This window comes from Hydrocarboniphaga sp. (genome assembly GCF_028291725.1).
Lineage (GTDB): Bacteria > Pseudomonadota > Gammaproteobacteria > Nevskiales > Nevskiaceae > Hydrocarboniphaga.
Map to the genome: position 1 here is coordinate 1 of NZ_JAQGNT010000059.1, position 56,535 is coordinate 56,535.

General features: G+C 63.8%; 51 protein-coding genes, 2 tRNA genes and 1 other RNA gene (1 of these 54 only partly in view). 20 read left to right on the plus strand and 34 right to left on the minus strand.

Translation table 11 applies throughout. The features are described 5' to 3' along the window. Nucleotides 1–157 precede the first annotated feature (157 nt). From JWQ90_RS15690 to JWQ90_RS15705, 4 genes are read right to left on the minus strand one after another with little or no spacing between them, the layout of a single operon-like run. Complete coding sequence (locus JWQ90_RS15690) at nt 158–457, minus strand: hypothetical protein (protein WP_299695881.1); 300 nt, start codon at nt 455–457, stop codon at nt 158–160. Continuing rightward, nucleotides 454–1,110 (minus strand): tetratricopeptide repeat protein, encoded by a 657-nt coding sequence (locus tag JWQ90_RS15695; protein WP_299695883.1) that lies wholly within the window; start codon nt 1,108–1,110, stop codon nt 454–456. Before JWQ90_RS15695 ends, JWQ90_RS15690 begins: the two co-directional genes overlap by 4 nt. Beyond that, nucleotides 1,094–3,958, minus strand: a complete 2,865-nt coding sequence (locus JWQ90_RS15700; RefSeq protein ID WP_299695885.1) for a tetratricopeptide repeat protein — start codon at nt 3,956–3,958, stop codon at nt 1,094–1,096. The genes JWQ90_RS15695 and JWQ90_RS15700 overlap by 17 nt, the downstream gene beginning before the upstream one ends. A gap of 11 nt (nt 3,959–3,969) precedes the next feature. Beyond that, nucleotides 3,970–5,793, minus strand: a complete 1,824-nt coding sequence (locus JWQ90_RS15705; protein ID WP_299695887.1) for a hypothetical protein — start codon at nt 5,791–5,793, stop codon at nt 3,970–3,972. A gap of 466 nt (nt 5,794–6,259) precedes the next feature. Here JWQ90_RS15705 and JWQ90_RS15710 point away from each other — a divergent pair, with 466 nt between their 5' ends. Next, a complete protein-coding gene (locus JWQ90_RS15710) occupies nt 6,260–7,660 on the plus strand; it encodes an OmpA family protein (RefSeq protein ID WP_299695889.1) in 1,401 nt (466 codons plus the stop codon). A gap of 257 nt (nt 7,661–7,917) precedes the next feature. Here the strand turns inward: JWQ90_RS15710 and JWQ90_RS15715 are convergent, their stop codons facing one another. The 5 genes from JWQ90_RS15715 to JWQ90_RS15735 form a co-directional block, all read right to left on the minus strand. Then, nucleotides 7,918–9,081: a CmpA/NrtA family ABC transporter substrate-binding protein gene (locus tag JWQ90_RS15715; RefSeq protein ID WP_299695891.1), complete on the minus strand. Its 1,164-nt coding sequence runs from the start codon at nt 9,079–9,081 to the stop codon at nt 7,918–7,920. A gap of 6 nt (nt 9,082–9,087) precedes the next feature. Continuing rightward, complete coding sequence (locus tag JWQ90_RS15720) at nt 9,088–9,657, minus strand: ANTAR domain-containing protein (protein WP_299695893.1); 570 nt, start codon at nt 9,655–9,657, stop codon at nt 9,088–9,090. Nucleotides 9,658–9,788: 131 nt separating this feature from the next. Next, a complete protein-coding gene (locus JWQ90_RS15725) occupies nt 9,789–10,550 on the minus strand; it encodes an ABC transporter substrate-binding protein (protein ID WP_299695895.1) in 762 nt (253 codons plus the stop codon). Nucleotides 10,551–10,561: 11 nt separating this feature from the next. Beyond that, on the minus strand, nt 10,562–11,005 hold the full coding sequence (locus tag JWQ90_RS15730; protein WP_299695897.1) for an SRPBCC family protein: 444 nt from the start codon (nt 11,003–11,005) through the stop codon (nt 10,562–10,564). 31 nt (nt 11,006–11,036) lie between these two features. After that, nucleotides 11,037–11,633 (minus strand): NUDIX hydrolase, encoded by a 597-nt coding sequence (locus JWQ90_RS15735; RefSeq protein WP_299695899.1) that lies wholly within the window; start codon nt 11,631–11,633, stop codon nt 11,037–11,039. 233 nt (nt 11,634–11,866) lie between these two features. On the opposite strand from JWQ90_RS15735, the gene JWQ90_RS15740 reads away from it, so the two are divergent. The 4 genes from JWQ90_RS15740 (at nt 11,867) to JWQ90_RS15755 (ending at nt 14,972) form a co-directional block, all read left to right on the plus strand. After that, a complete protein-coding gene (locus JWQ90_RS15740; RefSeq protein ID WP_299695901.1) occupies nt 11,867–12,703 on the plus strand; it encodes a hypothetical protein in 837 nt (278 codons plus the stop codon). Between the two features lie 71 nt (nt 12,704–12,774). Beyond that, nucleotides 12,775–12,862 (plus strand) — tRNA-Leu (locus tag JWQ90_RS15745). A gap of 453 nt (nt 12,863–13,315) precedes the next feature. Next, entirely contained in the window at nt 13,316–14,362 is a 1,047-nt protein-coding gene (gene queA / locus JWQ90_RS15750; protein ID WP_366919521.1) for a tRNA preQ1(34) S-adenosylmethionine ribosyltransferase-isomerase QueA, read from the plus strand. Nucleotides 14,363–14,429: 67 nt separating this feature from the next. Then, nucleotides 14,430–14,972 (plus strand): glutathione peroxidase, encoded by a 543-nt coding sequence (locus tag JWQ90_RS15755; RefSeq protein ID WP_299695904.1) that lies wholly within the window; start codon nt 14,430–14,432, stop codon nt 14,970–14,972. 51 nt (nt 14,973–15,023) lie between these two features. On the opposite strand, the gene JWQ90_RS15760 is transcribed toward JWQ90_RS15755, so the two are convergent. Both JWQ90_RS15760 and JWQ90_RS15765 read right to left on the minus strand, forming a co-directional pair. Beyond that, nucleotides 15,024–15,236 carry a hypothetical protein gene (locus tag JWQ90_RS15760; RefSeq protein WP_299695906.1) on the minus strand — a complete coding sequence of 71 codons (213 nt, stop codon included), beginning with the start codon at nt 15,234–15,236 and terminating at the stop codon, nt 15,024–15,026. A 135-nt stretch (nt 15,237–15,371) separates the two neighbouring features. After that, entirely contained in the window at nt 15,372–17,504 is a 2,133-nt protein-coding gene (locus JWQ90_RS15765; RefSeq protein ID WP_299695908.1) for a S8 family serine peptidase, read from the minus strand. Between the two features lie 138 nt (nt 17,505–17,642). Here JWQ90_RS15765 and JWQ90_RS15770 point away from each other — a divergent pair. The 4 genes from JWQ90_RS15770 (at nt 17,643) to JWQ90_RS15785 (ending at nt 20,116) form a co-directional block, all read left to right on the plus strand. Then, a tRNA-Ala gene (locus JWQ90_RS15770) sits at nt 17,643–17,718 on the plus strand. Between the two features lie 221 nt (nt 17,719–17,939). After that, complete coding sequence (locus tag JWQ90_RS15775; RefSeq protein WP_299695910.1) at nt 17,940–18,539, plus strand: hypothetical protein; 600 nt, start codon at nt 17,940–17,942, stop codon at nt 18,537–18,539. A gap of 169 nt (nt 18,540–18,708) precedes the next feature. Then, nucleotides 18,709–19,578: a DUF1295 domain-containing protein gene (locus JWQ90_RS15780; protein ID WP_299695911.1), complete on the plus strand. Its 870-nt coding sequence runs from the start codon at nt 18,709–18,711 to the stop codon at nt 19,576–19,578. Nucleotides 19,579–19,600: 22 nt separating this feature from the next. Beyond that, nucleotides 19,601–20,116: a hypothetical protein gene (locus JWQ90_RS15785; RefSeq protein ID WP_299695913.1), complete on the plus strand. Its 516-nt coding sequence runs from the start codon at nt 19,601–19,603 to the stop codon at nt 20,114–20,116. Nucleotides 20,117–20,150: 34 nt separating this feature from the next. On the opposite strand, the gene JWQ90_RS15790 is transcribed toward JWQ90_RS15785, so the two are convergent. The 8 genes from JWQ90_RS15790 to JWQ90_RS15830 all read right to left on the minus strand — a co-directional run bounded on the left by JWQ90_RS15790 (nt 20,151) and on the right by JWQ90_RS15830 (nt 25,579). Beyond that, entirely contained in the window at nt 20,151–20,516 is a 366-nt protein-coding gene (locus JWQ90_RS15790) for a hypothetical protein (RefSeq protein WP_299695915.1), read from the minus strand. An 89-nt stretch (nt 20,517–20,605) separates the two neighbouring features. Continuing rightward, the gene (locus tag JWQ90_RS15795; protein ID WP_299695917.1) at nt 20,606–21,010 is read right to left on the minus strand and encodes a helix-turn-helix domain-containing protein; all 405 of its coding nucleotides are present in this window, start codon (nt 21,008–21,010) and stop codon (nt 20,606–20,608) included. Further along, complete coding sequence (locus JWQ90_RS15800; RefSeq protein WP_299695919.1) at nt 21,007–21,420, minus strand: type II toxin-antitoxin system HigB family toxin; 414 nt, start codon at nt 21,418–21,420, stop codon at nt 21,007–21,009. The genes JWQ90_RS15795 and JWQ90_RS15800 overlap by 4 nt, the downstream gene beginning before the upstream one ends. Nucleotides 21,421–21,571: 151 nt before the next feature. Next, the gene (locus tag JWQ90_RS15805) at nt 21,572–23,581 is read right to left on the minus strand and encodes a DEAD/DEAH box helicase family protein (protein ID WP_366919522.1); all 2,010 of its coding nucleotides are present in this window, start codon (nt 23,579–23,581) and stop codon (nt 21,572–21,574) included. Between the two features lie 516 nt (nt 23,582–24,097). Continuing rightward, on the minus strand, nt 24,098–24,658 hold the full coding sequence (locus tag JWQ90_RS15815) for a hypothetical protein (RefSeq protein WP_299695925.1): 561 nt from the start codon (nt 24,656–24,658) through the stop codon (nt 24,098–24,100). Further along, nucleotides 24,655–24,840, minus strand: a complete 186-nt coding sequence (locus JWQ90_RS15820; protein WP_299695927.1) for a hypothetical protein — start codon at nt 24,838–24,840, stop codon at nt 24,655–24,657. Before JWQ90_RS15820 ends, JWQ90_RS15815 begins: the two co-directional genes overlap by 4 nt. A 122-nt stretch (nt 24,841–24,962) precedes the next feature. Next, nucleotides 24,963–25,340, minus strand: coding sequence for a type II toxin-antitoxin system VapC family toxin (locus JWQ90_RS15825; protein ID WP_299695929.1), 378 nt, complete (start codon nt 25,338–25,340; stop codon nt 24,963–24,965). Beyond that, the gene (locus JWQ90_RS15830) at nt 25,337–25,579 is read right to left on the minus strand and encodes a type II toxin-antitoxin system prevent-host-death family antitoxin (RefSeq protein ID WP_299695931.1); all 243 of its coding nucleotides are present in this window, start codon (nt 25,577–25,579) and stop codon (nt 25,337–25,339) included. Before JWQ90_RS15830 ends, JWQ90_RS15825 begins: the two co-directional genes overlap by 4 nt. Before the next feature lie 292 nt (nt 25,580–25,871). Between JWQ90_RS15830 and JWQ90_RS15835 the strand changes: the two genes are divergently transcribed. Both JWQ90_RS15835 and JWQ90_RS15840 read left to right on the plus strand, forming a co-directional pair. Next, the gene (locus JWQ90_RS15835; RefSeq protein WP_299695933.1) at nt 25,872–26,111 is read left to right on the plus strand and encodes a type II toxin-antitoxin system prevent-host-death family antitoxin; all 240 of its coding nucleotides are present in this window, start codon (nt 25,872–25,874) and stop codon (nt 26,109–26,111) included. Beyond that, nucleotides 26,111–26,539, plus strand: a complete 429-nt coding sequence (locus tag JWQ90_RS15840; RefSeq protein WP_299695935.1) for a type II toxin-antitoxin system VapC family toxin — start codon at nt 26,111–26,113, stop codon at nt 26,537–26,539. The genes JWQ90_RS15835 and JWQ90_RS15840 overlap by 1 nt, the downstream gene beginning before the upstream one ends. Nucleotides 26,540–26,771: 232 nt before the next feature. Here JWQ90_RS15840 and JWQ90_RS15845 read toward each other — a convergent pair whose 3' ends face one another. The 12 genes from JWQ90_RS15845 to smpB all read right to left on the minus strand — a co-directional run bounded on the left by JWQ90_RS15845 (nt 26,772) and on the right by smpB (nt 41,309). Then, nucleotides 26,772–27,800 (minus strand): nucleotidyl transferase AbiEii/AbiGii toxin family protein, encoded by a 1,029-nt coding sequence (locus tag JWQ90_RS15845; protein ID WP_299695937.1) that lies wholly within the window; start codon nt 27,798–27,800, stop codon nt 26,772–26,774. Then, nucleotides 27,793–28,401 (minus strand): DUF6088 family protein, encoded by a 609-nt coding sequence (locus JWQ90_RS15850; protein WP_299695939.1) that lies wholly within the window; start codon nt 28,399–28,401, stop codon nt 27,793–27,795. Before JWQ90_RS15850 ends, JWQ90_RS15845 begins: the two co-directional genes overlap by 8 nt. 142 nt (nt 28,402–28,543) lie before the next feature. Next, nucleotides 28,544–29,995 (minus strand): hypothetical protein, encoded by a 1,452-nt coding sequence (locus JWQ90_RS15855; RefSeq protein WP_299695941.1) that lies wholly within the window; start codon nt 29,993–29,995, stop codon nt 28,544–28,546. Beyond that, nucleotides 29,992–31,860: an SIR2 family protein gene (locus tag JWQ90_RS15860; RefSeq protein WP_299695942.1), complete on the minus strand. Its 1,869-nt coding sequence runs from the start codon at nt 31,858–31,860 to the stop codon at nt 29,992–29,994. The genes JWQ90_RS15855 and JWQ90_RS15860 overlap by 4 nt, the downstream gene beginning before the upstream one ends. Then, nucleotides 31,857–33,026: a restriction endonuclease subunit S gene (locus JWQ90_RS15865; RefSeq protein ID WP_299695944.1), complete on the minus strand. Its 1,170-nt coding sequence runs from the start codon at nt 33,024–33,026 to the stop codon at nt 31,857–31,859. Before JWQ90_RS15865 ends, JWQ90_RS15860 begins: the two co-directional genes overlap by 4 nt. Then, on the minus strand, nt 33,023–34,813 hold the full coding sequence (locus JWQ90_RS15870; RefSeq protein ID WP_299695946.1) for a class I SAM-dependent DNA methyltransferase: 1,791 nt from the start codon (nt 34,811–34,813) through the stop codon (nt 33,023–33,025). Before JWQ90_RS15870 ends, JWQ90_RS15865 begins: the two co-directional genes overlap by 4 nt. Before the next feature lie 9 nt (nt 34,814–34,822). Continuing rightward, nucleotides 34,823–37,195 carry an EcoAI/FtnUII family type I restriction enzme subunit R gene (gene hsdR, locus JWQ90_RS15875; protein ID WP_366919523.1) on the minus strand — a complete coding sequence of 791 codons (2,373 nt, stop codon included), beginning with the start codon at nt 37,193–37,195 and terminating at the stop codon, nt 34,823–34,825. A gap of 26 nt (nt 37,196–37,221) precedes the next feature. Next, on the minus strand, nt 37,222–37,629 hold the full coding sequence (locus JWQ90_RS15880) for a type II toxin-antitoxin system VapC family toxin (RefSeq protein ID WP_299695950.1): 408 nt from the start codon (nt 37,627–37,629) through the stop codon (nt 37,222–37,224). Between the two features lie 10 nt (nt 37,630–37,639). Beyond that, nucleotides 37,640–37,879 carry an AbrB/MazE/SpoVT family DNA-binding domain-containing protein gene (locus JWQ90_RS15885; RefSeq protein WP_299695952.1) on the minus strand — a complete coding sequence of 80 codons (240 nt, stop codon included), beginning with the start codon at nt 37,877–37,879 and terminating at the stop codon, nt 37,640–37,642. 215 nt (nt 37,880–38,094) lie between these two features. After that, nucleotides 38,095–38,451, minus strand: a transfer-messenger RNA (tmRNA) gene (gene ssrA / locus JWQ90_RS15890). 106 nt (nt 38,452–38,557) lie between these two features. Further along, a complete protein-coding gene (locus JWQ90_RS15895) occupies nt 38,558–40,435 on the minus strand; it encodes a hypothetical protein (RefSeq protein WP_299695954.1) in 1,878 nt (625 codons plus the stop codon). Nucleotides 40,436–40,832: 397 nt separating this feature from the next. Then, nucleotides 40,833–41,309, minus strand: coding sequence for an SsrA-binding protein SmpB (gene smpB, locus JWQ90_RS15900; RefSeq protein ID WP_299695956.1), 477 nt, complete (start codon nt 41,307–41,309; stop codon nt 40,833–40,835). Between the two features lie 384 nt (nt 41,310–41,693). On the opposite strand from smpB, the gene JWQ90_RS15905 reads away from it, so the two are divergent. From JWQ90_RS15905 to JWQ90_RS15915, 3 genes are read left to right on the plus strand one after another with little or no spacing between them, the layout of a single operon-like run. Further along, nucleotides 41,694–43,076, plus strand: a complete 1,383-nt coding sequence (locus JWQ90_RS15905; RefSeq protein WP_299695957.1) for a sodium-dependent transporter — start codon at nt 41,694–41,696, stop codon at nt 43,074–43,076. Nucleotides 43,077–43,098: 22 nt separating this feature from the next. Continuing rightward, nucleotides 43,099–43,551 carry a type II toxin-antitoxin system RatA family toxin gene (locus tag JWQ90_RS15910; protein ID WP_299695959.1) on the plus strand — a complete coding sequence of 151 codons (453 nt, stop codon included), beginning with the start codon at nt 43,099–43,101 and terminating at the stop codon, nt 43,549–43,551. Nucleotide 43,552: 1 nt separating this feature from the next. After that, nucleotides 43,553–43,828 carry an RnfH family protein gene (locus tag JWQ90_RS15915; RefSeq protein ID WP_299696050.1) on the plus strand — a complete coding sequence of 92 codons (276 nt, stop codon included), beginning with the start codon at nt 43,553–43,555 and terminating at the stop codon, nt 43,826–43,828. 33 nt (nt 43,829–43,861) lie between these two features. Here JWQ90_RS15915 and JWQ90_RS15920 read toward each other — a convergent pair whose 3' ends face one another. Further along, nucleotides 43,862–44,314 (minus strand): outer membrane protein assembly factor BamE, encoded by a 453-nt coding sequence (locus JWQ90_RS15920; protein ID WP_299695961.1) that lies wholly within the window; start codon nt 44,312–44,314, stop codon nt 43,862–43,864. A 138-nt stretch (nt 44,315–44,452) separates the two neighbouring features. On the opposite strand from JWQ90_RS15920, the gene fur reads away from it, so the two are divergent. Further along, nucleotides 44,453–44,905, plus strand: coding sequence for a ferric iron uptake transcriptional regulator (fur, locus tag JWQ90_RS15925; protein WP_299695963.1), 453 nt, complete (start codon nt 44,453–44,455; stop codon nt 44,903–44,905). A 79-nt stretch (nt 44,906–44,984) separates the two neighbouring features. Here fur and recN read toward each other — a convergent pair whose 3' ends face one another. Both recN and JWQ90_RS15935 read right to left on the minus strand, forming a co-directional pair. Next, nucleotides 44,985–46,664, minus strand: a complete 1,680-nt coding sequence (recN, locus tag JWQ90_RS15930) for a DNA repair protein RecN (RefSeq protein ID WP_299695965.1) — start codon at nt 46,662–46,664, stop codon at nt 44,985–44,987. An 11-nt stretch (nt 46,665–46,675) separates the two neighbouring features. After that, complete coding sequence (locus JWQ90_RS15935) at nt 46,676–47,590, minus strand: NAD(+)/NADH kinase (RefSeq protein WP_299695967.1); 915 nt, start codon at nt 47,588–47,590, stop codon at nt 46,676–46,678. 409 nt (nt 47,591–47,999) lie between these two features. Between JWQ90_RS15935 and hrcA the strand changes: the two genes are divergently transcribed. From hrcA to treY, 5 genes are all read left to right on the plus strand, one after another. Further along, complete coding sequence (gene hrcA / locus JWQ90_RS15940) at nt 48,000–49,037, plus strand: heat-inducible transcriptional repressor HrcA (RefSeq protein ID WP_299695969.1); 1,038 nt, start codon at nt 48,000–48,002, stop codon at nt 49,035–49,037. A 20-nt stretch (nt 49,038–49,057) separates the two neighbouring features. Continuing rightward, nucleotides 49,058–49,441 carry a hypothetical protein gene (locus JWQ90_RS15945; protein ID WP_299695971.1) on the plus strand — a complete coding sequence of 128 codons (384 nt, stop codon included), beginning with the start codon at nt 49,058–49,060 and terminating at the stop codon, nt 49,439–49,441. 264 nt (nt 49,442–49,705) lie between these two features. Next, the gene (glgX, locus tag JWQ90_RS15950; RefSeq protein ID WP_299695973.1) at nt 49,706–51,991 is read left to right on the plus strand and encodes a glycogen debranching protein GlgX; all 2,286 of its coding nucleotides are present in this window, start codon (nt 49,706–49,708) and stop codon (nt 51,989–51,991) included. Continuing rightward, nucleotides 51,988–53,811 (plus strand): malto-oligosyltrehalose trehalohydrolase, encoded by a 1,824-nt coding sequence (treZ, locus tag JWQ90_RS15955; RefSeq protein WP_299695974.1) that lies wholly within the window; start codon nt 51,988–51,990, stop codon nt 53,809–53,811. The genes glgX and treZ overlap by 4 nt, the downstream gene beginning before the upstream one ends. Beyond that, nucleotides 53,808–56,535, plus strand: the 5' portion of a protein-coding gene (treY, locus tag JWQ90_RS15960; RefSeq protein ID WP_299695976.1) for a malto-oligosyltrehalose synthase. Its footprint extends 116 nt past the window's final position; only the first 2,728 of its 2,844 coding nucleotides appear in the window; its start codon is at nt 53,808–53,810; its stop codon lies off the right edge, out of view. Before treZ ends, treY begins: the two co-directional genes overlap by 4 nt.

A 56,535-nucleotide genomic window follows, 5' to 3' on the forward strand; every position in this document is an offset into this window, starting at 1 on the left:
AGAAAGATCATGCGCTCGATGGCAACGGCCGCCGCCATCGCCAGCACCAGCGCGATCGGGTACATAAACGCGCCGCCACCTTGAAAAAAACGGATGACGTGATTGAAAAACTCCATGGAGCTCGCTCTTCTATGTAGTGAATCGTGGGTGAGAGTGACTAGTTGCGATTGACGCCGGCGCGCCGGTACGCGGCGATCGACGCATCGGTGCGCACCTGGCCTTCGAACTGCGTGGTATCGACCGGCTTCAGCGGCTCGTCGACCAGCGCGGGCGGACGATCGACGTCGCCGGCGGTTTCTTCCTGCCAGGGCATCAGGTACAGGCCGACGGCGGATTCCTGCTCGCCGACGATGTTGCTGCCGGCCGCGGCCTGGGTGTCCACCGAGGGCTTTTCGCCGGGCGCCGCGATCACCGGCGCGGCAATCAGGCCCAGTATCAGCATGGCTGCAAATTTCATTGCGCGTCTCCGGCGGAGGCGGTGCGCTGCGTCGAGCTGGTTTCGAGTTCCTTGATCCACACGCCGACCATCAGGTTGTCGTTGCCGGCGATGCGCTGGTACTCGCGGTATTCCTTGACCGCATCCTGCGGCCGGCGCATCGCGACGTCATACAGAATGCCGAGATTCAGATGGGCGGCGGCGTAGTCGGAACGCGCTGCGAGCGCCTTGCGATACGCGTCTTCCGCCTGCTTGAAGTTGTTGTTCTCGCGATACAGCGAACCCAGCCAGTTCCAGGCCACGGCGTTGTTCGGATTCGCCGCTGCGGCCTTGGCGAAACTCGCCAGCGCCTGATCGCGCTGCTTGCCCTGCGCGTACAGAATGCCGAGTGCCGTCAGCGGGCCCGAATACTCGGGAAAATCGGTTGCCAGGGACTGGAACGCGGCCTGGGCTTCCGTGGGCTGCTTGTCCTTCATCAGCTTCAGGGCGGCGCTGAAACGGCGGTCCGCATCTGCGACATTCTTGGCCGATGGCGCTTTGGCGGGTGCAGGTGTACTGGTGACCACTTTCTTTGGAGCGCTGAAGCTGCTGCTGCGAGGTGGCGGGCCATTGGAGCAGGCCGTCATCGCCGCGATCAGCAGCGCGCCGACGCAGGAACTAAAGGAGCGAGTCATAGATGGTCTCGCGCTGATCGTGCTTGCCGTATTTGGCCGGCGCCAGTTCGACCAGCGCATTGGCGCTGCGGTGTATCCAGTCATTCCAGAGGCCTTGCTTCATACGGCCCAGATTGGCTTCATAGGTCTCGATCGCTTTTTCTTCGAAGGGGTTGGCCTGCTCTTCGAGCAGCAGCTTGTATTGTTCGAGCGGTTCGCCTTTGAGGTTGGCCGGTCGCGCGGAATCCAAGATCGCCTTGCCGAAATCGCGGTAGACCGTGCCGAGCTCGTAAGTCGCCGCGGTGGTGACATCGGCGTAGCCGTAGCCAGCCGCGCTGGACAGGCTCGCGACCGCCGCATCAGTCGCGGATTTGCGTGCTGCCAGACTCTTCTCTAGCGGCTGCGACAGCGCCAGCTGCCGCGCCGTCTGTGCCTGACCCCGGCCGATTTCCAGGTTCGCCTGCGCGGCCATCAGCTTGGATGCGTCGTTGCGCGCGCTGCCGGCATTGCGGTCGGCGACCACGATTTCGCTGAGGTAGCGCTCGTAGCGGGCGGTGTCGTGCAGATCGTCGCGCGCGATATCCGCAAGCCGGCGACGTGCCTGCATCCCGCGGTCCAGCGATGGTGTGAACGTCGTCAGATAGAACTCGTAGGCCTGCGAACTCATCGCCGGCTGCTTGCTGGTGTCGTACAGCGTGGCGGCCGCCCATGCGGCCTCGCGCCGCGTATCGACTGTCTCCGATGGGCGACGCGCCACGCGCGTGTACACATCGGCGGCCTGGTGCGGCTTGCTGTCCTTCTCGTAGGCGGAAGCGAGTCGCTTGTCGACGTCCGCGGCCAGCGCGTGCTGCGGATAGCGGCTGCGGAAATCTTCCAGCGTGGCTTCGGTCGCCGGCCAGTTTTTCAGCTCGTAGTACGCGGACGCGGCGTCGTAATCGGCATTGACGCGGATCGCGGACTGCGGCGCGACTTTGCCGACCCTGAGGAAACTCGCGGCAGCCGTATTCAGATCGCCGGCATCACGCGCCTTCTCGGCCTGCTTGTAGACCGAGGCGGCGAGCTGGTCGACTGCGATGCTGCGCTCCGGCGCATCGGCGGGCATCACTTTGAGCAATTCGACGTAGGCGGCTTCGGCTTCGGGATATTGCTTCTTCGCGAACTGCGCGTCGGCCACCACGGCCAGGTTTTGCCGACGCAGCTCGTTGCTCAAGGGCTGCCCGGAGCCGAGCACGCGATTGGCAACCGTGATCGCCTGCTCGTGATCGTTCAAGGCATACAGATCCTGCGAAGCGCGAGTCAGCGTCGTGCTCCATTGCGGATGGCTGGCAAACGTGTCGGCGAGCTTCAGGCTCGAGTTGACCGATTCACGCAGCGCCGCATCGTGACCGGCACCCTGGGTTTCCGTGGCGAGGCGTTGATAGGCCTGCACCGATGCGTAGGCGGCTTCCGGTGCCTTGGCGAAACCGGGGCGGTTATAGGCCGTGTTTGCGTATTGCTGCGCGGCGAGTTGGGTCTGGCCGCCGTCGTACAGCGCGTCGGCGTACAGCAGATTCAGATCGGCCGCTTTGGGATCGTTCGGGAATAGCTCTAGCGTGCGCTGATACCAGTTGGCCGCAGTCAGGAAACGCTCGCGACGTTTTGCGGCGTCGCTGATCGGAGTCGATTGCGCGAATGCCTGATAGTGGTGCGCGATGTCGTCCATATGAGTGCGCACCTGTGCCAGAATTTCCGGCCTCGGTGCGCTGCTCCCTGCGCTGCTCCAATAGGGACTGCCCGGCGCGTAACGCGTGGCATAGGTTTCTTTTGCCTGCAGCACCAGGTCGTTGAAGCCGCCTTGCTTGTACGCGGCGATGACCTGGGCCTGAAAGTCCGGTGCGCGCTCGCTGCCCGGGTGGCGTTCGACGAACGCGGTGTAGACACCGGCTGCATCGGTGTAACGCTGCTTCTCGAGCAGGCGATTGCCGACTGAGTTGTACAGCAGCGTTGAATAGCGTGGCTCGCCGGACTTGGCGAAATAGTCGTTCAGCGCGGGACCGCCGCCCAGCGCGGCGAACGACAGGCTGGCAACGCGCAGCGAATCCTGCGCGACTTCGACCCGGCGCCTCGAGACGCCGTCGAACGCGTGTGCCGGATCGGCGATATCACCCTGCGGCAGTTCGCGGTCGAGAATGCCGAGGAACACCGGCAGCGCCTGCGGATAATGCCCCTGCTGGTAGATAGCCCAGCCGTACTTGTATTCGGCCGGCTGGAAATACGGCGTGTCGCTGCCGAGATTCAGTACCGTGCGGTAATTGGATTCAGCCTCGGCGTAACGCTCTCGCGAATACAGCAGTTCGGCGACGCGGAACACGCCGTCCCCGGTCATCGCCGAATGCGGATAGCGCCGGCCGAGATCCTGCAGCTGAGCGATCGAGTTGTCGGTCTCGTTGACCAGCTGATACGCCCGCGCCAGCTGATACAGGGTGCGATCGTTGCCCGGATCGTTCGGCGATTCCTTCAGCAACTGGTTATAGATCGCGATCGCGCGGCGCACTTCGCGCGCGTCGAACTCGCCGCCGTCGGCGCGCTGGACCCGCAGATAGGCGGTGCGGCGCATCGCTTCGGCGCGCAGCTCGGGATCTACGTTCGGCAGCTCGAGAATGCGGTCGTAGTGGGTGATGGCGGCCGGGATGTCGGTTGGCACCGCGTCCGACATCTCGATGCGCAGAATGCTCGGCGTCTTCACGATCGCCCAGCCGTTCTGCTTCAGGCCATTGTCTTCGGCGACCGAGCCGACGGTCGACGCGTCGTCGCGAGCCGCGGTGGCGACACCGGCGACCGACAGCGTCAGCACTGCCAGCAGCAACCGAGACAGGCGAGAAACTCTCATCGTGCGCGGCTTCATTTCGATGACTTGCCGGCTGGCAGCGTGTTGCCGATCGCGTTCGGTGGCCGATCGTTGAAGCGCGCCATCGCAAAATGCGCTTCCACCAGATACTTCTCGGTCTGCTTCTTCAGTGTCTGCACCTGGTCGGCTGCGATCATTGCCAGCAGCTGACGCTGGGATGAGGCAAGGCTTGCAAGTTTTGGACGAAGTGCGTTGATGCGCGAGTTCAACGCCGGATCGGAATCACCAAGCTGCACGCCGCGCCGCACCAGCAGGCGGTCGAGTTCATAAAGGCGATGGCAGCTCTGCAGTTGAGCGCGGAAGGCGTCGTTCTCGAACAGACGCTCGATGTAGAAGTTGTCGGGCGCGTTCGGCGGTGCCGTCAGCCACCAGCGCGGCTCCGGCAGCGCCGCGAACCACCAGGCCCAGCCGTTACCGGGCTCTTCGTCGCGGTCGACCACCTGCTGCGCCATGACGCCGCTGTTGATGTGCACCAGCGCCGCTTCCAGATGGCTGCGAGTGTGTTCGAGCTGATCGATTGCGCGCTGCGTGTAGGCCTGCGCCTGCTTGTGTGCGCCCAGGTGATCGAGCGCATACGGGATTGCCAGGCTGCCTTCCTGCACGGCGGCTTCGGTCGGGTCGCGGCCGATCAGCTCGGTCCATGGCACCAGCGCGCGGCGCAGATCGTCGGCCTGCTTGTCGTCGGCGACCACCCAGGATGACGAGAACGGCGAAGGGCTGGTGCCGATCGAGGTCTTGACCGTGCTTGCGACGGTTTGCGGCACTCTCTGCGCGCCGGCGCCTTTGGCGGGTACCAGCTGTGCCCAGCCCAGGCCGAGCAAGGCCAGCTCAGAATACGGGCCGGGGCTGCGCACGCGGCGAAAGGCGGCGTCGGCGGCCTCGCCCTGCTGGTCGTCCAGCAGCTGGAAGCCCAGGGCGGCGTTCGCCTTGTCGCGCAGCGCCAGCGCTTCGGGATCGGTGGTCTTGGTGTCCTTGCCGATGCGGTCCAGCGCGGTGATGTCGCCCGATGCGGATGCGGCCTGATATTCGCCGATGATCGCCGACGTGCCCTGCCGTGCCGGCGCTATGGGGGAGCGCAGTTCGGCCATCGCCCGGGCGAATCGCTGGCCGAATTCCGCCGGCAGGCTGCCGCCGCTGCGCTGTTGCAGCGCCAGCAGGTCGCCGGCCGCCGTCAGCTCGCGGCCGGTTGCCAGCAACAGGTCGATCGAATGCAGCTCGGCGTCATCCAGGCCGCCGGCCGGCGGTATCCACTGGCGCAGGTTGACGGCCGGTGCGCGAGCCCAGCTCTGTGCGACCAGGCTGACTTCCACCGCACTGGCTCCGGCGGGCTGCTCGAAATTCTGGTTGACGCGCGACCGCAGGCGCGGCGTGCCGGGGCGGTCTTCCGGATAGCGCGCGATGTACTCGGCGTACAGCGTATGGCGGCCTGGCGCGATGGGCACATCGGCAAGCCGTTGCACGGCGTCGGTCTGCAGAGCAATACCTTCCGCCTCGCCATAGGTGTAGCGGATCGGCTTGGTGGCATCGACCTGCAGCGTGATCTGCAACAACTGGAGGCGCGGCTGCTTGTTGTCAATGTAGAACGTGGTGTGCGACGAGCTGCCGGCCGGCCGCGCCACATCGAGCCTTGCGCGCACACTCTGGTCGACCGACAGCACGTCGGCGATCAGATCGGCCGGTATCTCCATCGGCGTGGCGGTCGGCGCGGCGCTGGTCTGGGCAAGACTGACAGGCGTCGCGAAAGCGGCAGCGAGGGCCGACGCGGCTAAACCGCAGCCACGTGCCAAATTGATATGGGTGTTGTGCTTAACGCGCATTGGACAGCTGTGGCCGATGGTCCCGAATGTCGAACGAGCCTGTGGCTCGAATCTCCCGTGATTGCGCCTGGGCGAAGCACGGATGGATGACTTCCTGAGGACCCTCGTTGGTCCGATTCAAACCGAGCCAGCTAACAACCAGACTGGGATGACAAGTCTGCATCGAGCAACCATCGTGCCATTCAGCCTGAACGGAACTGCGGCCGGGCGTATGCAGGCTCTTGAAATGGCATGTTGTTTGCTGCCCCAACATGAGCCATGATTCATGGCGTCGCGGTAGCCGAAAGGCCGTCGCGGGACCAACGGCGGTCCAATCTGGCAACGACGTCCACCCTACGTCTCGACATTAAGTTCGAGGTGGCGGTGGATTTTTTTTGTCTTTCGGGGAGCCGATGATCCGGTACAGAGACAACCAAAACCAGCCACACACAGCTTCAACAATAAACAAGAGAGAAGGGACCTCAGCATGAAAACATTCCGCCTCGCATTGATTCCACTGGTGATCGCATCCGCGTATAGCCCCGCTTACGCGCTGGATGACGACCGCATCTACGTGGCTCCGATGTTCTCGTATGCGTTGTCCGACAATGACCGACAGGCCGACGACGGCCTCGGCGGTACTCTGGGTGTCGGCGTCATGCTGACCGACACGGTCTCGTTTGAACTACGTGGCACCTATCTGAAGTACGGCGATCCCGACTCCGACACCGGCTCGAAGAAGAGCAACTATTTCGGCGGCGCCGGCATCAACTTCTATCTGGCTCCGAGTGGCAGTGGCCCCTATATCCACGGCGACGTGATGGCCGGCACCGGCACCGCGTTCAACGCCGGCCTCGGTTGGGACTTCGCGTTCAGCCCGGGCGGCTGGGGTATCCGCGCCGAAGCGCTGTACCACGTGCAGAAAACCGACAGCAACACCGAGCGTGATTTCAACGAGCCGCTGTTCAACCTCGGCCTGCGCATCCCGTTCGGTGCGCCGCCGGTAGCGCCGCCGCCGCCGCCGCCGCCCGTGCAGGTCGTGCCGCCGCCGCCGCCCCCGCCGCCGCAGTGCAGCGACGGCATCGACAACGATGGCGATGGCCAGATCGACTACCCGGCTGACAAGGGTTGCACCGACGCCAACGACAACGACGAATACAATCCGATCTGCAAGGCCCCGGATCCGGGCCAGCCGATGACGCTGGAAGGCTGCGGCGTGGGTGACACCATCGTGCTGCAGGGCGTGACCTTCGAGTTCGACAAGTCGCGGCTCACGCCGAACGCCAAGGTGATCCTCGACGGCGTCGGTACTGCACTCGACAGCCGTCCGGACATCAAAGTCGAGATCGGTGGTCACACCGATTCCAAGGGCTCTGACGAGTACAACCTGAAGCTGTCCGATCGTCGTGCCGCCTCGGTCAAGACCTATCTGGAATCCAAGGGTGTCGCCGCGTCCCGGATGACTTCGCACGGTTACGGTGAAGCGATCCCGGTCGCCGACAACGCCACCGACGAAGGCCGCGAGCTGAATCGCCGAGTCGAGCTGAAGGTCACCGAGTCCAGTGGTGCGGTCACGATTGCCCCGACGGTTCGTACCGCCGAGAACGCCGCGCCGTTGCCGGCGGAGTCCGCGCCGGCCCCGGCCGCCGCCGCTTCCGTGACGATCAAGGACTTCGCCTTCTCGCCGTCGACGCTGACGGTTCCGGTCGGCACGACGGTGACCTGGACCAATGCCGACGGCTCCAACCACTTCGTGGCATTCCCGGATCAGAAGAGCGATCGTCTGAAGATGGGCGCGACGTATAGCCGGACGTTCTCGTCGCCCGGCGTCTACGAGTACGCCTGCATCCTGCACCCGGAGATGAAGGGCACGGTGGTGGTGCAGTAGGTTTCAGCGCTTGAGCTAGCGCAGTAGCAGACGTACGAAACCCGCCGGCTGAAAAGCCGGCGGGTTTTTGTTGGCCCGGGGGTTGCGTAGGGTGGGTCGTGACTCGCCGCTTTGACCTCGGATACAAGAACGGCGGGTCCCGACCCGCCCTACGAAAAAGGCCGCTTTCGCGGCCTTTTTTTATCTCGGAGATTTGTTCGCAGAAAAACAGCTACGTAAAAACAACTACGTGGTGAAGATTTTTACCGCGCCCGCGATCAGTTCGGATCGTAAGTGGCACCGTCGAAGAAACGATCGGAGCCAACCTCGATGACGTGCTCCGGCGGCAAGGTGCGCGGCATCGAATGATGGCCTTCGGACTTGATGTCGGACGACGGATAAGCTTGCCCAAGCCTGGCTGCAGCCGCGCGATACAGGTCAGGACGATAGCAGGCGTCGGCGATCGCGCGCGCATCGACATTGGCGGGCAGCTGGTTCCAGCGGCGCATCTGGCTGATGAACCACATTGCGTGCGAAACCCAGGGGAAAGTCGCAGCGCCGGCGTGAAACACCAAGCCGGCATTTTCAGGCTTGGAGGGAAGATCGACCAACAGCGATTCGTGCACGGTTTCGGGTGTTGCCTCCAGGTAATGGCCTTCGACAACCAGGCGCGCAGCCTCGGCGCGATGTTCGGGTTTATCGAGCCAGCGCGCGGTTTCGATCAGCGCCGCGATCAGCGCAAGATGGGTTTCAGGATGAGCTTCGGCCCAGGCGCGTGTCACACCCAGCACTTTTTCCGGGCTGTTGTTCCAGATCTGGTACTTGTTGACGACGACGCGGCCGATGCCGGCGGCTTGAGCAACCGCGCCCCAGGGTGCGCCGACGCAGAAACCGTCGATGCTGCCGTCGCGCAACGCGCTGACCATCTGCGGCGGCGGAATCACCACCAGTTGCAGATCGCGATCGGGGTCGATATCGCAGCCGGCGAGCCAGTAACGCAGCTCGTAATAGTGCGGAGAAAACGGGAAGACGTGGGCAAAGACTCGCGGCGGCGCACCGGCAGCACGGTCGGCATCGAGCACGCGTTTGAGACGCTCGCCGACCGATCGCGGACTCAGTTCGTCGAGTTGCAGGCGCCAGTACAGCGACTGCGAAACCGCGATGGCGTTGCCATTCAGGTTCAGCGACAGCGCAGTCAGCATCGGTACACCGACACCGTCCACGCCGGCCGTCGCCGCGATCGGCATCGGCGCCAGCATATGGGCCGCGTCGAGCAGACCGGCGGCGACCTTGTCGCGGATGCTCGCCCAGGAAGCTTCTATTGACAGCGTGACGTCGAGACCGTGTGCTTCAAAGAAACCTTTTTCTTTGGCAATGATCAGCGGCGCCGCGTCGATCAGCGGAACCAGCCCCAATTTGATGTTGTTCTTTTCGAGTGCCATAGCGGTCTAGAGCAGTTCAGCAGCGGCGATCAGCGTGCGTGCGGCATCGCCTAATTTCAGATTGCGATCCATGGCCATACGCCGCAGCAATTCGTAGGCGCCGTTTTCATCCAGGCTACGGCGCTTCATCAACAGACCTTTCGCTTTCTCGATATCGCGGCGATCAGCCAGCTTGTTCTTGGTTTCTTCCAGTTCGTTGCGCAGCGCCTGAAACTCCTCGAAGCGCGCGATCGCGACGTCGATGATCGGCTTGAGCCGTGCGGGATTCAGGCCATCGACGACGTAGGAAGTGACGCCGGCCTGCAGGGCCTTGCGGATGGTATCGGGGTCGCTGCGGCTGGCGAACAGCACGACCGGCCGCGGCCTGTCGCGCGTTACCTGGCCCAGTGATTCGAGCGTGTCGCGGCCAGGGACTTCGACGTCGATCAAGATCACGTCCGGTTGGTGGCGCTTGACCGCTGCGGCCAGATCCGACGTCGATGTGCTGAAACCAACGACTTCGTGGCCGAGCATACGTAATGGAGCCTCCGTGGCCGCGCGCCGTTCCGGCTCGTCGTCGACGAGCATCACGCGCATGGATTGAGAGTCCTGGGTTGATGCACCTGGGCTGCCTCGCTGCGGAAAAAAGTCCGGTTGGTACTACGGTGCCGGATGTCATAAATGCGCAGCTTTCATGCCACTCGGCGAATTTTTTCGATGGCACCTGATCAGAGCGCTTCGATGATCCGGCGCAGCGCTGCGTAGCCTTCGACCAGACGTGGTCCAGGGCGCCCGAGCCAGGCTTCGGTCACTGCGTAAATCTGATTGTTCGACAGCGCCGGCCAGTGTCTCCAATGCTCGCGCCGACGCACGATTTCCGGCCGGTACTTGGATTGCTGCACGCCGCACCACGACATCACGATGGCATCCGCGGTGTAGGTCTGATGATCATCGTCGGGCAAGGCCCAGCTTTTGGCGTCGATATCGCCGCAAGGATTGCAGCCGCCGGCGAGTTCGATGATGTCGGTGACCCACGAGCGACGCGCCGGCACAATGACGGGCTTGGGCCACCACTCGACCAGTATCCGTGGACGATGGTGTCGGGTTCCGACAGCGGGCATCTGCGCGCGCATTTGCCTGATCAGATGCGCGCCGCGCTCCGACACTTCAAGAACATCGGCGATCGTCGCGATGCTGGCGAAAACATCGTCGAGACTTTGCGGGTCGATCGTGATCGTCTTCAGGCCCATCGCCTTGAACTCGTCGACGATCCGTTCATGGCCCGGCACGGTCAGCGAAGTCAGCACCAGATCGGGTTGCAGCGCCAAAACCGCGCCGGTATCCAGATCAAGATCGCGGCCCGGCTGTGGCAGGCGCGACACGATCTCCGGCGGATAGTCGGAGTCGGCGTCGACGCCGATCAGTTGATCGCCGCAGCCCAGCGCGCAAACGATTTCGGTGTTCGAGCAGGTGTGGCTGAAAACCCGCAATGCCGGACTCTTCACACTGCGCGTGCCGCGAGCCGGTCGACCGCGCCCGCGACGCCGCGCAGCCACGCCGCATGCAGCACGCCAGCAACGAAACTGCCGAGCATCGGCCAGCGCGAATCGAACTCGATGCTGTAATCGAGTTGGGTTCCACCGGGCACTTCGCTGAAGTGCATGCGGCCGAGATGGTTCTTGAAGGGCCCGCCCTGCGTGACCCGGTATTCGATGCGTTCTTCAGGATCGAAGGCGGTGATCGTCTCCTGAAAACGGATGCCGCCGATGCGCATCTCGCGCACTGATCCAACACCGCAGGGCTCGTCGCCCGATGACAGTTTCAACACGCGACAACGCGCCGGCCACCATAAACGGCCGAAATGCTCGTGATCCGAGAAGTGGCGGAATACCGTCGTTCTCGGTGCCGCGAAGAATTGCTGAAGTCTGATGTTTTGCTGAGCCATTTGGCCGACTGTAGCATCCAGGCATCTCAAATCAAGATGGTGACAGCGGCTCGCCGGTGCTTACTTCCTGCGCTCGCGGATCGCGCGGTTTGCGCTCGAGGTTCAGCGTATGGATTTGCGGATTTCCGCTGGCGCGATCCGCGAAGAAATACTTGAGGCTGTGCCAAACCGTCGGAAACGCGATCGTATCCCAGGGAATCTCGTCCTCGCGCATCAGCCGGGTTTCGCTGCTTTCCGGCGTCGTGCCGTGATGCGGCGTGAGCATGCGGCCGCGATGCACCATGTAAACCTGCGACACGTACGGCACGTTGATCACCGCAACCAGTTCGCCGACATCGACATCGGCCTGCGATTCCTCAAAGGCCTCGCGGGCGGCGCCCTGTGCCGTGGTTTCGTTGAGCTCCATGAAACCCGCCGGGAACGTCCAAAGGCCGAGACGCGGCTCGATGTTGCGCTTGCACATCAGCACGCGGCCATCTTCCCATTCGGGAATCACGCCGACGATCACACGCGGGTTGAAATACTGAACGTGACCGCAGGACGGGCACAAGGCGCGCGTTAGATGGTCACCCTCCGGCACGCGGTGCTCCACGGCGTGCCCACATAGATTGCAGAAATTGGCCTTCATTTCGATTCGGTGGCGTGTTGCTTGTGAGGTCCGGATGTAGGGTAGGCAGACCGCTGCGGGCGTTGCTCGTCCGCTATTGTGCACCACGTGGCCGCCGCGACGGTCGCTTACGGCGCCACGGGGGCATACCCGGTTGGCGGTGCTGGGTATGCTGCGGCTGTCGTGCGGCTGACAGTAGAATCGCGATCAGAGCCGCCCGACAGGCGGACGCAGAAAATACAAGGGAGGAGTGCATGTCAAAGATCATCATCACTTTGGGCCTGGCTGTTTTGCTGGCGGTACCGCTCAGTGTGCTGGCCCAGAACGAAAGCACCGCGTCAGGCGACGAGCCGCCACCGACCGCGGACAGCCCGCCGGTATCGACCGAACCCGTTGCGGATGCCGTACCGGCTGATGCCGTACCGGCTGATGCCGCCACCAGCGACGCCTCGTCCTCGGGTTCGGCTGATTCGTCCACGACGGACACTACTTCGGCTTCGTCGGCCGCCAGCGGCAGCGGCGAGACCCCGGACTCTTCGGCTGCCACCGACGCTGCCGACGTCGCCAGCAGTGATGCCGCCGCCAGTTCCGGCAGTGATGACGGCTTGAAGCTGTATTTCGGCGCCGAGCGCGTCGAGGCCACGCTAGATCTGTCCAAGCAGTCGCTGGAGGATCGCTACGGCGATGACAAACTCCAGGGCGGCTTCTATCGCGGCCGCGTCGGTCTTCGTCTGGTGCCGGGTATCGCCATCGAAGGGCAGGGCGGCTTCCTGCCCGACGACGACAAGGCATCCAACGACGTCAAGTTCAAGCACTTCTACGCGGCCTATCTGGTGACCACTGGCACTGTGCTGGATATGGTCGAGATCAGCGGCCGTGTCGGCTGGGCCTGGATCGGCGCCAAGAACAGCGGTGCCGACGAGAGCTTCAACAGCGTCAGCTACGGTGTCGAGGCGGCGTTCCCGCTGCGCGTGATCTCCGAATCGCTGCCGGACATCCGTTTCATCGCCGGCGCGACCGTCTTCACCCAGGACAGCAAGCAGCGCAGCTACGGCTGGTCCTACGGCCTGCGCTACGACTTCAACATCTGACGCCGGCTGCGGACTCATCGCGCAGCGATTCGTTGCTGCGCGGTGATCGGGCCGCTATCATCGCGCCCCTTGCCTGAGTGGCGGAATCGGTAGACGCAGCGGACTCAAAATCCGCCGAGGTAACCCCTCGTGAGAGTTCGAGTCTCTCCTTAGGCACCAACGCAGCGTTCCAGGGCATCCGGCAGCCCGACAAACGCATCCGAAGCCCCGCTTTGCGGGGTTTTCTGTTCCTGGATATCGATTCGGCCTGCTCCGAGTGGGCTCGAAGGCGACGGCGGCCCAAAACAAAAGCCGCCTCGATGGCTCGGGCGGCTTTCACAGCGTGGATCATCTCCAGAATCGCAATCGTCACTTTTGGGGCAGCTTTGCCCCGGTACATCGGCGCTTCTTTGCGCTAAGGCCCGGTGAGTGACGCGTATTCTAGCGAGCGAGCATGAATAATCAATGACCGACGCTGCAAATTGGTGCGAGAACGCACCGCTAAGGGTAACGGCGAGTCCCGCGCTCTCCGGAATGATGCAGGGATCAGGGTCGGGGCCCCGTCAGGCAGAACATCAGGCAGTACAATCGTGTTTTGTCTGTGGCGGACTGGCGACACCAGTGGACCTTGCAATGCGGCGTTCGGATTTCAGTTACGACCTCCCGGCCGAGTTGATCGCCCAATATCCCGCCGAGCGGCGCAGCGGCAGTCGCCTGCTCGACCTGGGCCTGTCGCGGGACGCCGGTTTTACCGATCGGGCGATGCTCGATCTGCCGGATCTGATCGACGCCGGCGACCTGCTGATCTTCAACGATACGCGGGTGATCCCGGCGCGGCTGTTCGGGCGCAAGCCAAGCGGTGGCCGCGTCGAAATGCTGATCGAGCGCGTGCTCGACGATCGCGAGGCGCTGGCGCAGATCGGCGCGTCGAAGACGCCGAAGGCCGGCGGGCTGATTCTGGTCGATGCCGGTGATGGGGCCGTGGCCGAGATCGTGATGCTGTCTCGCAGCGACGATCTGTTCCATCTGCGTCTGCAGACACCGGGCACGTTCATGCAATTGCTCGAGCGCGTCGGCCGCCTGCCTCTGCCGCCTTACATCGACCATGTTCCGGGCAGCGAGGACGGCGAGCGATATCAAACGGTATTCGCCACCCAGCCGGGCGCGGTCGCGGCACCGACGGCCGGGCTGCACTTCGACGACGATCTGCTGGCGCGCCTGCGTGGCCGGGGTATCGCCACCGCGACGCTGACGCTGCACGTCGGCGCCGGCACGTTCCAGCCGCTGCGCGTCGACGACCTGAGCGAGCACCGCATGCATGCCGAGCGCTACGACATTCCGGCGACCCTGGTCGCCGCAATTGCGCACACTCGTGCGGCCGGCAAGCGCGTCGTCGCGGTCGGCACGACCGTGGCCCGGGCTTTGGAATCGGCTGCGGCGGGAGATGGCGTGGTCCGTGTCGGCGAGGGCGAGACGCGTTTGTTCATCACGCCCGGGTATCGTTTCCGGATCGTCGATCGCCTGCTGACCAATTTCCATCTGCCCGAGAGCACATTGCTGATGCTGGTCAGCGCGTTCGGTGGCTACGAGCAACTGATGGCGGCGTATCGGTACGCGGTGGCGCAGCGCTATCGTTTCTTCAGCTATGGCGACGCCATGCTGATCACCCGAGCGGGCTAGAATCGGGTCATCAAGCCGCCACAAAAAAGCGCGGCCGCTGCTGAGCAGACACCACTGGAGCGAGAACATGGGCGTTTACGACTATCAGGCCAGGGATATCAAGGGCGAGCAGCGCTCGCTGGGCGATTACCGCGGCAAGCTGCTGCTGATCGTCAACGTCGCCAGTAAATGCGGCCTGACGCCGCAGTACCAGGGTTTGGAGGCGCTGTATCAGAAGTACCATGCCCAGGGCCTGGAAATCCTTGGCTTTCCCTGCGACCAGTTCAGCCACCAGGAGCCGGGCAGCGAGGCTGAAATCGCCGAGTTCTGCGAGCTGAACTATGGCGTCAGCTTCCCGCTGTTCGCGAAGATCGAGGTCAACGGTGAAGATGCGCACCCGCTGTATCGCTATCTGCGTACGCAGCAGCCCGGGCAGGTCGACGAGAACACGCCCGGCGCGGAGCGTCTGGTCAGCCATCTGAAGAAGACCTACCCGGAGTTGCTCGGGACCGATGCGGTCAAATGGAACTTCACCAAATTCCTGGTGGCCCCGGACGGCGCGGTGATCGAGCGCTTCGAGCCGGTGGTCACGCCGGAAGAAATCGAGCGCAGCATCGCGGCTCGACTTTAGGCCAAACAGGGCCGCGGCGCTTGCGCCGACATGGCCGCTTTGCCAGGCCGTTCAGTCGATGTCGAAGTCGTCGCCGACGCGCTTGCGCAGCTCGCGCATCTCTTTGTAGCGCTCCACGTCGCGCCAGTCGCGTGAGCGACTGGCCGGGACGACTTCGACCGGTTCGACCGTGACGTCGTCGTCGAGTGGCTCGCCGTCCTCGGCGAATTCGTCGAAGGATTTTGCAGGCTCGGCTTGGGGCTTCGGTTTAGGCTTTCGGGCCATCGAGGTCTCGTGAAAAAACAGTCGCCAGTTCTGCACTTTTCGGGTGCGTTGCGGCGCCTATTTAACAGGGTTTTTTCCGAGCGGGAAGTGCCCCCGTTGGCGGCCTCGGCGAGTTCGATGCAAAAGCGTCTTCGCTCAAGCGTTTCCCGCGCATCTTGCGCGCGTTAATTTCCGCCGCAAGGCGGCCGCCAGCGCCATCAATAGCGATGCACCCGCGCCGAAGCTGCCACCTCCGCCGCTGCTGCTGGCCTTGCCGCAGATGTTCGAGGTGTAGGCACTGAGCCGATAGCTCAGCGGCGCCGGCAGCTGCGCGAAGTTGACGGCGACGATGTGGTAGGTGCCGGCGCCCGGATTCGCAATGCAGACGCGCTCCAGGCCGGTCTGGGTCGCGCCGCCGACGTAGGTGTCGGGGTCCAGGCATTTGCTGGCGGTGCCGCTGGTGCAGAAAAAGCCGTCTTCATCGTCCGAATCCGGATCGATGCCGACGGTGATGTCGTACTGCGGCGGGGTCGAGCGCTTCACCAGCAGATCGATGTCGTCATTGGCCTCGCTCTCGATCACCAGATAGCGCGCATCGGCGTTGGGTACGTCGACATGCCAGGCCTGGTACTCGTCGTACAGGTCCGCGCTGCTGCCGGCAAAGCCGGCGTCGACGTCGGTGCCGAGCGGCAGCTTGCCGACTTCGTCCTCGTAGCCGCGCGTGGTGCTGTAGCCGCCGTCGGCCGTCAGCGTGAACCTGAAGTGCTCGTACTGGTGGCCCGTGATGCCGGCCGGGACGGTGATGCTGAAATCGGCGCTGGCGGTGCCGTTCTGCGCGATGCTGCCTAGAGCGACCGACCCGCCGTTCACGGTGATGCCGTTCACGGTGATGCCGTTCTCGGCGGCCGTGCTGATGCGGACATTGCTGGCCGCCAGCCACAGGTTCTGCACGACCACGTGCATCAATACGGTTTCGCCCGGATCGAGCACGTGATTGCCGGCCGCATCAAGCGTCACCGATTTGACGATCAGCGACGGACGCGCGGCCATGTCGAGCGCGGCGTCGGCGTCGACGCGCCCGCCGATGCTCATCTGCTTGGCGTTGTCGCCGTTCTGGCCGCTCTCGATCAGGCGCGCCTTCACCTCGTGAACCGTGGCGCTCGGGTACTGCGAGCGGATCAGCGCCGCGACGCCGGCGACGTAGGGCGCGGAGAACGACGTGCCGGAGACGCCGCCGGTGGTGTAGCTGTCGTGGATTGCGGTGGTGACGATCTGCAGGCCCGGCGCCGCGACATCGACGCTGAGCGGGCCATACTGGCTGAAGCTGGTGATCTGGCCCTGGCGGCTGATCGACGCGACCGACACGATGTTGTCGGCGTCGTAATTGGCCGGATAGTTGAGCTGGCCGCGGTCGATGTTGGAGTCGTCGTTGCCGGCGGATGCGACATACAGGATGTCGTGCGTGGCGAGATCCTTGATCGCGTTCAGCTCGGTCTGCGAGTAGCCCGGCCCGCCGAAGCTGGCATTGACGATCTTGGCGCCGTGGTCGCGCGCGTATTCCATCGCCTCGACGTGCGTCGCCACGTCGTAGTCGAAGCGCAGCGGCATGATCTTGGATTTCCACGACACGCCGGCGACGCCCAGGCCGTTGTTGCCGACCGCGCCGATACAGCCAGCCACCGCGGTGCCGTGCGTGTCCTCGTCGCTGCTGGGATTCGGATCGTCGTCGTTGTCCTTGAAGTCGTAGCCGGCGACGATGTTGGCGGCCAGATCCTCGTGCCTGGTTTCGACCCCGTCGTCGATCACCGCGACGATCACGGCGGTGCTGCCGACGCGAGTCGGCGTGCGGTTGTTGCTGCCGTCCCAGGCATTGACCATGTTCAGGTCGGCACCCGGCACGCCGGCCTGGCCGCCGCTGACGAAGTTGGCCTGCCCGGTGTTCTGCAGGCCCCATTGCTGCGGGAACAGCGGATCGTTCGGTGTGAAGGCGAACTTGTGCCGGCGGAAATTGGGCTCGGCGTACTCGACGCGCGGGTCCTGGCGCAGCATCTCCGCAGTTGCGTCGGCGCTCGTGATCAAGGGCAGCGACACCAGCTCGACACGGCCCTTCTGCAGGCTGCGCTTGGCGGTGATGCCGAGGCTGCCGCGCAGATCGGCGGCGGCCTCACTGTTGCGATACTTCACCAGCAACTCGTCCTGCCGGTAATCCTGCGCCGGCTGTATCGCAAACACCGGCATCGAGCACAGGCCGAGCACGCTCAGCAGCATGGAAGGGGCGATGCGTCTCATGGCGAGTCCGGGGCAGGGGGCTGCCGAATCATACTGCGCGTCCCGGGGCCGAAAGCGTTCTGTAACAGGCGTAAGCCATGACGGTCCCGAGGGCTGTCATCCGCCGCAATCAGTCGCTATACTTCGCGCCCTGTTTGTGGGGACGTAGCTCAGCTGGGAGAGCGCCGCGTTCGCAATGCGGAGGTCGAGGGTTCGATCCCCTTCGTCTCCACCATTTCAAGCTCATGAACCGCAATAGCGGGATGGCTTGGAGGTGGTTCCCCACGTGGACAACATCACTCCAGGCCAGTGCTAGCAATTTCGCTCGCCGGCGCTGTCCGGCCAAGCCGGATCCAAATCGCTTCGCTGCACGGCCGTCATGCCTCCTCGTTAAGTCAGCGCGCGCGGGCCGGCGATCATTATGCTGGTGCCAGTCCACGAGTTGGGGGAGAGCCGATGCGAAGCCTGATGACCGGTCTCGGCAGACTGCGGGCTGCGATGGCCCGGCATTCTGTCGGTGATTCGGGGCCGCGGATGCGCTGCCTGGCAATGGCCTTGGTTCTGCTTGCTTTGCCGAGCCTGGGCACTGCGGCCGATTTCGTTTATCGGCCCGTCGGGCTGAAGGTCTATCAGGCGGACGACGTGATTCGTGCGCGCGTTCCGGGCGGCCCGTCGCAGCTGGGTGCTTACGTTCACGGCATCTCGCACACGCTGCGCGATGTGTTGACCCAAGGCGCCGCTGGCCCGGGATTCGGCGCCGCGGTTCTCGTCGTCGTGATGCCGGGGCAGCAGTCGCGGAAATGGATACTGACTCCGGCGCAGCTGCCGTCCGATCTGATGGACCGCATTCAGCAGGCGGTGGACAAGCTGGCCGCTCCGCTCGTGCAGAACGGCCCGGTCGCGTTCGCGGTGCAGTTCGAGGCCTGGGGCGGTGGACCGCTACCCAGCGCCACCGCGCCCGAGTTGCCGACGCCGGTAGCATGGCTCAGGGCTTTGGGCGCTCAGGCCCGCTACCCGATGCAGGACGCCGATCTGGCGAAGGTCTGGGGGCAGTAGTGAGCCCCCGCCTTTAGACCGGGTCGTAAAACGCTAGAGTCACGATGGCCGCTGCGCAATTCGGCGGCGCGGATGCGGCCTCATCCGCACAGAGTAGGCCTGCCCCTCAGGCTCCCAGCATAGTGCCCGCATTCACGAGCGGCGCTTGCGTGCGGAGGGGGCGAACACGATGGCCGGTAAAGCGGATTTCGGGCCGATTTTTGCGGCCTATGCGCTGTGCATCGTCGCGGCCGCTGCCGTCTTGTTCGGGCTCGATATTCCGCAGCCCTGGGACGCTCTCGTGGCCGATCTGGTCGCGACGCTGGTGGTCTTCGCCTACAGCGTCCGCTACCGCAACTCGAGCTTCTACGACGCCTACTGGAGCGTGATCCCGCCGCTGCTCGCGGTGTATTGGATGGGGGCTCACGCGCCGCAGGCGGTCGACAGCGCTCGCGCGATGCTGGTGATGGTACTGGTCTGGCTGTGGGCGATCCGGCTGACGACGAACTGGGCGCTGCACTGGGGCGGATTGCAGCACGAGGACTGGCGTTACCCGCTGGTCCGTGCACGCGCGGGCAAGGCCGCGTTCTGGGCCGACCTGTTCGGCATTCACCTGTTCCCGACCGTGCAGGTTTTTCTCGGCTGCCTGCCGATCTACGCGGTGATGTCGCGCACCGAGGTGCCGCTTGGCTGGCTCGATATCGCGGCCGGCGTGGTCACGCTGTCGGCGATCGCGATCGAGACCATCGCCGATCTGCAACTGCATGCGTTCATCGCCAGGCGCCAGCCAGGCACGTTCATCAGCAGCGGCCTGTGGTCCTGGTCGCGGCATCCGAATTATTTCGGCGAGCTGGGTTTCTGGTGGGGCTTGATGCTGTTCGGGCTCGCGGTCGCGCCGGAACACTGGTACTGGATCCTGCCGGGCGCGCTGGCGATGACCGGCATGTTCGCGTTCGCGAGCATTCCGTTCATGGACAAGCGCAGCATCGAGCGGCGCCCCGCGTATCGCGCGCACATGCAAAAAGTGTCCGCGCTGTTTCCGCTGCCGCCGCGGCGCTAGGCGCTAGACAACAGGAGTCGACATGACGGGGCAATGGAGTCGTTTTTTCGCAATGGCGGCCCGCGATGGCGTGATCGTCGCGATCACGGTCGCGCTGTGGATACTGACGATCCAGGTCGGCAAGGCCCACGATCTGGCGACGTTGAGCCTGCATCTGGGCACCGCGGCGCTGACGGTGGTTGCCAGCTATCTGGCACACGAATGGGGGCACCTGATCGGCGCGTGGCTGATTCACAGCCGGTTCTTCCTGCCGGGCAGCGTGATCGAAAGCCCGTTCCTGTTCCGCTTCGACAACATCCGCAACACGCGCGAGCACTTCGTCTGGATGGCCTGGGGAGGCTTCGTCTCCAGCGGCGTTCTGGTCGTGTTCCTGGTCATCGTACTGCCCAAGGATCTGCTCGCCGCACAGCTCGCACTCGGCCTGACCGCGCTCGGTGTGCTGGCGACTTTGGTGATCGAGGTGCCCGGATTCTGGCGCGTTTACCGCGGTGCGCCGCTGCCCAAAGGCGCGGCCTTCATCTCGCCGCCGGAAGTCTGATCGCGGCCGGCAAGGCGCAATGCTGATCCGGCTCTCAAGCTCCCGGCGACGGCTGCGGCCGAACAGGTTCCGCGCCAGGGCTGCCGGGCGCCGGCGTCTGCCCGGGTATCGCCTTCCCGTCCAGCGGAAACAGCTTGGGAAAGAAGATGGGGTCCGGCAGCTTGTCGCTGCGGATATAGACCACGGTCAGGATCACCACGTGCAGCAGCACGGTCAGCGCAATGCCGATGAAAGGCAGCTTGCGGTTGCGCGGCAACGGCACATGCAGGGCCTGCGAGCGCAGCAGCGGCGGCAGGTGGTCCAGGTTTTTGCTGTGCATTTTTCCGTTCTTGTCGGCGATGACGAGATCCTGCCCTGAACAAAGAAAAGGGCCGGTGATTATCCGGATGGCCGGTGTCATCACAAGCCCTTGATAGGGTGGAGTCTATGATATCGGCGGCACGATACAAAAATTGTTTGCCCCGTTCCCTGTCGGTGAGGGTGCTGCTTCTACGGCATGAAAGCGTCGGCCGGCAGATTGAAGCGTGATGCCAGCCCTGCAATCTGACGAACGTTGAGCGTGCGCTTGCCGCTCAATACCGCGCTTACGACGGACTGCGCGCCGATCTCCGGCAAGTCCTGTTGCGTCAGGCCGCGCTGCTTCATCAGTTCGCGCAGGAAATCGGCGGCAGGCATTTCCCGTACCGGCTGATGTGTGGCTTCGTAGTCCGCCACCAGATCGCCCAGGTAGTCGGCGAGGCTGGCGAGCGGGTGTGCCTGATCGGCGCCGCCGGAGTCGAGTACCTGATCCAGCGCTTCCACCAGGCGGCGGAACGCGGCCTTGCTGCGCGGGCGCTCCAGTAGCGGCGCCACATGCGGCCAGTGCCGGATCGCCTCGTTCACCTGAATGTTCATTGCAGACCTTCCTTGCGCTTCCATTGCTCGCTGTCGTATTCGGTGTGACTCAGGACGTGGCGGATAAAAACCTTGCCGGTGTTGAAGTGCAGGGCCGCCACCAGCCGCAGCTTGTTGCCGCCGACATCGAAGACGTACAGCGCACCCACCTTGTCCACGCTGCCGAACGCGGCCCGCAATCCGGCGAAGGTCTGGAACTGTCCGCGCTTCATTGCTCGATACCAAAAGTCCAAGGCCGTGGCGCACTCCGGAAAGCGTGCCTGCGCTTCGACGATACGGGTATGAGTGATGACGTGCATCGGTTTGGATAATAGCAGATTGCTATTCTGCAGGAGTGCGGCAACGGCCGACGTGTTCCGGGCTGGGTTCCGGGCGCGAAAGCGATGTGGGTGGCCAAGCAGTTCGGCCACGCCAGCCTGCCAGATGATGCGAAAGGGTTTACAGCAGGTTGCTCGACAAAGCCGACCAAGGCGGGGAGTTGGCCAAGCTCAATTTCCACGTCACTTCGCGTCCACCGTTTTGCATCGACACAATCGGATGCCCATCCGCATCTAAATACTGCTACGGCCCGCCAAGAAACAAATCGTTGGCCGGACTCGCATTGCCATCGACGAGTTCATACCCCATCGCACGGTACCCCCGCTGGCGCTTATCCCACATGCGCAACAACGCCGGGTGGCCGCGGTCCACGACATCGATGATCTGAACTCTGGATTTCGACGCATGCTCGCGGTGCAATCGGCCCGCGTACTGCTGCAGCGTGCCTTTCCACGAGATCGGCATGGCCAGCACCAAAGTATCGAGCGGTGGATGGTCGAAGCCCTCGCCAATGAGCTTGCCGGTGGCGAGCAGCACGCGCGGGGCATCGCCCGCGAGTGCTTCGAGGTTGGCGAGAACCGCCGCGCGTACCTTCTTCGGCATGCGCCCATGCAACGCGAATAGGTTGCCCACGCGCTCACCCAATGCGGTCCGGATTGCATCGATGTGGCCGGTGCGCTCGGTGAGCACCAAGACTTTTCGACCGGCTTGGAACGCGCCGACGATTTCCGCCGCGATGGCGGCCGTCCGCGCGGTGTCGTCAGCCAGCCGGCGGAACACGTCCTGGATTCCGGCGTCTGCCGGCACATCAATCCTGCCATCCAGGTAGCGTGGCACGACTTCCAGGATGGTCGGCGCGCCCTCCGGTTTGGCCGCCGTATGCCGCACCGGCCCGCACTGCATGAAGATGATCGGCTGCTGGCCATCCCGGCGGAACGGCGTTGCGGTCAGGCCCAGCACATACCTCGCCTTGACCCGCTTGAGGATCGCCTCGAACGATGCCGCCGACAGGTGATGGCACTCGTCTACGATGACGTGTCCGTACTGCTCGACCCGCTCACTGGTTTCGCCTTGACGGAATAGCGACTGCATGACTGCAACATCGATTTTGCCAGTGGGCTTCGCCTTGCCCGCGCCAATAGTGCCAACGATCTCTTGGCCGACCTGAAGGAACGAATATAGACGCTCCTTCCATTGCTTCAACAGTTCCGCGCGGTGAACCAGGACCAGGGTATTGACGCCGCGCGCAGCGATCAGCGCCGCCGCCGTGACGGTCTTGCCGAACGCGGTGGGCGCGCACAGCACGCCGATGTCGTGCCGAAGCATCGCATCGGCCGCAGCTTGCTGGTCGGGCCGGAGCGTTCCGGCGAAGCTCGCCTTCAAAGGCTCGCCACTGAATCGCTCATCGCGCAACTGCAGGGCAATCTTGTTGTCGCGCAGCAGTTCACGCACCGCATCCAAGCAGCCACGCGGCAGGGCAACGTGCTTCGGATAATTTTCGGCGCAGCCGATCACGCGCGGCTTGTTCCAGGTCGTGAGGCGCATTGCTTGTGCGCGGTAGAACTCCGGATTCTGGAACGCCGCCAGCCGGATCAAGCGATTGACCAGGGGCTGCGAAAGCTGTGCCTTCTCGAAGTAGAGTTGGTTGGCGAGCGTCACGGTCAATGCCGTCGGCAACGGACTGGGCAGGTGCTTGGGCACCTTGGCGGTTCGCCGCCAGGGTTCGGCCTCGTCTTCGTCCGGAATGAACGTAACATCAAGCGGGTGGCCGCCGCCGGTGACGTTTGAGATGACGGCTTCCAGCGATTCGGTGGTCAAAGTTCTCACTGCGGCGAGGTATCCCCACTGATCCGGGTAAGGCTGAAGCCACTCGTCCACGAAAGTGCTGTGTCGCCTCCACGGTGCCGGAGCGAAGCGACGTGGGTGCGGGAGGCGACACTGCCACGGCTCCCGCACCCATTGCTGACGCAAACGCCGTGTCGCCGTGGCCCTTGTTCGCGCGGTTTTTTCTGCAGGGGTAGTGCGATCAGATTTCCGAACCCTCCCTTGGGCATCGTGTCCTGGTTGGGGAACAGACGGTCGTAGGAGCTGAGCCTGAGTTGGCGCGTGCGGATGCAGGTGTGGCTGATGATCGCCGTGCCCAGCCGACGCGCATCGCGCGCGGCCACCGCCGATGCGAAGAACACCCAGGCATGCGCCCCTTTGCCTGAGCGTGAGATTTCCAGCGATGCGGGCACTTGCAGTTCCTGGCAGGAAAGCATGAAGGCCTGCGCATCCTCACGCCAATCCGCCTCGTCGAAATCCGCGGCAAGGAAATGACAGGTTTCATCCTGCAGCAGCGGGTAGACGCCGATGGTGATTTTCCCCGCCAGGTGCTCGTGGATGGCCCGGTCGGTCACGGGCAGAAATTGACGATGCGGGCACTCCGCGCATTTGATGCGTGGCTTCTCGCAGATGCCGGCCTTCCATTCGTTGGCGCAGGCTGGCGCGTATCCGGTCTTGCCGGACTTGCCCTCCCAACGCAGGGCGTAGACATCGGGCCGGCCGCGGAACAGGCGGCGGAACAGCGCGACTTTCTCGTCGGTCGAGAGCCGCGATACGTCAGGCGACGCAGCTGCCTGAGGAGCGATTGCTTCGGGCTCGCACCAGTCGATGCCATTCCGCTCCAGGATACTGACGAGGCGAGCATTCTCCGTGCGCAGTCGGTTCAGGGCGTCTGCGGAATCGTCAGCATGGATCGGGAGAATGTTCATGCGCGATGGAGCAGCGTCAGAGCAAATCGACAAATCCGGCCTTGGCCATCAGGTCGCTCATGTCCTCGCTGACGCCGTAACCGAAATTGCTGCAAGTGTGCCGCACGTCGTCCAGGCGCGCGGCCAGTTCATCGCGTTCGTCGTCCGGTAGCGTGTTCGCCTGCTTGAGAGCCTGCTCGAACATCCGCACCAGGGCATTGAAGTAGCCCTCATCCTCCAGGCCCACGTCGTTGCTGAAACCAGCCGCCTGCTCGCAATAGAACACCATCAGCTCGGCCAACTCCGCCGGCCGCGCGATGGCCTTGCGGTAGTCGGCAATCGCTTTCTTCGCGGTTGAAACAGATATGTTCTGGTTCCTGGTGACGTCAGGCCACAGCCAGCGCTGGATCGTCGCCTTGTAAGGCTTCAGTACGTCATCAGCCGAGCCGAAGCGCGCGTGCAGAAATGTCTGGTTGTCCTTGCTCACGGCGTAAAGATCCTGAACCAGCCCCAGCAGCCCGGCGCGATCGAATTCGGCGAGCTGAGCCTTGATGTCGCTCCAGCCCGGCTTGGCTTTGCGTGGAGTCGCCGGCTTCATATGCGGCCCTTCGCGCCGGCCCTGAGCGCGCGGAACCCGGAATCGTCACCGAGGTGAATGTAGATGCGCCCGGTCAGTTCTCCATCGTTCAATTCCGCATGCCCCCGGCCGCCGACCTCAGTCATCTCGTCCATCCCTGCCCACGAAAACTCGGCACGACCGTTCTGGTAGCGCACATCCATCCCCCCTGCACATAGCCGAACTGAAAGCTGCCCATTCCCCGCGTGGCGAAGGTGAAATGGCCCTGAACTTCATCGGCCGATTGCCCGTTTTCTTCGGTGGCGGCATCTTTGCTGCGGCCTCGTCAGACCAGCGTCACGAGTTCGGAATAACCCACCAGCGCCGAATCGTGAGTCAACAGCCGCAGGGGTTCGCTCATAGCCTGCGCCACGAGCATGCGGTCGAACGGATCGCGGTGCAGTGGTGGCAACTCGCGCAATTTGAGGGTGTGGCGCCAGCTAACCGGCAGCTGCTGGAACCCAGCTTCGGCAAGCTTTTGCTCCAGCCGCGCGCTATCCACATCCAGTTTGCCCAAGCTCGCCTTGATCGCCATTTCCCACAGGCTGGCGGCGCTGACGAAAACCGCATCGGCCCCGTGCAGATGTGCCCTTGCAGCTGCAGATAAAGCCCGCGAATCCTGCATGGCCCACAGCACCAGGTGAGTATCCAGCAGCAGCCTCACGATTTGCCTTTGCCTTCAAAGGCGTCCAGCACCTCGTCGGACAATGGCGCATCAAAATCCTTCGCGATCCTGATGCCGCCCTTCATCAATCCGAGCTGGATGCGGCGGCGCGGCGCCTCGATCGGCCCCAGCTTCGCCAGGGCTTTCCCCGCCTTGGCTATTGTGACCGTTTCGCCCTTGCTGGCGGCGTCCACCAGTTCCGACAGGCGGGTCTTGGCTTCATAGAGATTGATCTGCATGGCGGGCCTCACTTGACCAACATTGACCAACTCAGTCTAGCATGTGGAAAGCTTTAGCTGACGAGCACTGTCAAAAGTTGCGAGGTGCTGTGCGGCAATGCGCTGGTCAGCTACGACGTGGGCTCTCGGAATTTGCAAAGGCGATGACTTTAGGCGTGGGTGGGCAATGGGTTGGCTGAGGTGGTGAATGCGGCCGCTGGGCTGGCCAACGGACATTCCAGAACGCAACGCATGGTGCGCTCGCGGCGAGTCATGCTAATGTGGTCACCTAAATGACCATATGGAGTCGGCCATGAACAAGGTGTCGGTAGTGCAGGCCAAGGCCCATTTCAGCGAGATCCTGGCGAAGGTGGAATCCGGGCACGACGTGCTCATTACCCGTCGCGGTGCGCCCGTGGCGCGGTTGTCGGGCGTTGAACGGGTCAAGAATCCGCTGCGGCTGGATGCGATTGACGCCTTCCGTGCAAGCCTGAAGCCGACGCAAGAGCGCAGCGCAGACCTGATCCGGCGCATGCGCGACGAATCGCTCTGATGCTTTACCTTGATACCAGTGTCCTGGTTCCGCTATTCGTGCCGGAACCGGAGTCAGGTTCAATGCGTGCGTGGTTTGATGCGCGGGCTGGGGAAACGTTGGCGATCAGCGATTGGACTCTGACGGAGTTCGCCAGCGCGATGGGAATCAAGGTTCGAGACAAAGGCCTCAAGGCAGGCCAGGCTCACAAGGCCTGTGCTCTGATGGAAAAACTGGCCGCTGACAGCTTAAAAGTTTTCACGCCGACGCGCGGCGATTACAGCAGGGCGACTGAACACCTCGGGCATCATGCGCTGGGCCTGCGCGCCGGTGATGCGCTCCACCTGGCAATTGCCCAAAACGAAGACGCGGAGTGCCTCTATACGTTGGACCGTCGTCTCATTGAGGCGGCTCGCAAGCTCAAGGTCAAGGCTGCGAGCCCGATTTGATTGTGGCAGCCGAGAAGACAGCGGGCCTGGCTACCGTCAGAAACACCGCCAGCCGACGGTCTCTGTCAACGTATGGCCCTGTAGGCCTATGGATGTGGGGCAATAAAAAACCCCGTAGTTTCACGGGGTTGATGTATTCCAGCGTAAGCCGCTGGATGCTTGAATGGTGGGGCGGGGTCTATTGGATAAGACTCTCAAGAGATTGTTACACCTTGACTTTGTGCATCTTGTTTCAGTCAGATGCCCCCAAACGTGCCCCCGCGTTGATCTCATGCTCCAGGGCGCGCAGCCGTCCGATGATTTTCTCGAACGACGGGCGCTCACCGTAGAACATCCCGGCATCAATCATCGCGCGCAGATCGCTGGCGACGGCGTCGAGCAGGCGTTGATCTGGAAGCAGGCGTATGCCGCCGGTCTGGCAGGCGTCGTAGTTTGCGTAGCCAGCCCCGAAGAACACTTTCTTGTGTTTCACCACGTCGGCGAGCAGCGCGCGATCCGCCAAGGCCTGACGTCCGATGTCATGGTCGGCGAGCAGGGCCAAGTCATACCAATGGCGCGACTGGCGGTTGGCATCGGCCTTCAGATCGGGCCTGTGGCATTCGACGTGGATCAGCGTCACCTTCTCCCAAAATGTGCGGGCGGGCGAGAGCACGGTTACCGTCGCCGAGGGCAGGTCGAGGCTTGGAAGCCGATCCGCGATATACGGACGAACCTGATATTCGGCGTTCGGCTCGGTGATGTTGCGGCCGCCGAATTCGATCAGCACGCTGTTGCCGACATAGCCGGCTGCCTGGTCGAGGGCCGACGGATAGTAGATGCGGAACTCCTCGCCGTTATCGCTGACTTCAACGCGAGCATGCTGGGGATCGAACTGCTCTCTCAGTTGCTCGGTGAAGTAGGGCGTTGCCACCTCGTGCGCGTGGTCGCGGACGAATCCCTTCAGTGATTCGCCGAGCTTCTTGATCTGCGACTTGGACGTGTTGGCGTCGAAGGGATCAATGTCGGTGTCGAATCCGCGGTAGTCGAGCGTGACGTCCACGTCCTCCGAGAAGCGGCTGATCGCGTCGAAAACCTTCGATAGCGATGTGCCGCCTTTGAAAGCCATGGGCAGCCGACCCGGCATCTGGAAAAGGTGCTGCAGAACCCAGCAGACCCAGACGTCCTTTTCCAGGACGACTGCCGCGCGGCCCAACTCTGGCGCCAGGCCATTCAGAATCTCGGCCTGCTCTGCTAGCGGCAGCCGCAGAAAAGCCTCAGCCATTGACCGCCTGCTGCTCGTAGCGATAGAACACTGCCGCCATCCAGCCGGGCATCGATGCCTTGGCTGCCGAAAGCGCCTCGAACTCGCTGGCTGGCAGCTTCCGGCGAATTTTCTCGATGGTGCTGAGCGTCACTTCGTTCTTGCCCAGATACCAGAGCGCCGACAGTGCCACGCCCGCCGGGCGGCCAGCGAAGGCCAGCTTGCGCGACGCAGCGTGCTTGAGCACGACTTCCATTTTGCCCATCCGGAATCGTTTGCTCGGCCCGCTGGTGTAGAAGACCGGCTGCGTCGGGGTCTGGGTGGTCAGCTCAAAGCGCCGCGCCGCCTCCGCGCCATGCACCTGGAGTGACGCGCCCTTGGCCTTGGCCACCGTTTCCGCGACCTTGCTCGGCTCCGGCAGCACCTTGCCCAGATGCCGACTTTCTGTGGCGCGCACGAACACCCCGCGGGTCACGCGCGTGATCGCGCCAGCCTTCGCTAGGCGCGACAGCACCTGATCCACGGACGCACGCGCGCCCATGCCCAGGAATGCGGCAGGGGTGAACGGCTCCCCGGCGGGTAGTTTCTGGACGTACTGGCGGATGAGTTCGGATGTGCTCATGTCAGAAAACATACAGAAATATCTGACAGACGGCAATCACACCTGGGAAATTTTGACCTGTCCCCAACATTCGCAAACGCCAAATCGTTGCGGGCCAGCGGAGAGCATGTCGCAGTGTTCATGCGAGAACGGCGTCCGTTGATCACATGAATAGTCGATACGCATAGGCATTGCCCGGCAGGCTTGGCACATTGGCGATTGTTCGTGCTAATCGTTGTGAATATCGAATGGTGACGGGCACTGGGTCGTACAGGGCATCGTTGTTCCAATCCATCTTGGTTAACGCAAGGGCTTCAAGCGCGGTTATCTCCAATGGACCTATGCCAGCATGACGCACAAGACTGATCGGGCGCGGGATGCTCTTCTTGCCCTGGTAGTAGTCGCCCTGTAGCGCGGCACGGGGAGCATTGCCAGCCACCCAGACCAGTACAGAATGTCCGGAGCGTTGCAGCACCGTGCCACGAGGGACCGGGTAGCCATCAGGCTCGCTGCGTACCCCCTGTTTCCGGCCTTGGTTCAGCCACACGCCGCGCCAGCCTGGGCTGCTCGCGACCTCAATGCATTCGACCTCAGGCACGGCCGACAAGGCATCCAGAGCACCTTCCAGTTCCTCGGGCCTGAAGGCGGTCGTTTTGTGAACCACGAGGCGGCGAGGTAGCTGTCCACCGTTTCGACCCTGATAGAGGTGCAGACTGCGTGCCAGCACTGCGCGCATATCGTTCCGGCTCAGGAAGGGATTGCGTCGCGCCTCTTCGATGTCCTTGACAGGGTCTCGTGCCTCGAATGCAACGAATTGCATTCCGCCGCCATCTGCGTCAAAGACCTGCGAGCAGCAGGTCACGTAATGAGCGTCCTTGGGGTCGCCCCGCAGGGCGTAAGCGAGGCCAATATAGGCCGTCCCTTCCGGAACCTCCGGAAGAGACGCCAGCTTCCAGGGTATGCCGCCTGCCTTCACATACAGGGCGATTGACAGGCGCCACGCCAGAGAGGCCTTGTACAGATAGTTGATCGCTCGGTCATTGATCACCTGCGTCGGGATGCTATATGCCGCTCCCAAGGCCTTGAGCGCATCGTGGGCATCGAAGCCCGGTGCCCTAAAAGCCGCTTGCCAGGCGTCTGGCAGATGGACGAGGGCGACATCGAACTGATCACGTACCAGCATCAGCCGATCCATTCCTCCTCGAAGGGCCTGCAACAACCGCTCGTGCGCCAGTCCGCCCTCGCCTAGCGCGTTGAGATCATCAGGCAGCTTGATGTGAGCGCTGCCGGTTGGTGCTCCTATCAAGGGGACTCCAAAGACGCCGACGAAACCCCGGAAGTACGGGACATACTCTTTTCGGTCCCCGGGCTTCTGACTCGATCGCAGAGTCTCGATCAAATCCCGCAACCCAGCCCATCCACTCGCGGGTGCGATAGTTGCTATCCGCAAAGCCGGGGTATAGGCCCGGAACGTAGAGGAACTGTAGGGGCCATGGTGGTCGAGCCCACGTAGCGGGTTCACGTCGAGTGACGTATCGGTCGGATCGAACGTCAACTGAGGTTCTTCCAGCAGAGCGAAGGGGGCCAGCTTCGACGCATCGAAAATAGCGCTCATCGACGATCCCGTAGAAAGTAGTCGTGCTCATGACTCGGGCGGCTCCAAGCCGTGGCCGGAGACAAGCGGAACTCGGCATCCTGACCTGCCCCGTCCTTCAGCCCAACCGCGCGCAGGGAATAGGACCCATCTCCAGCTAGCATCTTTGCCCAGGCAGCGATGATCTGAGCCCAGGCTTGGTTGCGGCGCAAAACCCATCGTTCGCGCCGCCAATTGATCGCCGGGTCACCTTGTCGAAGAACCTGGAATGCGAGATCACCCGATGCAGCTTCGGCATCGCCGTCGTTATCCGCATCGCGGTGCGGGAACTCCACAGAGGTGAATGGCTCGAACGCGCACCACCACTGACCGTTCAAGGACTCCAGGCGGATCTGCACACCCTCATTGAAGGGATAGTCGAGGTCGGGAATATTGCCGACCAGGGCAGTGTTGTACGCACGCTTGAGCTCCGCAAGCTGCTTATCGCGACGAGTAGCGACTTCCGGCGTGTCGTTCGGAAACCCGCTTTGCACCAGCAGGGAGTGGCCTTTACGGCGTAGCCGGGCAAAAAGCGGTCGCCTGCGGCACAACGCGCGGACCAGCGCGTCGTAGAGCAGTCCGCGAGCCCAGCTATCTTTGTCAGGGTCCAATTCGAGCGTTCCTTCGACACGGCCCCCTACACTTGCAAAGGCGCGCTCGAGATCGATGTCAGTCCCGAAAGCCGCCAATTCACGCCCGGCGCTGGCGACGATGCCCCAGACCTTGGCCTCGCGTAGCAGTTCTCGCGCACGAGAAGTTGAAACTGGCTGATCGACCTGGATACGACGCGCGATGGTCGGCAGGGCAAGTATCGGAAGCGCCGAGCATTGCAGCACGGGAAACTTCCGCCGCTCCGCCGTCGGCAGCGGAACCTCGCGGAGGACCGGATCGGGACGCGCCTGATACACATGGGTCTGCAGTGGCCCCGGAAGCTCGATGCCGTCGGCAATGTCGGCCGCCAGTTCATCGAACGTCTGGGACTCTACGACAGCAACGGAAACACCGGCTTTATCTGCCGTTTCCAGCAACTGCGTTACGGCGGGCAAGAGCGAATCTGCTGCTCGAGTCACCCAGAAAAGCCCGCCCGGAAATGCCTTGGGCTGCGCCAATGTTTCGGTCAGGGCTTCCATAACCGAGGCGTCGCGCCCGCTATAGCCGACCACCACGAGGCCGAAGCGCGCGCAAGCTGCCGACAATAGCCGCCGCATCTGCGAGTCCTGCGTTTTCAGTTCCGCGGTCGTGTTCTTCAGTTCGACCGATTGAAAGTCGCCATGCAGTTTGGCAAGCAAGGGCCAACGAGACTCGCGCATACACAGCTCGGCTCGAGAGGCGTTGTCGATGGCCGCAACGGTCAGATGGGCACGCTCAGCAGGCTCGACTAACTGGTCGGTCAGCGTTGCAGCGGTCTCTACCAGAGAGTCGAAGTTTGTTGTGAAGACGCAGGGAATCCGCTGGGTAGTGAGCAGTGCCGCGAGTACCCGGTGTGCGAAGGACGGGCTGCCTTTCTTGATCGCGGCCTCGACATACAGGCGACGATCTTCAGTAGTGGGGTAGACGGCCTCGAATGCCGCTGCGTATTCGGTTGGATCGTTTGGCGTGGGGAGCGCCGAACGTGTACTGAGGAACGCATTGATCCTTTCGGTCCATAGTGGATCATTGGCATCGACTTCGCGCAGCGACATGCCGGAAAGCTGGCAGAACAACCGCTTCTTGAAGTCCGTGATCATCGCGTAGCCGGTGGGAACTCCGGCTGATGCGGAGGCTCCGGCGCCAAGGAACCAGGCCAGCATTTGCGGTCGCAGGCCGAACTGCCTCGCGAACTCTGGTCCCTTCAGCGTGCGGATCACGCGGCAGATTCTCCATTTGTGGCCGCGCCAAACAGGCGCTCCAGCGTCGCCGGAATCAGGGACTGGTTCGCTTCGCGGATGGCCGAGTGCTTGGCTTTCAGTTCTGCGACCTTGGATTGGAGAGCGTCAAAGGCGCGCCGTGTTTCGATCGGTGGCACTGGAACCTCAATCACTGCGAGCTTTTCAATACCCAGCGTGCGGTTGCGGCCGGCTCCGCCCGGTGACGCTTCGCCGATCTTTTCCAAGCCTGCCTCGGTCAGGAAGTAGTAGCGGAGGAACTCTGCGCTGGAGAGTTGCTGGTTGACCACGCAGGTGATGAACCGGTGCGACCCGAAGCGGCTGGCATCCTCTGGCTGGGCGATGGCGATGGCGCCTTCCCAGGCGAAAACGTTGGAGAAAAGAAGGTCGCCGGGTTCGATGTGGAACAGACGCTTGCTTCCCGCTTCGGCTCCGCTCAATGGTGGCTTGTGGAACGTGCCTTTTCCGAATGAACGGATGCCGAGTTCAGGGTAGCTGCCCTCCAAGGACACTGCCTCCTCGCGCCGCACCAGCGGTGCGACCTCCGACATGGGCCGGACGGTGGCGGAGGCAACGGCGTCGCGGAAGCGCACGGCCAGCAGGCGGTCGGAATCGGCTTCGATGTCGTCAAGATGCTTGTTCACCTGCCGCGCTTTGTCGGCCAGCGTGTCGAGGTGGGCAACGACGGCTTGCTGCTCGGCAAGCGGCGGGAGCGGAACAACTATTTCCTGCAGCTTTTCGAGCCCGAGAGTTCGATTCCTGCCGGCTCCGCCCGGAGAGGCACGTTGAAGCTGGGCTAGACCATCTGGAGTTCCCAGATAGCGGACAAGGTAATTGGCGTCTGCGCGTTTGGAATCGACCGCACAGGTGATGAAGCGATGGGAACCGTAGCGCCCTCCATCGTCAGCGCCAGCAACGGCTACAGCGCCTTCCCATGCGAACACATTGGAGAGAATCAGGTCGCCTTTCTCGATACGGAAAAGTCGCTTGCTACCTACTTGTGCTCCCTGTAGCGGCGGCTTATGGAATGTGCCCTTTCCGAACGAGCGAACTCCCAACTCGGGGTATACGGCATCAAGGTCAATATCCACTGGTCGCCTGACGAGTGGAGCAATCTCCCCGAAGCGAACCTTGGGGTGCGGCTTCATGTAGCGGTCTCGCTGACCAGTATGTCGATCTCACCGAGCAGTCGCATCACCTCCTGCTCTTTGACACGCATAGCGGCCACCAGGTCCTTCGGATCGGCGTGTTCCAGTCCCTGCCTGGCGTTGGGATTCTTGAGGTCGAGGTTGTAGAGCGGCCAGTAGAGGGCGTCGCCACGGACCTGAGCTGCTTTCGCAGTGGCCTCGTGCGCCTGCTGTCTGGCTTTCACCTCCCGCTGTTGCGCAGTCAACGCAGCCTTATCGCTGTTGCTTGCGTTGCTTAGTGCAAGTTCCAGATCGCGCAGCGGCTTGCCGAGCGCCATCGCGTTTGTGCGCTCGGCCTCAGCGTGCTGCCAGTGCGGCGTGGCAGCGGCGACCGCTGCGGCCTTGCGAGTGGCGAAGTCCAGCTTCCAGGCTTGAGGTCCTTCCTCGCGCTGGTTCCACCAGGCCTGTGCCGCGGCGAATTCCTCGAATTGCAGGGGTGCGGTCTTGGAGTATTTCTTTCGGCCTTCCGGCAACGGCAGCTCGTAGTACCAGATGTCCTGCGTCGGTCCGCCGCGCTCGAAGAACAGCAGGTTGGCCGGGATATCGGTATAGGGCGCGAACACACCTTGCGGCAGGCGCACGATGGTGTGGAGCCGGAACTCCTTGAGCATCTCTTCTTTGATGACGGCACAAACACCGTCACCGAATAGCATGCCGTGAGGTACGACCACGGCGGCGCGTCCGCCGCGCTCGGCGCCGAAGCCGGCCACGCGCAGCTTGCGCATGATGAATTGCAGGAACAGCAGCGCGGTTTCCGACGTCTGCATATTGGCGGGGAAGTTGGCCTTGATGCCAGCCTCCTCCTCGCCGCCGAAGGGTGGATTGGTGAGAATGACGTCCACGCGCTCGCTGTGGCCGATTTCGCTGACGCGGCGCTCCAGCGTATTGCCGTAGGCGATCTGCGGCGCCTCCAGCCCGTGAAGCAGAAGATTCATCTGTACCAACATATACGGCAGTGGCTTGGCTTCCTGCCCGAACAGGGTTTCGCGTTGCAGTGTGTGTCGCTCTTCGGTCGTCTTGATCGATTTAGCAATGTGGTCGTAAGCCTCTACCAGGAAGCCGCCGGTGCCGCAGGCCGGGTCCAGCAGGGTTTCGCCGAGCTTGGGGTCGGTGACCTGCACCATGAAGCGCACGACCGGACGCGGCGTGTAGAACTCGCCGGAGTCGCCGGCCGCGTCGCGCATTTCGCGCAGCATGGATTCGTACAGGTGCGAGAGGGTGTGAATCTCCTCGCTGCTGCTGAAGTGAATTCCGTTGATCTTGTTGACGATATCGCGCAACAGATAGCCGCTGACCATGCGGTTCTGCACGCCCTTGAAGACGTTGGCGATGACCTCGCGCTGGCTGCCTTTCTCACTCTCTCCCGAGAGACTGCGCAGATAGGCAAACAAACCCTTGCCGTGCTGGCCGTCCGGGCGGATGGTTTCTTCCTGGTTGATGAAAGCCAGCAGCTCATCGCCGCTCAGACCGTCCTGGCGCGTGCCCCAGTCGCGCCAGCGATACGGTGCATCGACGATGGCGTGATATGGTCGGCCGTCGAGTTCGCATTCTTCGGCGTGGACGATTTCGAGGTCGTCGAGGAACTTGAGGAACATCACCCAGGTGAGCAGCGGCAGGCGATCCACGTCGCCGTTGAGGCCCTTATCCTTACGCAGAATCTTGCGCGCGCTGCCGATCAGCGCGGTAAGGTTCTCGCGCGTGGTGAGCTGGACCTTGGCTTTCCTGGTCGTCTTTTCCTTCGGGGGCATTCAGTGCTCTTATTGGTATAGGGCGGATTGCAAACGGGACACCGCGTCCTTCATGCCCTTCACGCCGCCGAAATGACGCGCGGCGATTTCGGAAGGGCTGCCATAACGGTCGAAGGGTTTCACCTTCATCAGCTCGGAGAGCGCGCTGAACTGTACGATACCGCGCTCCACATATTTCTCCAGTAGCAGCGAGAGAACGTCGCGGGCGGTTTCACCGTGTTGCGCGAATAAATCCTGCGCCGCTTTGCGGGCACGCTCGGCACGCTGGCGGCGCGTGAGTAGCGGTGCGTTCCAGGCGAGATGGCAGAGCAGATCGAAGGGATCGGCGTCGGGCTGGTCGCTGGCGGCGGCGAGTTCCTCGAAGCTGATGCCGCGCTCGGTCAGCTCCCGCAGGACTTCGACACGGGTGTCCGGGTTCGACCAGGCGGATTGCAGGGCATCGCGGCTGGGATACATTGAGCGCACCGCTCGGCCGGAATACTCGGTGTAGCTCGCCACCTGGAGCTTCTTGCCCTCGGTGTCGAGGTCGTAAACCAAGTGGCCGATGATCTCGACTTCGCCACCATCGACGTAGAACTTGCGTGGCTCGTCGGGTGGGTCGGTGATGATTTCGGCATCGCCGTCAGCAGGCTCGACGACGTATTCGGCTTCTGGCTCCGCGATGCCGGGGGTGGGCTCGACGACTGTCTCCACCGTCTCGCCTTCCGGGCCGATGATGACCTCTTCGATTTGCGCAGGATCGCCGTCGAATTCCGGGTCGGCGAAATGGCGGGTGGCCGTGCCGGTGAAATCGACGATGTTGAAGTATTCCTTGCCGTAGTCGGTCTTCAGGCGCGTGCCGCGGCCGATGATCTGCTTGAACTCCGAGCGCGAGCCGACCACGCGGGCGAGCACGACGTTCTTCACCATCTCCGCATCCACGCCGGTTGTCAGCAATTGCGAGGTGGTGAGGATGACCGGTGTGGGCTTGTCCACGTCCTGGAAATAGCCAAGGTGCGTAAGCCCGATCGTGCCCTCGTCGGCGGTCACGCGGCAGACGTAGTCGGGGTATTGCTTGACGAGGTCGCTGTTGAGATTCACCAGCTCCTGGCGGAATTCGGCGGCGTGTTCCTGATCGACGCAGAACACGAGGGTCTTGGCGAAGCGATCCGTGCCCTTGAGGAAGTCGGTCAAATGCCGGGCCATGGCCTTGGTGCGCGCGCGGAGTGCGACAACACGCTCGAAGTCCTTGGTCTGGTACTCGTCATCCGGCACCGCGCGGCCGAACCGATCCAGTTCATCCTTCGAGGGCCTCCAGCCAGCGGCATCGACTGAGGTAATGACGCGGTGCACGCGATAGGGTGCGAGGAAGCCATCCTCAATGCCCTGGCGCAGGCTGTAGGTGTAGACCGGGTTGCCGAAGTAGTTGTAGCTGTCGCGCGACTCCTCGCGCAGCGGCGTGGCGGTCATGCCGAACTGCACGGCAGGCGTGAAGTAATCCAGAACCGCGCGCCAGCTGCTGGTGTCCCGCGCGGACCCGCGATGGCATTCGTCGATGACGATCAGGTCGAAGAAATCCGGCCGGTACTGGCGAAAGACATCTTCCGAAGCCGTGGAGAGCGACTGGTAGATGCCGAAGTACATGTCGCGGCTTTGGCTGGTGTCGCCACCGCTGATCTTGTGCCGGGCGTCGCCAAAGGGCGCGAACATCTTCGCCATCGGGTCGTCGACCAGGATGTTGCGGTCGGCGAGGAACAGGATCTTGGGGCGCCGGTATTCGCCGGTGCGGTTCCAGCGGCTGTTCCACAGCTTCCAGCAGATCTGGAAGGCCACACAGGTTTTGCCCGTGCCGGTGGCCAAGGTCGCGAGGATGCGTTTCTGACCGAGCAGGATGGATTCGATAACGCGGTTGATGGCAATCTGCTGGTAATAGCGTGGCACCTTGCCGGACACCAGGTTGAACGGTTCCAGCAGGTGGGGCTCAGCGGTTTCTGGAATCGCCGCGGCTCCACTCAGTCGCTGCCACAGCTCAGCGGGGGTCGCGTATCGCTCAACCTGCTGCTCGGTGCCGATGAGGTAGTCGATCTCGATGATGCGGCTGCCGTTGGTGGCATAAGCGAACTTGAGCCCGAGCATTTCGGCGTACTCGCGCACCTGCTGCACACCGGTTTCGGCAGGCAGGCCAAGTTCCTTGGCCTCGACAACGGCGAGCGGAAAATCGCGGCGGTAGTACAGCAGGTAGTCCGGCTTGCGCTGCTTTCCACGCCGGACCTTGCCTCCAGCCACAATGATCCGGCCGTTCGTGATGCTGCGTTGCTCACCGATGGAGTGCGGAGACGTGGACCAGCCGCTTTCGACGATTTTCGGTGTGACCAACTCTCGGCAGGTGTCCGCTTCTGTCATCACCGCGGGGTGAGTCGCCTGGCTGTTCACTTGGCCTCCGGTGTCACCAGCGGGACAGTGGGGAAGTAGTTCTTGTAGCGCCGGGTGTCGCGGGTCAGGATTCCGCAGCCAAGCACTGCCGCATGGGCGCCAATGAAAAAGTCCGCCAGAATGCTCGTTCGCTGACCGCCGCCGTGACGGTACTTCACGAAGGCGCGGCCGGCCAGGAAGAGCGCGGGGCGGGGTAGCTCCTGGTATGCGAGTCCTATGTCGTCGATCACGTCGTCGAGAGCATCGACAGAATCGAAGGTTAACGACAGTTCTGAATAGATCACCGGATTGATGAGCAGCTCATGCACTTGGGCCTGAGCCCGTAGCTGGCGCACCGACCAGTCCGCCCATGCCGGGTCGTCTTCGAGCACGTCCAGCAGGACGTTGGTGTCCACGAGCATCATGGGGCGTCGCTCAGTCTGCCCCGCGTAGAAGCGCCATCAGTTCATCGGTGCGCCACTTGACCTGTGCCTTGCCACGCGCCGACTCAAAGCGGTCACGTTTGCTGGCGGGCCGCCCGCCAGCCTTCTGCACGACGACCTGACCCTCGCGGTTCACATCAAAGTCCACGCCATCGCCTGGTGACAGGCGCAGCGCGTCCCGCACCTTCTTGGGGATGGTGACTTGCCCTTTGACCGTCATTGTCGTAGCCATGACCGGCTCCATGCGTAATACGGAAGGTTTAAGTGTATTACTCGAAATGGTGTTGCGCTATAGAGTCAGGCGAGAGCCTGTTTATACCGCCGGCAAGGGCTTGGGCTGGATGTGAACCAGCTGAGAATCCCGTCCCGCCGTTGATAAAAAACATAAAAAACCCCGCAATTACGCGGGGTTCAAGTACATCTTCGGTTCCTCTTGGAACCTTGATTTGGTGGAGGCGGGGGGAATTGAACCCCCGTCCGCCAATGCTCCGCCTTCGGTTCTACATGCGTAGCCTAGTCTTTGGTTTTCATCCCCAGCTGCCGAACAGGCACGGAACGCTGAGGCCTATCCCCTTGAGGTTTTCGAGCATCGGCGAAGGGCGCGCGTCAGCCTTATTCGGTAAGAGTCGACGTTTGATTCCGGAGTACCGACACTGCCGGGTCAAACGCTCACCGGAGTTTAGGCGGCGAGGGCGTAGTTGGAGTCGTTCGCAACTAGCTTGTTTGCAGACCGTTTAACGAGCAGATCTGCAGCTCGGCATGCCCCTCGGGTTTTGCGATCGACGTCGAAACCATGTCGCCCCCGTGAAGTCCCGGTAAGACTACCACGCCGCGGACGAGTTCCGTCGGCCGCATACCAGAACGGCGGCTTGCGCCGTCGTTCTGGTCACTCCGGAAACCTAAACCGGAATCACGGCACGATGTTGAAGAAGAAGCCGTAGGCGTGACTGAGGGTGTTGGTCGGCGAGCCCGACACGCTGACCCACAGCTCGGTGCTGGCGCTGGCGCCGGACTTGAGCTGCGTCGCCAGCGGAATGCTCTGCGTCACCGACACCGTTGCACCCGGGTCCAGCGTCAGCGTCATCGGAGCGGCGCCGTCTTTCTTGCCGATGTCGTAGCTGGCAATGCCGTAGGCCGAGCCGGTGGGCGAGGCGTAGACGCTGGTCCACAGGTCCACGGTCTGCGTAGCACCGGTGGTGTTGGTCACATCGTAGGTGAAGTTGCAGGCGCTGCCAGCCGGCAGGCTGCTGTAGTTGTCGCAGGGGATCAGGTTGGTGATGCTGATCGGCAGAATCTGCGCCCAGATCGTCTGGCCGGTGACGCTGGTGCCGCTGAACTCGAAGTTCGCCGCATATGAGGTCGCTTCGCCGCGATGCGCCCACAGCTGGTAGCGGCCGCTGGCCAGGCCGGTAGCGCGGAACGAGAACTTACCGCTGCTGTTGGGTGTGATGTTGCCGAGGTTGATCGTGCACAGGTCATAGCTCGGGTCGGCGCAGAGCTGCAGTGAGACGTAGGCGCTGCCGTCGCCGAGCGGCTGGCCGGTGCTGGCGTCCATCGCGGTGCCGGCGATGACCACCGGCGAGGGCTTGGATACCGACATCGGCGCGCGCTTTGTGGCCCGGGCGATCATCGGCGCTCGGTTCTTGCCGGTGGCAACCGTCAGCGTGGCGTTGGGGCCGACGGTGAAGGTGAAGCCATCGGCGTGGCCGGTGGTCTGCGCCAGTTTGTCGCTGCTGGCGGCGAAGATCTGCACCGTTGCCACAGCGCCCGACGCCATGCCGGCCAGCGACAGCGACTGCTTCACCTTGGTCGAAGCGCCCGGTTCCAGCGTCACCACGAACGGCTTACGCGCGGCGCTTTTGCCGACCATGAAGGAGCTGAATCCTTCCACGGAGCTGTTGGGCTGGGCGTACGTCGTCGACCACAGCGAGGCGGTGACCGCCGCCGTGGTCGTATTGGTCACGATGTAGCTGTAACTGCAGCTGCCACCGCTACCGGCGCTGGTGCAGGGCAGCACATCACTGATCTGCAGCGGCAGGCCGCTCATCTTGAAGTTCAGCTTGCTCGACTCGGTGTTCTCGTCGATGGTGAATTTCTTCGAATACAGGATGGCGTAATTGCTGGCCTGTGCCCACAGCTGATAAGTGCCCGGAGCGAATCCGAGCAGCGGCAGGCTGTACTGACCCTCGGCATCGGGGAAGACGGCAGTCGTCGTCGAGGCGCAAAGCTTCGCGTCGGGTGAACTGCAGGACATCAGCTGCACATAGGCGGCGTTGTCGCTGGTCAGCGGCGCCAAGGTTACGGCGTCTAGCAGCTTGCCGCTGATGACCGCGGTGGTCGGCTCGCCAACGGTGAGTTGGTAGGTGCCGGTGGCGCTGTTGGCGCCATTGAAGCTGAAATCAGGGAAGCCGCCGGCGGCGATGGTGACGACGCCGTCGCTGGGCACGGTGATCAGCAACAGCGATTCGGTGCCGACGCCGGAATCGTCGTCCGATGCGAGCTGCGTGCAGGACGAGTCGAAGAAGCCGAGCACGGTGTCGCTGATGGTGCCGACGCCCGAGGGCGCGCCCTTCATATCGATCTGCAGCGCGGCGCCGGGCGTGGCGGTGAAGCGGTAGTAGTCGACGTCGCCGAGGTCGATCGTGCCGTCGGCGGTAAAACTGCTGCCGGCGACGGGCTGGGCGGTGGCGCAGCTGTTGTTCGGTTCGGTTTCGGCGATGTCGGCCCATACGCTGGGGCTGGCAAGTGCTGCGACGAGCAGCAGCAGACTGTGGAATGGCTTGATCATGATGACGTGGTTCCCCTGATTGTTTTCACGCAAAGAAAATCCATTCCCGAAGGCGGCCACCGGTTTCGACGCTGGCCGTGTGACGGCGCGACAACCCGGCTGCCTTCAGGCGGTGCGCACAAAAAGCAATGCGCCTGCCAGCGCGCGGCGAAAGCTCGGGTAATCCCGGGGGGCTGAGTGGAAGCAGGTTCGCGGCTGCAGGTAGCAGCCGGTCATCTCTGGGGGAAACCCCCGCGGGGTCGCGAAACGCTGTAGTTTTTGCCCTACAGCGTCGAGTTGAATGGGGCTGGCACGTCGTGCTCAATCGGGTTTCGGCTTTGCTTCAGCCGCGATGGTGGCCGAGCGTTCACGTCCCCCGCTTAGGGCTCGTCTCGGCCAGGATGCAGCGTCCGCCGGATCAGCGGGCGCGCATGATCCGGCCTTTCTGCCGGTCCCAGTCGCGTTCCTTCAGCGTGGCGCGCTTGTCGTGCTGCTTCTTGCCCTTGGCCAGGCCGATCTGGATCTTGGCGAAGCCCCGCGTCCAGTGCATGTCCAGCGGTACCAGGGTGTAGCCGGCGCGCTCGACCTTGCCGATCAGCTGGCCCAGTTCCTTGGCGTTGAGCAGCAGCTTGCGCGAGCGCGTCGGGTCGGCGACGACGTGGGTCGAGGCCGACAGTAGCGGCGAGAACTGTGCGCCGATCAGCCAGGCTTCGCCCTTCTTCAGCACCACGTAGGCTTCGGCAATGTTGCCGTGGCCTTCACGCAGGCTTTTGACCTCCCAGCCGACCAGCATCAACCCGGCTTCGTAGGTTTCTTCGATGAAGTAGTCGTGCCGCGCGCGCCGGTTGACGGCGATCAGGCGGTCGGCATCCTTATCGTCTTTCTTCTTGCTCATCCGGCCATTATAGGGGCGCCGGCCCGGCGCCCGTGGGCACGACTACAGCCCTAAGGGCTCGTAAATGGATAACTTGGACGAACGTTGCCGCCCCGGAACGCGCCAGGCAAGGCGCGAGGAGCGCCGATGGCTTATCTCGCCATGACATTGAGTCATGACTCGCCGGGGCCATCGGCTGTGCTCATTGCACATGAGCGACGAGCAACGCCGCCTGGCGCGCTCCGGGGCGGCAACCCGAAGGGCCGGGGTCTGTTGTCGCGCACTGCCGCGTCATTCCTCGCTTATGTACGTTAAGTACATCGCGCTCGTCATTCCTTACATTGCACGACAACAGACCCCGGCGTTCGTCCACGTTATCCATTTACGAGCCCTTACACTACGGCCGTGAACATCCGCGAAAGCAGCTACGGTTACTGGAGTTCCGCACGCGCCTTCGTCTGGGTGGCCGCGGGCGGCTGTATCGGCATCGGCAATATCGCCCGCCTGCCATATTTGATGGGCCAGTATGGAGGCTGGGTGTTTCTGGCGGTCTATGTCGGCGCGCTGCTGCTGCTTGGGCTGCCTTTGCTGGTCGCGGAATGGGCGCTGGGCCGCTGGATGCGCGACGACGTCATCACCGGATTCGGGCGCATGGCACAGACCGCGGATGCGAGCCGGCGCTGGCGCCTGCTCGGCGGCTGCGCGCTGCTCGGCGCTTTGATGATCCTGTCGTACTACAGCGTCGTCGCCGGCTGGAGCCTCGGTTACGTGTTCCGCGCCGCGTCCGGTGGTCTCGACGGCGATGCGGCCGCGGCCGCCGGGCGCTTCCTGGAACTGGCGCAGGACCCGGAGCGCTCGCTGGCCTGGCACACGCTGTTCATGGTGATGACCTGCATCATCGTCGCCCAGGGTTTCCGCGAGGGCATGGAGCGCGCCGCCGGCTACTTCGTGCCGGTGGCCTTCGTTGCACTGGTGGCGATCGTGCTGGCCGCCGCGCACTACGGCGACACCTATGCCGCGGCCGAGTACATGTTCGTCGGCGACGCTGGACGGCTCGGCTGGCGCGGCGTGATGGAGGCGCTGCAGCAGGCATTCTTCACCTTGGCGCTGGGCTTTGGATCGATGCTGACGCTGGGCGCCTACCTGCCGGCGAGTATGCCGCTGGGGCGGCTGGCCCTGACCGTGATCGTGCTCGACACGCTGTTCAGCCTGCTCTGCGGCCTGGTGCTGCTGGCCTTCGTGCTCGGCGCCGGGCTGCAGCCGTCGCCGGGCATCGGCATGGTGTTCCAGACCTTGCCGCAGGCCCTGCCGCCGGGCTGGGCGGGCATCGCGGTTGCCACGTCGTTCTATCTGGTCATCTTCGTCGTCACCTTGTTGTCGGCGGCGGCCTTGCTGGAGCCGCTGACGCGGTACCTGATGGAGCGGCTGAGGCTGACGCGGGTGTTCGCCGCGACGGCGGCGGCGATCATGGTCTGGTATCTCGGCCTGGGCTCGATGCTGTCGTTCAACGTGCTGGCCGATCTGCGGCTGTTCGGCCAGAACTTCTTCGAATGGATGCAGCTGCTCAGCGCCACGCTGATCGCGCCGCTGTCGGGCCTGATGATCTGCGTGCTGATCGGCCATGTGCTGCCCACGGAACTCGCGCGCTCCGTGGCCGGGCCCCGTGAGGAGCGCTGGACCGGGCTATGGATTTTCATGTTGAGTTATCCGGCTCGGCTCGGCTTGCTCGCGATCCTGCTGTATGCGCTCGGTGCGTTCGACTGGCTCGCCCGGCTGTGGGCCGCCTGATGCTCACGATCGCAGACCCGGCATGAGAACGCTGGAGCGCTCCGCTCTGATGCCGTTCGCCGCCGCCGATCTGTTCGGCCTGGTGGCCGACGTCGGCGCCTATCCCGAATTTCTGCCGGGCTGCGTGTCGGCGCAGATCGAGTCCGACGAGCCACTTGCCGATGGCTGCCGCCGGGTCCGGGCTCGCGTCGGCTTCCGCGTCAGCGCGCTGTCTGACAGCTTCGCCACCGAGAACCTGATGCAGCACGGCACGCGCATCGAGATGCGGCTGGTGCAGGGCCCGTTCCGCAAGCTCGAAGGCGTCTGGGACTTCCAGGTGCTGGACGAGCGCGCCTGCAAGGTGTCGCTGGCGCTGACGGTGGATTTCGCCAGCCGGATCATGGAGGCGACGCTGGCGCCGTGGATGGACCGCGCCGTCAACGGCATCATCGATGCGTTCCGGCAGCGCGCGGAGCAGCGGCTGACGCGTGGCTGAGATGCTGAAGCTGCAGGTGGTCTACGCGTCCGAGGACCAGCAGACCGTCGTCGTGCTGGAACTGCCGGCCGGCGCCAGCCTGGCCGACGCGATCGATGCATCGGGATTGCGCGAGCGTTTCGATCTGGGCGATCTGAGCGGCCGCACCGGCATCTACGGCCGCTTGCGGCCCGAGCGCGAACCGCTGTGCGATGGCGATCGGGTCGAAATCTACCGGCCGCTGCTGGCCGACCCGAAGGACACGCGGCGCAAGCGGGCGCGGCTGCGCCGGCGCTGAGGTTTTCCCTGTTGCGGACCTGTTGCGGACCCGTTACGGAGCGCCTTGCGGCGTCGGTGTCTGCTCGCCGCCGTCGTCCGGCGGTCTCGGGCCGCGAACCGCTTCGGCCGCGTCCTTCTTCTCTTCGGACTTGACGAAGTTCAGGTCGGGCTTGGCCAGCTCGTCCACCTTGCCGGCCGAGGCCTGTTCGATGCCGTCCATCTTCGCCAGGCGATTGGCGTTGTCGAAATACAGGCTGATCGTGCGCGTGGTGACGTCGCCGCGCGGCGACTTGTAGTAACCGAAATAATCCCAGCGGTCGTCGCGGAACGGATTGCCGGCGACCGGCGTGCCCATCACGTACTTGACCTGGTCGCGGGTCATACCGACCTGCAGCTTGGCAAGGTCACGCTGGTCGATCACGTTGCCCTGGCGGGTCGGCAGGCGATACAGCAGCGAGCAGGCGGAGAGACTCAGGGCCAGAAGGCCGAGCAGCAGAATACGCATTGGGGACTTAAGGCTCGTTGTTTGCGTCGTGAAGACGCTGGAAGACTGCAAGAAGACTGCGATAATACCTAAACGTTCAAGGCGGCGGGCAACCGGCCCTCGCTACAGCCGGCCGCGAGCCTTTCAGGAGTGGGTCCAGTGGAATCATCCGATCTCAGAAGCGTCGGCCTCAAAGTCACGCTGCCGCGCCTCAAGATTCTGGAAATGCTGGAAAACAGTCCGACGCGCCACCTGTCCGCCGAAGACATCTACCGCCGCCTGATGGACGGTGGCGAAGACATCGGCCTGGCCACGGTTTACCGGGTGCTGACCCAGTTCGAGACCGCCGGCCTGGTCACGCGCCATCACTTCGAGGGCGGGCACGCGGTGTTCGAGCTTGAGCGCGGCCAGCATCACGATCACCTGGTGTGCATGAACTGCGGGCGCGTCGAGGAGTTCGAGGACGAGACCATCGAAAAGCGCCAGCGCGACCGGGCCAAGGAACTCGGCTTCAAGATGACCGAGCACAGCCTGATCATCTACGGCGAATGCCAGCGCGAAAGCTGCCCGAACCTGAAGGCACTGCGACCGCCACGCTCAGCGGCCCCGTAGGAGCGGTCCTTGACCGCGATCGAGGCCGCAGAGAGCACAATCGCGGACAAGGTCCGCTCCTACAGTTGCGGATCTAGCCCTAGCCGCCCGCGCGCTCCAGCAGTTCCTTTGCATGTGCCTGCGTCGAGGCCGTGATCTCGACCCCGCCCATCATTCTGGCCAGCTCCTGCACGCGCTGTGCCTGATCCAGCGGCATGACGCGGGTGTAGGTGCTGCCGGCGCGCACTTCCTTGGCGATACCGTGGTGGCTGAGGCCCTGGGCCGCGACCTGGGCCAGATGGGTTACGCACAGCACCTGGCGGTCCTGGCCCAGCGCGCGCAACTGCTGGCCGACGATCTCGGCGACACCGCCGCCGATGCCGGCATCGACTTCGTCGAAGATCATCGTCGCGGCACCGCCGGCGTTGCTGCCGGCGACCTGGATCGCCAGCGACAGGCGTGACAGCTCGCCGCCGGAGGCGACCTTGGCGATCGGCCTGGGCGGCTGGCCGGGGTTGGCGGAAAAATCGAAGCGCACTTCATCGGCGCCATGAGCGCGCGGTGCCGCGCCGGCATCCAGCTCGACCGCGACGACGAACTCGGCGTTGGCCATGCCCAGGCTGCGCACGCCGCGCGTGACCTGTTCGGAGAATTGGCTGGCGGCCTTGCGGCGCTGGGCGCTGAGTTGCTGCGCGGCGGCGCGCCAGGCGGTTTCGACTTCGCCTTGTTCCTTGACCAATTTTTCGGCGCCACCGGCCGCGGCTTCGGCCTCGTCGAGTTCGGCGCGCAACGCGATCAGGCGCTCCGGCAGATCATCGGCGCGCAGGCGGTGCTTGCGCGCCATGTCGTGCACGTCGGTCAGGCGCTGCTCGACCTGCTGCAGCTGCGCCGGGTCCAGGTCGAGCCGGTCGAGCAGGCGCTGCAGCGCCTGCGTGGCTTCGCGCAGCTGGCTCTGCGCCGCGCCGACGCTGCTCTCGATGTCAGCGAAGCCGGCATCGATCGCGCTCAGCGAGGCCAGCAGCAGGTTAGCGCTCGACAGCTGGTCGTAGGCGCTGGATTCGCCGCCGTACAAAAGCTCGAGCGCGCGGCCGCCGTCCTCGAGCAGGCGTCCGGCATTGGCGAGCCGGCGATGATCGATGTCGAGCTGCTCGAGTTCGCCGGGCTGCAGGTTCAGCGCGTCGAGTTCGCGGATCTGGTAGCGCAGGAACTCGAGCTGCGCCGGATCGCGGGTGCTGGCCTTGCCGAGTTTTTCGATCTGCGCGCCAAGCAGGCTCCAGCGCTGCGCCAGCTCGGCGGTTTGCGCAAGCTCGCGCGCGTGCTCGCCATAACTGTCGAGCAGGCTGCGCTGGGTATCGGCGCGCACCAGGGTCTGGCTCTGGTTCTGGCCGAAGACTTCGATCAGGGTTTCGCCGAGTTCGCGCAGTGCGCTCGCGGCCACTGGCGCGTTGTTGACGAAGGCGCGGGTGCGGCCCTCGGCATAGACCACGCGGCGCAACACGCAGGCGTTGGTGTCGTCGGCGTCGAGCATTTCCTGATCCTGCAGCCAGGCGCGGGCGGCGGGTGCGTCGCTCAGTGAAAACTCCGCGCTGATTTCGGCGCGCTCCTGGCCGCTGCGCACCAGCGCGGCTTCGGCGCGGGTGCCGATGGCCAGGCCGATGGCGTCGATCAGGATCGACTTGCCGGCGCCGGTCTCGCCGGTGAGCACGGTGAAGCCACGCCCGAACTCGAGGTCCAGGGCGTCGATGATCGCCAGATTCTTGATCGAAAGGCCGAGCAGCATAGATCGGTTTTTTAGCGCTCCAGCACGGTCTGGCCGCGGCCCCAGCGCAGCTTGTTGCGCAGGATCGCGAAGTAGCTGTAGCCCGCCGGGTGGATCAGCCGCAGCGCCGCGGCGCCGCGCGTGATCTCGACCGCGTCGCCGGTCGCCAGCGATTCGCCGATCTGGCCGTCGATCGTCATCATCGCCTGCAGCGACGTCGGCGGCAGGGTTTCGTCGCCGCAGACCACCAGGCGCACGCGCTGCTCGCCGCCGACCACGATCGGGCGATCCGACAGCGTATGCGGGCAGATCGGCACCAGCGCCATCGCCTGCAGGCTCGGATGCATCAGCGGGCCGCCGCCGGACAGCGCGTACGCGGTCGAGCCGGTCGGCGAGCACACGATCATGCCGTCGGCACGGTGCAGGCTGATGAAATCCTCGTCCATCCAGCTCTCGAACTCGAGCATCCGGATCGACGCCTGGTTGCGCAGCACCACGTCGTTGATCGCGATGCGCGGCATCGCATCGGCGGAGCTGCCGTCTCCGCCGGCGCGGATGATGCGTGCGCTCAGCACCATGCGCTCCTCGGTTTCGTATTCGCCGCGGATCACCGCGGCCAGCGAGTCGGCGATCTGCTCCGGCAGCAGGTCGGCCATGAAGCCGAGACGGCCCTGGTTGACGCCGAGCAGCGGCACGCCGGCCGGCGCCATCGAGCGGCCGGCGTCGAGCAGGGTGCCGTCGCCGCCGACGACGATCGCCAGTTCGACCGAGCGCGCCAGTTCCTGGCGCGATACGCGGCGGCCGGCCGGTGCTTCGGCCAGCGCGGCATTGTCTTCGACCAGCACTTCGCAGCCCTGCGCACGCAGCGCAAGACACAGGCTCGCGAGCGTCGGCAGATGCGGTTCGCGCCGTTTGCCGATCACCCCGACGGTGCGGAATGGCTTCATGGTGACTGTGGTTTATGGAACGCCAACACGATACAGGATGCCATGCCTGCCGGCGCGTCCTGTACGCCGTTTGCACAGGTCTGTCTTGACGCATTTTTTGCAGTCTGCAGGGCCTGTTAACCATCTTCCGGTCGCTGCGTTGTCACCCAACAAGGGGGCCAGACAAGGCGCGAGGAGGAGGCATAGTGGTGACTATGGTGACGACGAGCAACGCGGTATGGCCCCCTTGTTGGGTGGCAACCCTCCGGGCTGGCCCGAAAAAGGGCGCATTGCGGCGTCTCTCCTTCCTCGTGTACGTCCAGTACACTTCGTCAGTCGATCCTTGCACTGCGCCCTTTTTCGGGCCAGCGCAGCGATCGGATGATGGTTAACAGGCCCTACCGTCAGCTGCGTATCCCCTGAGAAACCCATGGCCGAACCCCTGGAACGACGCGCCGCTGATCTGCTGAAACTGCTGGTCGAGCGCTACATCGCCGATGGTCAGCCGGTCGGCTCGCGCACGCTGTCGCGCTCGGCCAGCCTGAACCTGTCGCCGGCGACCATCCGCAACGTGATGGCGGATCTCGACGAGCTTGGCCTGGTGGTGTCGCCGCACACCTCGGCCGGGCGCGTGCCGACCACGCGCGGCTATCGTTACTTCGTCGACTCGCTGCTGGCGCCGGAGCCGCTGTCGGACGCCGAGCGCGACCGCATTGCCGAGGATCTGGTACCGCGCGGCCGCAGCACCCAGGACATGGTGCAGGCGGCGTCGGCCTTGATCTCGCGGCTGTCGAAGATGGCCGGCGTGGTCACCACGCCGCGGCGCAATCTGGCGATCCTGCGCCGCATCCAGTTCATGCCGCTGTCGGACCGCCGCGTGCTGGTGATCCTGGTGGTCAACCAGAGCGAAGTGCAGAACCGCATCGTCGCCACCGACCGGCCCTACGGCGCGGATGAACTCGAGCGCTACGCCAACGTGCTCAACGAACATTTCGCCGGCCGCGACCTGGTCAGCCTGCGCAGCGCGCTGCTGCAGGACGCCAACGACACCCAGGTGCGCGTCAACCAGACCCTGCGCGACGCGGTGTTCATGGCCGAGCAGGCATTCAAGGGCGACAAGCCCAGCGGTGGCGATTACGTCTATGCCGGCGGCGGCAATCTGCTCGGCTTCCAGGAACTGGGCGATGTCGGCCGCCTGCGCGGGCTGTTCGACGCACTGGACCGCAAGCGCGATCTGCTGCAGTTGTTCGATTCCTGCCTGGCGGCGGAAGGCTTGCAGATCTTCATCGGCGAGGAATCGGGCTACCGGGTGCTGGATGAAGTCAGCGTGGTGACAGCGCCTTACTTTGTCGAAGGCCAGATCGCCGGCGTGCTCGGTGTGATTGGGCCGACGCGGATGGCGTACAGCCGGATCATCCCACTGGTGGCGGAGACGGCACGGCGGCTGACGGCGGGGTTGGACAATTGAAGCGCAGAACGTCAATTTCCATGGAATCTCGGATTTTCGCCTGTCTATTTCTCGCCGTGCCAATTGTGGCAGCAGCTGAAGATCCCACTGGCTGCCTTCAATCTGAACAGCAATCGGAGTTTCAACAGAAGGTATCTAAGCTCTCAGACACATTTGAAGTTACGTCAATCGCCACAGAAATGCGTCAGCTCATGCCCCAGATTCAGGAGGCACTCGACAAAGAACATCAGTGTCGTGCTCATCTTCCACTGTTTGGGGTCGATCCATGCTCAAAAGAAGCCGACACCTACAAATTTCTTACTATGCGCTACGACGCTCTTGAGTCGCAGATGCGTACATTCAATGAAACTTTGCAAACTCAGCTGAGCATCCTTCGTGCAGCCTATCCGGCGGGCAGTCGCTAACTTGGCACCGCAGCCGACGTGAAGAGCTAGAGCGTTCCGATGCGTCCCTCGATACGCCCGCTGTGCGGGCTACTCGGGAGGAACGGACTTCCCCTACCGCCCTCCGTTCCTCCCGAGTAGCGGCGTAGCCGCGTATCGAGGGACACATCGCTGCCGGGACAGGTTGAATTCAGTTGTGGCCGTTAAGGTTGGACCTGCTCTGCTGGCCCGTTACGTCTTGCGACTCTCGCATGACCGCCGGTGGACGACAGGGAAAGTCCTTGCATGGAATCGACTGTTCGGCAGAAAGCACGCACCGTGGTCTGGCCGGGTCGCTCGTATCCGCTGGGAGCAAGCTGGGACGGTGAAGGGGTCAATTTCGCGCTGTTTTCCGCCAATGCGGTAGCGGTGGATCTGTGCCTGTTCGACCCCAGCGGTCAGCATGAAATCGCCCGCGTCAGGCTGCCCGAATACAGCGATCAGATCTGGCACGGTTATCTGCCCGATGCGCGCCCGGGCCTGCTTTACGGCTACCGCGTGCATGGCCCTTACGCGCCCGAGCACGGGCATCGCTTCAACGCGAACAAGCTGCTGCTCGATCCTTACGCCAAGTCCATCGCCGGCGATCTGAACTGGAGCGACGCCAACTTCGGCTATCGCATCGGCCATACCAAGGACGATCTGTCTTTCGACAAGCGCGACAATGCGCGCTATATGCCGAAGTGCCGCGTCGTCGACACCTCTTTCACCTGGGGCGAGGACCGCCGGCCGCGCACCAGCTGGGAAGAAACCGTGATCATGGAAACCCATGTGAAGGGTTTCACCAAGCTGCATCCCGGCGTCGCCCAGAACAAGCGCGGCACCTTCGCCGGCCTGGTCGCGCCACCGGTGCTCGATCATCTGGTGCGCACCGGCGTCACTGCGGTGGAGCTGCTGCCGGTTCATCACTTCCTCAACGACCGGCATCTGGTCCAGCGCAACCTGACCAATTACTGGGGCTACAACTCGATCGGGTTTTTTGCGCCCGATCCGCGGTTTCTTTACAGCGGCCTGGTCGAAGAGTTCAAGACCACGGTCAAGCGCCTGCACGGCGCCGGCATCGAGGTGATTCTCGACGTGGTCTACAACCACACGGCCGAAGGCAATCATATGGGCCCGACCTTGTCGCTGCGCGGCATCGACAACGCCAGCTACTACCGGCTCACCGAAGATCCGCGCTACTACATGGATTTCACCGGCACCGGCAATACGCTCAACGTCGATCATCCGCGCGTGCTGCAGATGGTGATGGATTCGCTGCGCTACTGGGTCAGCGAGATGCATGTCGACGGCTTCCGGTTCGATCTGTGCTCGACGCTGGCGCGCGAGCACGGCAACTTCGATCCGGGTGCGGCTTTTCTCGATGCAGTGCGCCAGGATCCGCTGCTGAACACGGTGAAGATGATCGCCGAGCCCTGGGACCTGGGCCCTTACGGCTATCAGGTCGGCGGCTTTCCACCGGGCTGGGCGGAATGGAACGGCGCGTTCCGCGACACCGTGCGCAAGTTCTGGAAAGGCGATGGCGGCCTGCTCGCCGAGATGGGCAACCGCGTCACCGGCTCGTCGGATATCTACGATCACAACGGCCGCAGGCCGTGGTCGTCGATCAATTTCGTCACCGCGCACGACGGCTTCACCTTGCAGGATCTGGTGTCGTACAACGACAAGCACAACCAGGCCAACGGCGAAGACAATCGCGACGGCACCGACGACAACCTGTCGTGGAACTGCGGCGTCGAGGGACCGACCGATGACCCTGTGATCGTGAAGATTCGCGATCAGCTCAAGCGCAATCATCTGGCGACGCTGATCCTGTCGCTGGGTGTGCCGATGCTGCTGGCCGGCGACGAGATGGGCCGCTCGCAGAATGGCAACAACAATGCCTACTGCCAGGACGATGCGATCTCGTGGACGCAGTGGGAAAACCTGCGGCCCGAGGATCAGCGCCTGCAGGATTTCGTGCGCCGGGTGATCGCGCTGCGCCGCAGGCACCGGGTGTTTTCACGGCCCGGTTTCTTTCGCGGCAAGGTCATGGCCGCCGACGGGCTCAAGGACATTACCTGGCTTGCGCCCAGCGGTAACGAGCAAACCCACGAGGATTGGAACAACGGCATGGCGCGCTGTCTCGGCTGGGTGCTCGGCGGCGCGGCGGGCGAGTACTACACCCCGGGCGGCCAGCGCGACATCGACGACAGTTTCATGGTGCTGATGAATGCGCATCACGAAGAGATCGAGTTCTGCATGCCCGACATGAAGACCGAAATGCGCTGGGAATTGCTGATCGATACCGCGCTGGAATCGGGCTTTTCCGAAGAAGGCCGGTTCTTCTCCAGGGGCCAGTGCTACAGGATCCAGGGCCGCTCGATGGCACTGTTGATCAATCGCGCGGAGCCCGCCGGCTTCGCACGGATGACGCAGGCGGAAGCCGTCGGCCCGCCGACGATCGCCGAAGAGCCCGCCAACGACGAGAGTATCGACGCCGAGCCGGACGCCGAGCCGCTGGTGGCGCGCGCGCAGGCGGGCGCGGCGTGAAGCGCCATCGCGAGTTGCCGTTCGGTGCCGAATGTGTGGAGAACGGCGTGCGCTTCCGGCTGTGGGCGCCGGGTGTCGATGCCGCGGAGCTGGTTATCGACGGCGGCGAAACATGGAGGATGAATCGGGCCGGGCAGGGTTTCTTCGAGCTGATCACCGATCAGGCCAGGGCCGGCACTCGCTATCGCTATCGCGTCGCCGACATACTGGTGCCCGATCCGGCATCACGCTATCAGCCCGAGAGCGTTGCCGGCCCCAGCGTGGTGGTCGATGCGCGGGCCTTCGACTGGCAGGACCGCGACTGGCGCGGCCGACCCTGGCACGAGGCCGTCGTCTACGAGTTGCACGTGGGCTGCTTCTCGCAGGCGGGTACTTTCGACGGCGTCATCGCGCACTTCGATCATCTGCTGGATATCGGCATCAATGCGATCGAGTTGATGCCGGTCGCCGAGTGCCCGGGCCGCTGGAACTGGGGCTACGACGGCGTGCTGTTGTTTGCGGTCGAGGAGCGCTACGGCGGGCCCGATGGCCTGAAGCGCCTGGTCCAGGCGGCGCATCGTCGCGGCATCTCGGTGATCCTCGACGTGGTCTACAACCACTTCGGACCGGACGGCAACTACCTGTCACTGTATGCGCCGGATTTCTTCACATCCAGGCATCAGACGCCCTGGGGCGCCGCGATCAATTTCGACGACGCGCGTTCCGATATCGTGCGCTCGTTCTTCATCGAGAACGCGCTGTACTGGCTGCAGGAGTATCACCTCGACGGCCTGCGCTTCGATGCGGTGCACGCGATCCGCGACGACAGCCGGCCCGACATCGTCGTCGAACTCGGCCAGCGTATCCGCGAGACGATCAGGGAGCGGCCGATCCATCTGATCCTGGAGAACGACCAGAATCGCAGCAGCGTGATCGGCCAGGCTTATCAGGGCCCCGGTCCGCATACCGCGCAATGGAACGATGATTTTCATCATGTGCTGCGGGTGTCGATCACCGACATGCGTGGTGGCTATTACGACGACTACACGCTCGGCGAGGGTCAGCCGCAGCAATACGTCGCGCGAGTGCTCGCCGAAGGCTTCGCGTATCAGGGCGAGGCATCGAAACATCGCGATAACACCACGCGCGGTGAGCCGAGCGCTGCCTTGCCGCCGACCGCGTTCGTATCCTTCATCCAGAATCACGACCAGGTCGGCAATCATGCATTTGGCTGGCGGCTCGGCAAATTCGCCAAGCCAGAAGCAATACGCGCCGGCACTGCGGTGCTGCTGCTGGCGCCGCAGATTCCGATGCTGTGGATGGGCCAGGAATGGAACAGCGAGCAGCCATTCCCGTTCTTCTGCGATTTTGGCGGCGAGCTTGCGGACGCGGTGCGCAAGGGGCGCATCGAGGAGTTCAAATCCTTCCCCGAGTTTCAGGACCCCGAGGCGATCAAGCGCATTCCCGATCCGCTCGCCGAGACAACGTTTCAAAGCGCGGTGCTCGACTGGTCCGAGCCGGCGCGCAAAGCGCAGTGGACGAAGCTGCATCGAGACATGCTTGCGGTGCGCCGCGAGCATGTGGTGCCGCGCATGGCAACTTCGCGTGGCGGCTCGGGGACCAGTGCCGTCGACGAGCAGGGCGCGATCTATGTGCACTGGCGCTTCGGTGATGGCGCGGTGCTGCAGCTGGTTGCGAATCTGAGCGACAGCAGCGTTGCAGTCGATGCTGGCAAAGTGCTCGGCCGCCGCGTTTATGCGACGGCCGATCTGGACGGCGGCGATCTGCCGCCCTGGTATGTCGCGCTCAACGTCGTCGACCGGCAAGGAGCGCTAGCATGAGGCAGCCGCCGACGCTGCCGCGCGCGACCTATCGCGTGCAGCTGCATCAGGACTTCCGCTTCGACGATGCGGCCGCCCTGGCCGGTTATCTGGCCGATCTCGGGTTCTCGCATCTGTACGCCTCGCCGATCATGGCGGCCAAGCCGGGCTCGATGCATGGCTACGACATCGTCGATCACAACCGCTTCAATCCCGAACTGGGCGGCGAGGAGGGTTTTGAACGCCTGATTGCGGCGCTCGACGAACACGGCCTGGGCCTGATCCTCGACATCGTGCCCAACCACGTCGGCATCGGCGTCGACAACGCCGCCTGGATGGACGTGCTCGAATGGGGCCAGCGTTCGCCGCATGCGCTGGATTTCGACATCGACTGGAAATCCAGCCGGCGCAATCTCGAAGGCAAGGTTCTGCTGCCGGTGCTCGGCGACCAGTTCGGCCTGGTGCTGGAGCGCGGTGAAATCGCGCTGAAGTTCGACGCCCGAACCGGCAGCATCAGCGCCTGGTACTACGAGAACCGTCTGCCGATCTCGGCCATGGATTACGCGGAGCTGCTGGAGCCCGCCTTGCTGACGGCGGTGGGCGAGGGCAGGCACCGGCTGGCCAATCTGGTTCGCGACTTCCAGTTGCTGAAGGAGCAGCCCGGCTCGGATACCGCGGTGCGCGAAACCGCGGCCTCGCTGAAGCAGCAGCTGGCCGAAACCCTGGCCGACGAGTCCGGCCTGGGCGACCTGATCCAGCAGGCGCTCGCCAGCGTCGGCGGACACGAAGGCGACCGGCAGAGCTGGGACCGGCTCGGCCTGCTGCTCGACCGGCAGAGTTATCGCGCCGCGTACTGGCGCGTGTCGTCGGACGAGGTCAACTACCGGCGCTTCTTCGACATCAACGAACTCGCCGGCCTGCGCGTCGAACGCCGCGAGCTGTTCGACGAAGTGCATCGCACGACGCTGCGCCTGGTCGCCGAAAACAAGGTGCAGGGCCTGCGCATCGATCATATCGACGGCCTGTTCGATCCGCGCCAATACAGTGAGCGCCTCAGTGAACGCCTCGCGCGGTGCCTGCAGGACGCGGCCGGCAAGCTCGACGCACCGGCGTACATCCTGCTCGAGAAAATCCTCGCGCACTACGAAGAGTTGCCCGGCGACTGGCCGGTCGCCGGCACCACTGGCTACGACACGCTGAACCTGCTCGGCGGCCTGTTCGTCGACCCGGATTCCGAGCGTGCGCTGTCGACGATCTACCGCCGCTACAGCGGCGAGCGCAAGCCCTATGACGAGATCCTGTACGAGTGCAAGAAGCTGATCGTGCAGAACAACCTGGCCAGCGAGATGGGTGTGCTTGCCAACGCGGTGCAGACGCTCAGCGCCAGCCAGTGGCGCTCGCGCGATTTCACTTACGCGGCGATCCGCAAGGGGCTGGAAGAACTGGTGGCGCGCTTCCCGGTGTATCGCACGTATCTGGACGAGAGCGGGCGCCTGTCTGCGGCGGACCGCCGCTATATCGAGTGGGCGGTGGGCCTGGCCAAGAAGAACGCGGGGCCGATCGAAACCTCGATCTTCGATTTCATCGGCAGCATCCTGAGCGGCGATCTGGCGGCCGAAGGCTCGCCGTATTCGGGCCAGGCGGTGCGGCTGGCGGCGATGCGCTTTCAGCAGCTGTCCGGCCCGGCGATGGCCAAGGGCCTGGAAGACACCAGTTTCTATCGCTACTTCCGGCTGCTGGTGCACAACGAAGTCGGCGGCGACCCGCGCCGCTACGCGGTGTCGCCGTCGGCGTTTCACAAGGCCAATGCCCAGCGCCTGCAGCAGCATCCGCTGGACATGATCGGCGGCAGCACGCACGACACCAAGCGCGGCGAAGACGCGCGGGCGCGCATCGCCTGCCTGAGCGGCCTGAGCACCGAATGGGCGGCGCGGCTGCGCTTCTGGTCGCGCAGCAACCGGCGGCTGGCCGGCGAGGTCGACGGCGAGCCGGCGCCAGACTTCAATCACCAGTACTACTTCTATCAGACGCTGATCGGCGCCTGGCCCGCGGATCTGGCGATCGACGACGCGGCCGGCCTGGCCTCGCTGGCCGAGCGGGTCGAGGGCGCGATGCTGAAGGCGGCGCGCGAAGGCAAGCAGCGCTCGAGCTGGACCCAGCCCAACGAGGCCTACGAACAGGCCCTGGCGCGCTTCGTCAAAGGTGCGCTGATGCCGGGCGCCGGCAACCCGTTTCTGGCCGACTTCCAGCGCTTTGCTGCGCGCGTCGCCTGGTTCGGCGCACTGACTTCGCTGTCGCAGACCCTGCTGCGGCTGACCATGCCCGGCGTGCCCGACATCTATCGCGGCTCCGAGCTGTGGGAGCTGTCGATGGTCGATCCGGACAATCGCCGGCCGGTGGATTACGCCGACGTCCGCGCCAAATCCGCATCGCTGGCCCGGCTCAGCGGCGCGGGGGCCGCCAGCGAGCTGCTGGCGCACTGGCAGGACGGCCGGGTGAAGCTGCACCTGATCCGCAGCGTGCTGCGCCTGCGCCGCGAGCGGCCCGGCCTGTTCGCGTCCGGCAGCTACGAGGCGATCACCGCCACCGGAGCCAGGGCCGAGCTGCTGCTCGCGTTCCGCCGGCAGGGCGAGGACGCGGCGCTGATCGTGCTGGCGCCGCGGCTGTGGCCGCAGTTGGCGGGCGAGACCCAGACCGCCGCGTCCGCGGCGGCCGGCTGGGCCGATACCTCGATCACGCTGGCGG

Bases quoted from the DNA above. Each gene is read 5' to 3' on its own strand.
- JWQ90_RS15690 (WP_299695881.1), bottom strand. From the start codon at position 457: ATGAAATTTGCAGCCATGCTGATACTGGGCCTGATTGCCGCGCCGGTG.
- JWQ90_RS15695 (WP_299695883.1), bottom strand. From the start codon at position 1,110: ATGACTCGCTCCTTTAGTTCCTGCGTCGGCGCGCTGCTGATCGCGGCG.
- JWQ90_RS15700 (WP_299695885.1), bottom strand. From the start codon at position 3,958: ATGAGAGTTTCTCGCCTGTCTCGGTTGCTGCTGGCAGTGCTGACGCTG.
- JWQ90_RS15705 (WP_299695887.1), bottom strand. From the start codon at position 5,793: ATGCGCGTTAAGCACAACACCCATATCAATTTGGCACGTGGCTGCGGT.
- JWQ90_RS15710 (WP_299695889.1), top strand. From the start codon at position 6,260: ATGAAAACATTCCGCCTCGCATTGATTCCACTGGTGATCGCATCCGCG.
- JWQ90_RS15715 (WP_299695891.1), bottom strand. From the start codon at position 9,081: ATGGCACTCGAAAAGAACAACATCAAATTGGGGCTGGTTCCGCTGATC.
- JWQ90_RS15720 (WP_299695893.1), bottom strand. From the start codon at position 9,657: ATGCGCGTGATGCTCGTCGACGACGAGCCGGAACGGCGCGCGGCCACG.
- JWQ90_RS15730 (WP_299695897.1), bottom strand. From the start codon at position 11,005: ATGGCTCAGCAAAACATCAGACTTCAGCAATTCTTCGCGGCACCGAGA.
- JWQ90_RS15735 (WP_299695899.1), bottom strand. From the start codon at position 11,633: ATGAAGGCCAATTTCTGCAATCTATGTGGGCACGCCGTGGAGCACCGC.
- JWQ90_RS15740 (WP_299695901.1), top strand. From the start codon at position 11,867: ATGTCAAAGATCATCATCACTTTGGGCCTGGCTGTTTTGCTGGCGGTA.
- queA (WP_366919521.1), top strand. From the start codon at position 13,316: ATGCGGCGTTCGGATTTCAGTTACGACCTCCCGGCCGAGTTGATCGCC.
- JWQ90_RS15755 (WP_299695904.1), top strand. From the start codon at position 14,430: ATGGGCGTTTACGACTATCAGGCCAGGGATATCAAGGGCGAGCAGCGC.
- JWQ90_RS15760 (WP_299695906.1), bottom strand. From the start codon at position 15,236: ATGGCCCGAAAGCCTAAACCGAAGCCCCAAGCCGAGCCTGCAAAATCC.
- JWQ90_RS15765 (WP_299695908.1), bottom strand. From the start codon at position 17,504: ATGAGACGCATCGCCCCTTCCATGCTGCTGAGCGTGCTCGGCCTGTGC.
- JWQ90_RS15775 (WP_299695910.1), top strand. From the start codon at position 17,940: ATGCGAAGCCTGATGACCGGTCTCGGCAGACTGCGGGCTGCGATGGCC.
- JWQ90_RS15780 (WP_299695911.1), top strand. From the start codon at position 18,709: ATGGCCGGTAAAGCGGATTTCGGGCCGATTTTTGCGGCCTATGCGCTG.
- JWQ90_RS15785 (WP_299695913.1), top strand. From the start codon at position 19,601: ATGACGGGGCAATGGAGTCGTTTTTTCGCAATGGCGGCCCGCGATGGC.
- JWQ90_RS15790 (WP_299695915.1), bottom strand. From the start codon at position 20,516: ATGACACCGGCCATCCGGATAATCACCGGCCCTTTTCTTTGTTCAGGG.
- JWQ90_RS15795 (WP_299695917.1), bottom strand. From the start codon at position 21,010: ATGAACATTCAGGTGAACGAGGCGATCCGGCACTGGCCGCATGTGGCG.
- JWQ90_RS15815 (WP_299695925.1), bottom strand. From the start codon at position 24,658: ATGAAGCCGGCGACTCCACGCAAAGCCAAGCCGGGCTGGAGCGACATC.
- JWQ90_RS15820 (WP_299695927.1), bottom strand. From the start codon at position 24,840: ATGGATGTGCGCTACCAGAACGGTCGTGCCGAGTTTTCGTGGGCAGGG.
- JWQ90_RS15830 (WP_299695931.1), bottom strand. From the start codon at position 25,579: ATGCAGATCAATCTCTATGAAGCCAAGACCCGCCTGTCGGAACTGGTG.
- JWQ90_RS15835 (WP_299695933.1), top strand. From the start codon at position 25,872: ATGAACAAGGTGTCGGTAGTGCAGGCCAAGGCCCATTTCAGCGAGATC.
- JWQ90_RS15840 (WP_299695935.1), top strand. From the start codon at position 26,111: ATGCTTTACCTTGATACCAGTGTCCTGGTTCCGCTATTCGTGCCGGAA.
- JWQ90_RS15845 (WP_299695937.1), bottom strand. From the start codon at position 27,800: ATGGCTGAGGCTTTTCTGCGGCTGCCGCTAGCAGAGCAGGCCGAGATT.
- JWQ90_RS15850 (WP_299695939.1), bottom strand. From the start codon at position 28,401: ATGAGCACATCCGAACTCATCCGCCAGTACGTCCAGAAACTACCCGCC.
- JWQ90_RS15855 (WP_299695941.1), bottom strand. From the start codon at position 29,995: ATGAGCGCTATTTTCGATGCGTCGAAGCTGGCCCCCTTCGCTCTGCTG.
- JWQ90_RS15865 (WP_299695944.1), bottom strand. From the start codon at position 33,026: ATGAAGCCGCACCCCAAGGTTCGCTTCGGGGAGATTGCTCCACTCGTC.
- JWQ90_RS15870 (WP_299695946.1), bottom strand. From the start codon at position 34,813: ATGCCCCCGAAGGAAAAGACGACCAGGAAAGCCAAGGTCCAGCTCACC.
- hsdR (WP_366919523.1), bottom strand. From the start codon at position 37,195: ATGACAGAAGCGGACACCTGCCGAGAGTTGGTCACACCGAAAATCGTC.
- JWQ90_RS15880 (WP_299695950.1), bottom strand. From the start codon at position 37,629: ATGATGCTCGTGGACACCAACGTCCTGCTGGACGTGCTCGAAGACGAC.
- JWQ90_RS15885 (WP_299695952.1), bottom strand. From the start codon at position 37,879: ATGGCTACGACAATGACGGTCAAAGGGCAAGTCACCATCCCCAAGAAG.
- JWQ90_RS15895 (WP_299695954.1), bottom strand. From the start codon at position 40,435: ATGATCAAGCCATTCCACAGTCTGCTGCTGCTCGTCGCAGCACTTGCC.
- smpB (WP_299695956.1), bottom strand. From the start codon at position 41,309: ATGAGCAAGAAGAAAGACGATAAGGATGCCGACCGCCTGATCGCCGTC.
- JWQ90_RS15910 (WP_299695959.1), top strand. From the start codon at position 43,099: ATGAGAACGCTGGAGCGCTCCGCTCTGATGCCGTTCGCCGCCGCCGAT.
- JWQ90_RS15915 (WP_299696050.1), top strand. From the start codon at position 43,553: ATGCTGAAGCTGCAGGTGGTCTACGCGTCCGAGGACCAGCAGACCGTC.
- JWQ90_RS15920 (WP_299695961.1), bottom strand. From the start codon at position 44,314: ATGCGTATTCTGCTGCTCGGCCTTCTGGCCCTGAGTCTCTCCGCCTGC.
- recN (WP_299695965.1), bottom strand. From the start codon at position 46,664: ATGCTGCTCGGCCTTTCGATCAAGAATCTGGCGATCATCGACGCCCTG.
- JWQ90_RS15935 (WP_299695967.1), bottom strand. From the start codon at position 47,590: ATGAAGCCATTCCGCACCGTCGGGGTGATCGGCAAACGGCGCGAACCG.
- hrcA (WP_299695969.1), top strand. From the start codon at position 48,000: ATGGCCGAACCCCTGGAACGACGCGCCGCTGATCTGCTGAAACTGCTG.
- JWQ90_RS15945 (WP_299695971.1), top strand. From the start codon at position 49,058: ATGGAATCTCGGATTTTCGCCTGTCTATTTCTCGCCGTGCCAATTGTG.
- glgX (WP_299695973.1), top strand. From the start codon at position 49,706: ATGGAATCGACTGTTCGGCAGAAAGCACGCACCGTGGTCTGGCCGGGT.